The 42,423-nt window shown below is 64.8% G+C and carries 38 protein-coding genes, 1 pseudogene and 1 riboswitch; of the genes and pseudogenes, 24 read left to right on the forward strand and 15 right to left on the reverse strand.

Annotation, left to right across the window (positions count from 1 at the left end):
* The 3 genes from RF641_RS06965 to RF641_RS06975 form a co-directional block, all read left to right on the forward strand.
* On the forward strand, window positions 1-1,473 hold a 1,473-nt coding region (locus RF641_RS06965; RefSeq protein ID WP_424572842.1), incomplete at its 5' end, for a hypothetical protein.
* Window positions 1,474-1,627: 154 nt separating this feature from the next.
* Window positions 1,628-2,347: a DUF5819 family protein gene (locus RF641_RS06970; RefSeq protein ID WP_424572843.1), complete on the forward strand. Its 720-nt coding sequence runs from the start codon at window positions 1,628-1,630 to the stop codon at window positions 2,345-2,347.
* A complete protein-coding gene (locus tag RF641_RS06975; RefSeq protein ID WP_424572844.1) occupies window positions 2,338-3,417 on the forward strand; it encodes an HTTM domain-containing protein in 1,080 nt (359 codons plus the stop codon). The genes RF641_RS06970 and RF641_RS06975 overlap by 10 nt, the downstream gene beginning before the upstream one ends.
* A 90-nt stretch (window positions 3,418-3,507) precedes the next feature.
* On the opposite strand, the gene RF641_RS06980 is transcribed toward RF641_RS06975, so the two are convergent.
* The 3 genes from RF641_RS06980 to RF641_RS06990 form a co-directional block, all read right to left on the reverse strand.
* Entirely contained in the window at window positions 3,508-4,890 is a 1,383-nt protein-coding gene (locus tag RF641_RS06980) for an NAD-dependent succinate-semialdehyde dehydrogenase (RefSeq protein ID WP_113608153.1), read from the reverse strand.
* A 271-nt stretch (window positions 4,891-5,161) separates the two neighbouring features.
* On the reverse strand, window positions 5,162-6,223 hold the full coding sequence (gene mgrA / locus RF641_RS06985; RefSeq protein ID WP_113608154.1) for an L-glyceraldehyde 3-phosphate reductase: 1,062 nt from the start codon (window positions 6,221-6,223) through the stop codon (window positions 5,162-5,164).
* Window positions 6,224-6,738: 515 nt separating this feature from the next.
* The gene (locus tag RF641_RS06990; protein WP_272926234.1) at window positions 6,739-6,861 is read right to left on the reverse strand and encodes a hypothetical protein; all 123 of its coding nucleotides are present in this window, start codon (window positions 6,859-6,861) and stop codon (window positions 6,739-6,741) included.
* A gap of 153 nt (window positions 6,862-7,014) precedes the next feature.
* On the opposite strand from RF641_RS06990, the gene RF641_RS06995 reads away from it, so the two are divergent.
* Together RF641_RS06995 and hrpB are read left to right on the forward strand one after the other, a co-directional pair.
* The gene (locus RF641_RS06995; RefSeq protein WP_424572845.1) at window positions 7,015-7,800 is read left to right on the forward strand and encodes an alpha/beta fold hydrolase; all 786 of its coding nucleotides are present in this window, start codon (window positions 7,015-7,017) and stop codon (window positions 7,798-7,800) included.
* On the forward strand, window positions 7,797-10,370 hold the full coding sequence (gene hrpB, locus RF641_RS07000; RefSeq protein WP_424572846.1) for an ATP-dependent helicase HrpB: 2,574 nt from the start codon (window positions 7,797-7,799) through the stop codon (window positions 10,368-10,370). The genes RF641_RS06995 and hrpB overlap by 4 nt, the downstream gene beginning before the upstream one ends.
* Before the next feature lie 59 nt (window positions 10,371-10,429).
* On the opposite strand, the gene RF641_RS07005 is transcribed toward hrpB, so the two are convergent.
* Both RF641_RS07005 and RF641_RS07010 read right to left on the reverse strand, forming a co-directional pair.
* Window positions 10,430-11,662: an acyl-CoA dehydrogenase family protein gene (locus RF641_RS07005; RefSeq protein WP_053798692.1), complete on the reverse strand. Its 1,233-nt coding sequence runs from the start codon at window positions 11,660-11,662 to the stop codon at window positions 10,430-10,432.
* 112 nt (window positions 11,663-11,774) lie between these two features.
* Window positions 11,775-12,464 (reverse strand): TetR family transcriptional regulator, encoded by a 690-nt coding sequence (locus RF641_RS07010; RefSeq protein WP_424572847.1) that lies wholly within the window; start codon window positions 12,462-12,464, stop codon window positions 11,775-11,777.
* Window positions 12,465-12,617: 153 nt separating this feature from the next.
* Here RF641_RS07010 and RF641_RS07015 point away from each other — a divergent pair, with 153 nt between their 5' ends.
* Together RF641_RS07015 and RF641_RS07020 are read left to right on the forward strand one after the other, a co-directional pair.
* The gene (locus RF641_RS07015) at window positions 12,618-13,052 is read left to right on the forward strand and encodes a hypothetical protein (protein WP_113608156.1); all 435 of its coding nucleotides are present in this window, start codon (window positions 12,618-12,620) and stop codon (window positions 13,050-13,052) included.
* Window positions 13,053-13,153: 101 nt separating this feature from the next.
* Complete coding sequence (locus RF641_RS07020; RefSeq protein ID WP_053798690.1) at window positions 13,154-13,393, forward strand: hypothetical protein; 240 nt, start codon at window positions 13,154-13,156, stop codon at window positions 13,391-13,393.
* A gap of 131 nt (window positions 13,394-13,524) precedes the next feature.
* Here RF641_RS07020 and RF641_RS07025 read toward each other — a convergent pair whose 3' ends face one another.
* The 3 genes from RF641_RS07025 to RF641_RS07035 all read right to left on the reverse strand — a co-directional run bounded on the left by RF641_RS07025 (window position 13,525) and on the right by RF641_RS07035 (window position 16,682).
* Window positions 13,525-14,988 carry an MFS transporter gene (locus RF641_RS07025; protein ID WP_113608157.1) on the reverse strand — a complete coding sequence of 488 codons (1,464 nt, stop codon included), beginning with the start codon at window positions 14,986-14,988 and terminating at the stop codon, window positions 13,525-13,527.
* A gap of 61 nt (window positions 14,989-15,049) precedes the next feature.
* Window positions 15,050-16,048, reverse strand: a complete 999-nt coding sequence (locus RF641_RS07030; RefSeq protein ID WP_424572848.1) for a PhzF family phenazine biosynthesis protein — start codon at window positions 16,046-16,048, stop codon at window positions 15,050-15,052.
* 94 nt (window positions 16,049-16,142) lie between these two features.
* Window positions 16,143-16,682: an AMIN-like domain-containing (lipo)protein gene (locus tag RF641_RS07035; RefSeq protein ID WP_229777435.1), complete on the reverse strand. Its 540-nt coding sequence runs from the start codon at window positions 16,680-16,682 to the stop codon at window positions 16,143-16,145.
* Between the two features lie 204 nt (window positions 16,683-16,886).
* On the opposite strand from RF641_RS07035, the gene RF641_RS07040 reads away from it, so the two are divergent.
* On the forward strand, window positions 16,887-17,984 hold the full coding sequence (locus tag RF641_RS07040) for a mechanosensitive ion channel family protein (protein WP_052772477.1): 1,098 nt from the start codon (window positions 16,887-16,889) through the stop codon (window positions 17,982-17,984).
* A 95-nt stretch (window positions 17,985-18,079) separates the two neighbouring features.
* Here RF641_RS07040 and RF641_RS07045 read toward each other — a convergent pair whose 3' ends face one another.
* Both RF641_RS07045 and RF641_RS07050 read right to left on the reverse strand, forming a co-directional pair.
* Window positions 18,080-18,724 (reverse strand): YqaJ viral recombinase family protein, encoded by a 645-nt coding sequence (locus RF641_RS07045; RefSeq protein WP_231735906.1) that lies wholly within the window; start codon window positions 18,722-18,724, stop codon window positions 18,080-18,082.
* 64 nt (window positions 18,725-18,788) lie between these two features.
* A complete protein-coding gene (locus RF641_RS07050) occupies window positions 18,789-19,049 on the reverse strand; it encodes a glutaredoxin family protein (protein WP_052772476.1) in 261 nt (86 codons plus the stop codon).
* 130 nt (window positions 19,050-19,179) lie between these two features.
* Here RF641_RS07050 and RF641_RS07055 point away from each other — a divergent pair, with 130 nt between their 5' ends.
* From RF641_RS07055 to RF641_RS07065, 3 genes are all read left to right on the forward strand, one after another.
* Entirely contained in the window at window positions 19,180-19,917 is a 738-nt protein-coding gene (locus tag RF641_RS07055) for an ABC transporter ATP-binding protein (RefSeq protein WP_047119965.1), read from the forward strand.
* A complete protein-coding gene (locus RF641_RS07060; RefSeq protein ID WP_424572849.1) occupies window positions 19,914-21,239 on the forward strand; it encodes an FtsX-like permease family protein in 1,326 nt (441 codons plus the stop codon). The genes RF641_RS07055 and RF641_RS07060 overlap by 4 nt, the downstream gene beginning before the upstream one ends.
* A gap of 188 nt (window positions 21,240-21,427) precedes the next feature.
* Window positions 21,428-22,483, forward strand: a complete 1,056-nt coding sequence (locus RF641_RS07065) for an ABC transporter substrate-binding protein (protein WP_047119963.1) — start codon at window positions 21,428-21,430, stop codon at window positions 22,481-22,483.
* Between the two features lie 3 nt (window positions 22,484-22,486).
* On the opposite strand, the gene RF641_RS07070 is transcribed toward RF641_RS07065, so the two are convergent.
* Complete coding sequence (locus RF641_RS07070) at window positions 22,487-23,284, reverse strand: MBL fold metallo-hydrolase (RefSeq protein WP_424572850.1); 798 nt, start codon at window positions 23,282-23,284, stop codon at window positions 22,487-22,489.
* A gap of 20 nt (window positions 23,285-23,304) precedes the next feature.
* Between RF641_RS07070 and RF641_RS07075 the strand changes: the two genes are divergently transcribed.
* From RF641_RS07075 to RF641_RS07085, 3 genes are read left to right on the forward strand one after another with little or no spacing between them, the layout of a single operon-like run.
* A complete protein-coding gene (locus RF641_RS07075; protein ID WP_424572851.1) occupies window positions 23,305-24,354 on the forward strand; it encodes a FecCD family ABC transporter permease in 1,050 nt (349 codons plus the stop codon).
* Window positions 24,351-25,409 (forward strand): FecCD family ABC transporter permease, encoded by a 1,059-nt coding sequence (locus tag RF641_RS07080; RefSeq protein WP_113608161.1) that lies wholly within the window; start codon window positions 24,351-24,353, stop codon window positions 25,407-25,409. Before RF641_RS07075 ends, RF641_RS07080 begins: the two co-directional genes overlap by 4 nt.
* Before the next feature lie 3 nt (window positions 25,410-25,412).
* Window positions 25,413-27,350, forward strand: coding sequence for an SIP domain-containing protein (locus tag RF641_RS07085; RefSeq protein WP_113608162.1), 1,938 nt, complete (start codon window positions 25,413-25,415; stop codon window positions 27,348-27,350).
* Window positions 27,351-27,438: 88 nt separating this feature from the next.
* Here the strand turns inward: RF641_RS07085 and RF641_RS07090 are convergent, their stop codons facing one another.
* Window positions 27,439-27,927, reverse strand: a complete 489-nt coding sequence (locus RF641_RS07090; RefSeq protein ID WP_047119959.1) for a MarR family winged helix-turn-helix transcriptional regulator — start codon at window positions 27,925-27,927, stop codon at window positions 27,439-27,441.
* Window positions 27,928-28,038: 111 nt separating this feature from the next.
* On the opposite strand from RF641_RS07090, the gene RF641_RS07095 reads away from it, so the two are divergent.
* Window positions 28,039-29,874: an ABC transporter ATP-binding protein gene (locus RF641_RS07095; protein ID WP_113608163.1), complete on the forward strand. Its 1,836-nt coding sequence runs from the start codon at window positions 28,039-28,041 to the stop codon at window positions 29,872-29,874.
* On the opposite strand, the gene RF641_RS07100 is transcribed toward RF641_RS07095, so the two are convergent.
* On the reverse strand, window positions 29,871-30,395 hold the full coding sequence (locus tag RF641_RS07100; protein WP_047119957.1) for a MarR family winged helix-turn-helix transcriptional regulator: 525 nt from the start codon (window positions 30,393-30,395) through the stop codon (window positions 29,871-29,873). The genes RF641_RS07095 and RF641_RS07100 overlap by 4 nt on opposite strands.
* Before the next feature lie 159 nt (window positions 30,396-30,554).
* On the opposite strand from RF641_RS07100, the gene RF641_RS07105 reads away from it, so the two are divergent.
* Together RF641_RS07105 and RF641_RS07110 are read left to right on the forward strand one after the other, a co-directional pair.
* Entirely contained in the window at window positions 30,555-31,130 is a 576-nt protein-coding gene (locus tag RF641_RS07105; protein WP_424572852.1) for an NADPH-dependent FMN reductase, read from the forward strand.
* A gap of 137 nt (window positions 31,131-31,267) precedes the next feature.
* The gene (locus tag RF641_RS07110; protein ID WP_424572853.1) at window positions 31,268-32,386 is read left to right on the forward strand and encodes a glutathione S-transferase C-terminal domain-containing protein; all 1,119 of its coding nucleotides are present in this window, start codon (window positions 31,268-31,270) and stop codon (window positions 32,384-32,386) included.
* 15 nt (window positions 32,387-32,401) lie between these two features.
* On the opposite strand, the gene RF641_RS07115 is transcribed toward RF641_RS07110, so the two are convergent.
* Window positions 32,402-32,713: a hypothetical protein gene (locus RF641_RS07115; protein WP_047119954.1), complete on the reverse strand. Its 312-nt coding sequence runs from the start codon at window positions 32,711-32,713 to the stop codon at window positions 32,402-32,404.
* 116 nt (window positions 32,714-32,829) lie between these two features.
* Between RF641_RS07115 and RF641_RS07120 the strand changes: the two genes are divergently transcribed.
* Window positions 32,830-33,720 (forward strand): RNase H family protein, encoded by an 891-nt coding sequence (locus RF641_RS07120; protein WP_120991859.1) that lies wholly within the window; start codon window positions 32,830-32,832, stop codon window positions 33,718-33,720.
* 87 nt (window positions 33,721-33,807) lie between these two features.
* Here the strand turns inward: RF641_RS07120 and RF641_RS07125 are convergent, their stop codons facing one another.
* Window positions 33,808-35,250: an APC family permease gene (locus RF641_RS07125; protein WP_424572854.1), complete on the reverse strand. Its 1,443-nt coding sequence runs from the start codon at window positions 35,248-35,250 to the stop codon at window positions 33,808-33,810.
* A 263-nt stretch (window positions 35,251-35,513) separates the two neighbouring features.
* Between RF641_RS07125 and RF641_RS07130 the strand changes: the two genes are divergently transcribed.
* The 6 genes and pseudogenes from RF641_RS07130 to RF641_RS07155 all read left to right on the forward strand — a co-directional run.
* Complete coding sequence (locus RF641_RS07130) at window positions 35,514-36,671, forward strand: serine hydrolase domain-containing protein (RefSeq protein ID WP_424572855.1); 1,158 nt, start codon at window positions 35,514-35,516, stop codon at window positions 36,669-36,671.
* A gap of 10 nt (window positions 36,672-36,681) precedes the next feature.
* Window positions 36,682-37,470, forward strand: a complete 789-nt coding sequence (locus RF641_RS07135; RefSeq protein ID WP_120991858.1) for an SGNH/GDSL hydrolase family protein — start codon at window positions 36,682-36,684, stop codon at window positions 37,468-37,470.
* A gap of 106 nt (window positions 37,471-37,576) precedes the next feature.
* Window positions 37,577-37,674, forward strand: a riboswitch (glycine riboswitch).
* 165 nt (window positions 37,675-37,839) lie between these two features.
* Window positions 37,840-40,686, forward strand: coding sequence for an aminomethyl-transferring glycine dehydrogenase (gene gcvP / locus RF641_RS07140; RefSeq protein WP_181728198.1), 2,847 nt, complete (start codon window positions 37,840-37,842; stop codon window positions 40,684-40,686).
* 10 nt (window positions 40,687-40,696) lie between these two features.
* Complete coding sequence (gene gcvT / locus RF641_RS07145; RefSeq protein WP_424572856.1) at window positions 40,697-41,818, forward strand: glycine cleavage system aminomethyltransferase GcvT; 1,122 nt, start codon at window positions 40,697-40,699, stop codon at window positions 41,816-41,818.
* A gap of 59 nt (window positions 41,819-41,877) precedes the next feature.
* The gene (gcvH, locus tag RF641_RS07150) at window positions 41,878-42,258 is read left to right on the forward strand and encodes a glycine cleavage system protein GcvH (protein WP_113608166.1); all 381 of its coding nucleotides are present in this window, start codon (window positions 41,878-41,880) and stop codon (window positions 42,256-42,258) included.
* Window positions 42,258-42,423, forward strand: a pseudogene (locus RF641_RS07155) (serine hydroxymethyltransferase); the annotation flags it as partial. The gene gcvH and the pseudogene RF641_RS07155, both read left to right, overlap by 1 nt.

Genomic DNA, 42,423 nt, shown 5'->3' on the forward strand with positions numbered 1-42,423 from the left:
ACGGATGTGAACACTGCGGATAACGCGGCTGCGAACACCGATGCGAACACGGATGTGAACACTGCGGATAACGCGGCTGCGAACACCGATGCGAACACGGATGTGAACACTGCGGATAACGCGGCTGAGAACACCGATGCGAACACGGATGTGAACACTGCGGATAACGCGGCTGCGAACACCGATGCGAACACGGATGTGAACACTGCGGATAACGCGGCTGAGAACACCGATGCGAACACGGATGTGAACACTGCGGATAACGCGGCTGCGAACACCGATGCGAACACGGATGTGAACACTGCGGATAACGCGGCTGAGAACACCGATGCGAACACCGCAGACAACACCGCGGATAATACGGAGCATCCGACACTTACTGTGCTGCCAAACAGTGTCGAAGCAGGGGATGACGTGACCTTCATCGGTGACAAATTCGCTCCGGATGCCCCAGTGGAACTCAAGGTAAAGAATGTCAATGGTGAGGGCGATCCTGTCCTGGACCTCAGGCTCTCAGCTGATGGCAAGGGACACTTCAAGCACAACTTCAGCACCGAAGGACTGCCAGAAGGAATCTACATCATTGAAGTCACCGATCCTGAAACTGGCAAAACCTACAACGAATACTTCGAAGTCAAGCTGTCGGATGAAGCACCACTTGATGTCGCCGTAGACATTACACCGAACCGCTTGATCAAGGGCGAGTCGGGCGAAGTGACGGCCAAGGGCTTTACGCCTGGCGGAAGTGTGAGCATCCAGCAGAGTGCTCTTGGTGCAACCGAAACCTCAATGACTAAGGCCATGGCCGCAGCACTGCCACCAGAAATAACTGCCGATGATGCTGGCGATATCTCCTTCATGGTGGATACCGCTGATATCGAGTTAGGCAATTACATCTTGATTCTTACGGACGTGGAAACTGGCTCGTATGCTTTCACCACGTTCAGCGTCGTGGAAGCCGAGAGCGGCGCTGACAACACTGCGGATAACGCGGTTGAGAACGCCGATGTGAATACTGCGGATAACGCGGTTGAGAACACCGATGCGAACACCGACGCGAACACGGACGTGAATACTGCGGATAACGCGGCTGCGAACACCGATGCGAACACCGATGCGAACACGGACGTGAATACTGCGGATAACGCGGTTGAGAACACCGATGTGAATACTGCGGATAACGCGGTTGAGAACACGGATGTGAATACTGCGGATAACGCGGCTGCGAACACCGATGCGAACACGGACGTGAATACTGCGGATAACGCGGTTGAGAACACCGATGTGAACACTGCGGATAACGCGGGTGAGAATGCTTCCGAGAACGGAAATGGTTCTAAGGATAACGACGCTAAGGGCGACCAACTTGCGAACACTGGTTCCAACGGGGCACTTGTCCTTGGAGCAGGAGCTCTCTTGCTGGTTCTCCTAGGGGTTGCAGCTCGCCTATTGGCCCGCAAGCGAAAGGCATAGGGCATTAGGAATTAGTCAGTAAGAGGAAGGGGCATCTTCGGATGCCCCTTCCGCTTCGCAGTTTACTCCTCGAGTGTTCACGACTTTTGTGTGAATGTTTGTAACAAAGAAGGGCCCCATGCGGCAAAGAAAAAATAAACCGAAGATCCTATCTATGGCTGTGCTGCTGATTGCTGGATTGTTGGCGATGGCACACATCGGTGCAACACTCGCGTTTACGGGCCCCTCGACTCCTATTAAGAGTTCGCTGCAACCCGAGCTCAACAAGTACTTTCTGGGTCCACTCGATCAAGGATGGAGCTTGTTCGCTCCAGGGCCATACTCCCAAGACGAATACTTCACCATGCGAGCTTGCGTGTCGGATGGGAAAACCTGTGCGGCAGGCGCAAAGAACGGTGCTGAATTCACCGAGTGGAGGGATGCCACTGCTGAAGAAATGGTGTCCCGAGCAGGGAACGTGTTTTCGAATAGAGAAGCCAAGCAATCAAAAGCAATCCACGGACGATTGTGGGGTGCAGTTTCCGATCTCAGCTCTGAAGCGAAGAAAGAAATCGAGAAACCCTTTGTACTCGGTGTCCCCGTATTCGGAACGGACCTAGATTCTGGCGAAGCGGCCCAGAAATATTCGGCATCTGAGCGGACTAGCCTCCGTGCATACAAACGCATGGAAGACACCGCTGTTGGGTTCGCGACGCTCTATGCGCAAGAGCAATGGGGCGGAGCCTCGATGGTCGAAATTAAATTGCGGCGCGAGTCCGTGACACCTTTTAACCTGCGCCACGAGGAAGGGCATAAAAACAAGGTCTCAGAGGTGTACATCGGTTGGCGCGATGCGAAAGAATTCGACGAGCAGACTCTGGCGGTATGGAAATGAATAATACACCGAATCAGTATCCATCAGTTCTTACATGGATCAAGAGCCATCGAGGACTACCAACCGATGGCTTGAAGTGGATTTATGATTGGTTCTCGGTCGATCGGAAAGCCTCGTATGGGCTGGCCGTAATGCGAATGGTTTCTGGTGCCTTGATTCTCGGTTGGCTATTGGTAAATGCGCCGGTCGCTGCCAAGATCTGGGGTCCCGGATCAGCCTATATGGAACCATACCGTTCAGTGCTGGGTTACCCATGGCCCTTGGACATTCTTCGAGATGCAAGCATGGGGCTGTTCGTAACCTGGTATGTTGCAGCGATCCTGCTGGCTGTGGCGTTCATGATTGGCTGGAAGACTCGGTTTGTCACGCCGTTGCTCTTTGTCTTCTATACCGCCATCAATGCTCAAAACACGCCCATTTCAGATGGCGGGAACTACTTTATCCGAATCATGCTCATTTATCTGATCTTCGCGGACTTATCTAAGCGTTGGTCACTCGATTCATGGCTTACGAATCGAAAGGCAAAAAAGAAGCGTGAGCGTGAATTCGCGACGATTCTCCATAACTTGTCGCTGTGTCTTGTGGTTGCCCAGTTATGCATTGTGTACTTCGAAGCCGGGATGTACAAGGTTCAGGGTGCGCTATGGCAAGAAGGCACGGCTATGTACTATCCGATCAGCTCGGAAGCCTACGGCGTATTTCCGTGGCTAAGCTCGCTGATCACGTGGAATGCATGGGTCGTAGTGCTGATTACCTACATGACCGTTATCATCCAGATTGCTTTTCCCTTCATGCTTTTTAACAAGCTCAGTCGGCGTATCGCACTAGTGCTGGTCTTGGGGATGCACCTCGGTATTGCGGTCGTCATGGGACTGCCGTTCTTCTCCGGAATCATGGCGTCCGCCGACGCAGTATTGGTATCCAGCACTTCATGGCTTACCGTGCAGGCTTGGCTGGCAGGCTGCTGGAGAAAGGTATTCGGGGGTCGACGCCCTATGCCGGAACAAATTCAAACCGGAGAAACAAAGCAGGATGAATTAGAAACAGCGAAGATACCTGTTTCAGCTTGAATGACCGAATAGGCAGAAGGTGCGCTCCTCGTCAGGAGCGCACCTTCTATTTAGTGGCCGTTAGGCGAATATCAGCCTATGTAGAACGGGCTACTCGCCTACGTAGAACAGACGCTTGTTGACGAACTCTTCCATGCCCAGCGGGCCAAGCTCGCGGCCGAAGCCCGACCGCTTGACTCCGCCGAATGGCATTTCAGCGCCTTCTGCGCTGGCGGCATTGACGTTGGACATGCCGACTTGAAGCTTCTGGGCAACCTTTGCGGCGCGGGCTTCGTCGGTGGAGTGCACCGATCCGCCCAGGCCGTAGATGGTGTCGTTGGCCAGCTCTGCAGCTTCCTCGTCGCTGGTGACCTTGTAGACCACTGCGACCGGGCCGAACAGCTCCTCGTAGTAGGCGCGCATTTCCTTGGTGACACCAGTGAGCACGGCAGGGGAGTAGTACGCCGAAGGACCGTCATGCAGCACACCGCCGGCATGCAGGGTTGCGCCCTTGGAAACTGCGTCCTGAACCTGTGCGTGCAGGTCTTCTGCGGCCTTGCGCGAGGACATCGGCGCGAACGAGCCGTCCTCTTCCTTCATCGGGTCACCGGGCTTCAGGCCCTCGGCATGCTTGGTCAGCTCGGAGACGAACTCGTCGTAGATGTCATCCATGACGATCATGCGCTTGTTCGAATTGCATGCCTGGCCGGTGTTGTCGATGCGGAAGCTCCATGCGGCTTCGGCGATCCCGGACACGTCATCCGAATCCAGAACCACGAATGGATCCGAACCACCGAGCTCCAGCACTGCCTTCTTCAGGTTGCGGCCTGCCTGCTCGCCGATGATGGCGCCTGCGCGCTCCGAACCGGTCAGGGAAACACCCTGGATACGGCTGTCGGCGATGATGGTGGAGATCTGGTCGTGGGTGGCGAACACGTTGTTGTACACGCCTGCCGGAACGCCTGCTTCATCCATGATTTCCTGGATGGCCAGAGCTGAACGTGGGCAGGACTCTGCGTGCTTCAGCAGAATGGTGTTGCCCAGCATCAGGTTCGGAGCGGCGAAGCGTGCGACCTGGTACAGCGGGAAGTTCCATGGCATGATGCCCAGCAGCGGGCCTACGGGCAGCTTCTGGACGATGGCCTTGCCGCCGGAGAAGGACTTGATCTCCTGGTCCGCCGCGAGGGTCGGGCCCTCGGAAGCGAAGTATTCGAAGATCTCCTGGCAGAACTGGGCCTCGCCCACTGCCTCGGACAGTGGCTTGCCCATCTCGGTGGTCATGATCTTGCCCAGTTCCTCCGCGCGCTCGGCGAAGAGCGCACCGACCTTGGAAACGATCTTGGCGCGCTCGTTGATGTCAACGTCCTGCCAGGACTCGTATGCGGACTGCGCGGAGGCTAGTGCCTGCTCGATCTGCTCATCGGTGGCAACGTCGAATTCCTCGACTACCTCGCCGGTCGCCGGGTTCAAGACCTTGTAGGTTGGGGCGCTCATCGATGCTCCTGTCTTTGTGCATGTTGGTCGGTTTTACGCGAACGTAGCTGGTTGTTATTGAACTATAACCAATAAATGAATGTAATTCACTTCATATCGCGTCCACTCTGAGCTTATCCATACAATGCAGAATCTGCCAGCATGGAATCGCTGCGCTAAACGAACTTTCACTAGGAAGTGTTGGAGAGACAGAAAATGCCGCACTGCCTGGAAAATTCTCCAGACCAGTGCGACACTTTCAGATCACCATGCGGGTTCGCGCAGTCCTCATTTAGCCGATGGCGGAGCTGCGCCACCAGTCGATGCCTGCATCGCCCTGCGCGATCTGCGCGATTTCGTCCAGCTCGGCCTGCGTGAAATCGACGTTCTTCAATGCGCCGAGGTTCTCGTCCAGCTGCTTGGTGGAGGAAGCTCCGATCAGCACCGAGGTCGCGGCTCCGTCGCGCAGCAGCCAGGCGATGGCCATCTGGGCCAGCGACTGGCCGCGGCGCTGCGCCACGTCGTTCAGGCGGCGGATCTTGGTCAGGTTCTCATCGGTCAGCTGCTCGGTCAGCGCCCGGCGGCCGCCTTGGCGCTCGACGTCGGTCGTGGTCAGGTACTTGTCGGTCAGCAGCCCCTGCGCCAGCGGGGTGAAGGCGATGGCTCCCATGTTCTCTTCTGCCAGCGTTTGCAGCAGACCGTGCTCCACCCATGGGTTCAGGATGTTGTAGGACGGCTGGTGGATCACTAGCGGGGTCCCCAGATCCTTCGCGATCGCCTTGGCCTGGGCCGTGCGCTCGGCCGAGTAGGACGAAATGCCGACGTACAGCGCTTTGCCGGAACGTACCAGCGTATCCAGCGCCCCGATGGTTTCCTCAAGTGGCGTCTTCGGATCGAAGCGGTGGGAATAGAAGATATCCACGTAGTCCAGACCCAGTTTCTCCAGCGAGGCGTCGCAGGAGGCGATCAGGTACTTGCGTGATCCCAGGGTTCCGAAGGGGCCGGCCCACATGTCCCAACCGGCCTTGGAAGAGATGACCAGTTCGTTGCGGTAAGGCTTGAAGTCCTTGCGCAGCATGCGTCCGAAGTTCTCCTCGGCAGCCCCCGCCGGCGGACCGTAGTTATTGGCCAGGTCGAAGTGCGTGATTCCGTGGTCGAACGCATGACGCAGGATCTCGCGCTGCGAATCAAAAGTCCGGTTGTCGCCGAAGTTCCACCACAGACCGAGGGAGAGGGGTGGGAGCATGAGGCCCGAATCGCCGACGCGGCGGTATCCGAAGTGCTCGTAGCGGTCAGCCGCGGCCACATAGGGGCGGTGGGTGTCGTTCACGGGGTTGACGATCTCGTATTCCATGAAAAACCTTTCTGCCGGCTGAAGCCGATCAGTGCGATGGAGAAATCTCTCTGCTCCACCATATGTCAGATTTTTGAGACATTTCTGGGTGGAAACCGAATCGCTCGGAAGGAATGTGGAGATGAGCGGACCCACCGCCTGCGCGTGGCATGCGATGGGCCCTGCGATACGAAAGCTTGGGGGTGCTTCCGTATCCCGCAACTGCATGGTTTATGGGGGTACCATGCAGCCACGGCCGGCTTAGCCGGTTCTTGAAGTCTATCTTTGTGCAGATCAGCTAGGGCTTTATGACAACCAAGAGTGGCTGGTGGACCGATGATTCTAACCAGTTGGCTATTGGTTCGGGGCTGGTTGCCGGATTAAATGAAGAACCGATCTGTCAGGCCAAGGAGGTAACGCCTGCGCAGATCGGTTCTTCCAGATCACTCGCACCTTGAGAAGGTAGTACCAAGACTAGGAGCGAAGGCTTGAGATAACCTGAGAGTCGCGTGTGCGACAGCTTGAACGATTGGTGCCTAGTAATTCGAGGGTGGGTCGGAGGCCGGGAATGACTCGTCTTCCCATTCCTCGACCAGCTGCTCGTCATGCTCGTCGTGCAGCTTCTTCTCGAGATCCTCTCCATTGGGTTGCTCGCTCATGTCATTCCCCTTTCATAGCTCTCAACGCGTGGCCGGCAAATGGCCAAGCCACTGTAACCTCAGTGTTCTCCTTCTAGCCCAGGTTGTCGAGGGCTGGGAAGGACAGGCGATTTCCTTCAGAGGAAAGGAAGGGATTTAATCGAGGGTATGCCGATGATCAAGAACCCCGCTGACGGTGCAGAAATCTTCTTCGACGACGATGCTTCCGATGGCGAGCCGATCCTGTACCTGCACGGTTCCGCCCTTTCGCGATCCATCTGGCGCGGTCTGGGCTACACCAAGACCTTGGGCGCGGGTCATCGCAACATCCGGATGGACCTGCGCGGCCACGGCCGCTCCTCCAAGTCCCACGACGTCGCCGACTACACGATGGAAAAGGTTATGGGGGACATCCATGCGCTCCTGGACCATCTCGGCCTGGAATCCGTCCACGTGGTCGGGTACTCGTTCGGCGCGCGCACCGGGCTGCATCTGGCGATGACCTCTCCGGCCTCGGTGCTGTCGTTGATCATGCTCGGCGGCACCTTCGAAATCACCCCGGGCGAAATCGGCAAGCTCTTTTTCCCCGGCTACCTCCAGGTGCTGCGCGACGGGGACATTGAAGGCTTCGTCACCGGCCAGGAAACGCGCGGACGCCTGGATCCCGCCACCCGGATGGCGTTCAAGTCCAACGACCCGCTGGCCCTGGCCGCCTACTACGAGGCGGCGGAAACGGTCCAGAACGTCGAGCTGGCCGAGCTGGCCCAGATCCGCGTCCCGACGCTGCTGCTGATCGGCACCCGCGACCAGCCGCGCTTCGACCAGAACAAGATCATGGCCCACACGTTGCCTAACGCGCGCATGGTCGCGCTGCCCGGGCGCACCCACGGCAGCACGCTGTTCCCCATCGAACCGGTGGTCCAGGCCATCGAGTCCTTCTGGAACGGTCGCCGGCGATGAGTACCGCGCTGTTCGACCTCGACGCGGTCTCCCGCGGCCTGGCCTTCGGGCCGAGCCGCCACGAGCTGTTCAACAGCGTCAAGGCCGACCCGGCCCAGCCGCTGGTGATCCAGGCACCGCCGGGATCCGGCAAAACGACCATCGTGCCGCCCACCGTGGCCAATGCGCTGGCAGGCCGCGGGCTTGATGGACGGGTCGTCGTCACCCAGCCGCGCCGCGTGGCAGCACGCGCCGCGGCCCGGCGCCTGGCGCAGCTCGACGGCTCCAAGCTCGGGGACCGGGTGGGCTTCTCCGTGCGCGGCGAACGCATGCTCAGCGACCGCACCAAGGTCGAATTCGCCACCGCGGGCCTGATGCTGCGCCGCTTGCTGGCGGACCCGGACCTGGATGGCGTCAGCGCGCTGATCATCGACGAGGTCCACGAGCGCTCCATTGACACAGACCTGCTGCTGGCCATGGCCAACCAGGTCTCCGAACTGCGCGACGACCTGAGCTTGGTGGTCATGAGCGCCACCCTGCACGCGCAGGAGCTCTCCCAGCTGCTCGCCCGGGACGCCCCGGCGCCGGTGCTCAGCGCCCAGAGCGCCCAGTTCCCGGTCCAGGAACTGTTCGATAGCTTCTCCGGCCAGCGCAATACCGAGCGCGGGCTCTCCCACGACTACCTGAGGCATGTGGCCCGCAGCGCGCTCAAGCATTCCGAGCTGGCCAACCGCGTTGCCGGGCAGCCGGTGGACACCTTGGTGTTCCTGCCCGGCGCCGGGGAGGTGCAGCGGGTCTGCTCGTACCTCGAAGCCTCCGGCGCGCGCAGCTTCGCGCTGCACTCGCAGATCTCCTCCCGCGAGCAGGACTTGATCCTCGGCGTCCCCGACGCTGCGGAACCGGCGCGCATCATCGTGTCCACCTCCATCGCCGAATCCTCGGTGACCGTGCCGCGGGTGCGCCTGGTGGTGGATGCAGGCTACTCCCGGGAACCGCGCCGTGACGAAGGCCGCGGTTTCAGCGGCCTGGTCACCGTGGTGTCAAGCCGTGCCGCCGCCACCCAACGGGCCGGCCGCGCCGGACGCCTGGGACCCGGCACGGTGGTGCGCACCCTGGATGCGAAGTCCTTCGCCGCGGCCCCGGCGCACTCGACCCCCGAGATCCGCACCGCGGACCTGGTGGACGCCGGGCTGACCCTGGCCGCCTGGGGCGCTCCACGCGGGGAAGGGCTGTCCATGTGGGAACAGCCTCCGGCCGCGACCATGCGCGCCGACGAGCAGGTGCTCCACGCGCTGGACGCCGTGGACGAATCCGGCCGGATCACCGCGCTGGGCGAACGCATGTCCAAGATCCCCACCGATCCCCGTACCGCCAGGGCGCTGCTGGAAGGCACCGCGCGCTTCGGCGCGAAGGCCGCCGCAGAGGTGGTCGCGATGCTGGCGGGGTCCGAACGGGTGGCCAGCGCCGACCTCGGCGAGCTGCTCGCGGCGCTGCGGCGCACCTCCCACCCCGGGCACCGCAGTTGGGCCCGGGAGGCCAAGCGGCTGGCCGCGCTGGCCCCGGCAGGGAAAGACGGCAACGCGGCCCGGCCGCAGGCGGCGGCGGACGCCGTGGCTGGGATCTGCGCACTGGCCTATCCGCAGTGGATCGCGCGCCGCATGGGGCCGGCCGAATACCTGCTGGCCTCCGGCACCAGGGCCTCGCTGCCGCGCGGCAGCCATCTGGAGCATTTCGAATACCTGGCGGTGGCCGAGGTCTCCCGCACCGGCGGGGGAGCGATGATCCGCAAGGCCGCGGGCATCGACTTCGATACGGCCTGCGAGCTGCTGCCGCAAATGCACCGGATCCGCGACACCGCGCAGCTGCTCGACGGCAGGATCAGCGCCCGCAGGATCGAGTCCTTCGGCGAGATCGAACTGTCTTCCAAGCCGATCAAGGTGACCGGGGAGCTGGGGCTGCAGGCGGCGCAGGCAGCGCTCGCCGAACAGGGCCTGGCGGTGTTCGGGACGCAAGAAGGTTTCGAGGCGCTGCGCCGGCGGATGGCGGTGGCGCACCGGCTGCTGGGCGAGCCCTTCGCCCCGATGGACGAGGCCTCGCTGATCGCCCGCGCCGAGGACTGGCTGGCCCCGGCGCTGCGCCAGCTGGCCGCCGGCAAGAGCGCGGCGAAGATCGAGCTGCATTCCGCGCTGCGCACGCTGTTGCCCTGGGAGCACGCCCACGACTTCGATGAGCTGGTGCCGCAGCGCCTGCAGGTGCCCTCCGGATCGCGGATCACCGTGGCCTACCCGCCGGTGGGCGACGCCGGACCGGCGGTGGTCTCGGTGAAGCTGCAGGAATGCTTCGGGATGGAGAATTCGCCCAAGCTGGTGCGCCAGAAGCTGCCGGTGCAGTTCCACCTGCTCTCGCCCGCGGGACGGCCGCTGGCGGTCACCGACGACCTGGTCAGCTTCTTCAACGGCCCCTATGCGCAGGTCCGCTCCGAAATGCGTGGGCGCTATCCGCGCCACCCCTGGCCGGAGAACCCCTGGGAGCACGTGGCGACCGCGTCGACCAAGAACAGGCTGAAGCGCGAGGCCGGAGGCAACGCTTAAAGCGAGCCGGGCCCCGCGCGAGGTGCGCGGAGCCCGGAAACCGGTGTGCCGTAGGCGACTTAGGCGAAGGCGGAGATGCCGGTGATGTCGCGGCCCATGATCAGGGCCTGGACGGTCTCGGTGCCTTCGTAGGTGTGGATTGCCTCCACATCGGCGAAGTGGCGCGCCACGCGGTTGCTGGTCAGGATGCCGTTGCCGCCCAGCAGGTCCCGGGCGTTGGAGGCGATCGATCGCGCGGTGCGGGTCGCGGTGTATTTGGCCAGCGAAGCCTGCGGGCCGGTCAGCTCGCCGGATGCTTCGCGCTTGGTGGCCTGCATGACCAGCAGCTGGATGGTGGCCAGCTCGGACTGCATGCGCGCCAGGCGCTCCTGCACGATCTGGCTGGCGGCCAGCGGGCGGCCGAACTGGATGCGCTGCTTGGCGTAGTTCACCGCGCTTTCGTAGCAGGCCGTGGCGTGCCCCACGGCGGCCCAGGCGACACCCAGGCGGGTCGCGAACAGCACGCGCGAGGTGTCCTTGAAGCTCTTGGCCTCGGGCAGCACGTCCTCGTCGGGGACGAAGACCTCGTCCATGCGGATGTGCGCCTGCCAGATGGCGCGCAGAGAGAGCTTGTTCTCGATGTTGGCGGCCTGGTATCCCTCGGCCTCCTGGTGGACAATGAAGCCGCGGACCTTGCCCTCCTCGTCGCGGGCCCACACGATGGACACCCCGCCGATGGAGCCGTTGCCGATCCACTTCTTTTCGCCGCTCAGGGCGTAGCCGCCCTCGACCTTGCGCGCTGCGGTCTCCAGCGACACCGAGTCCGAACCATGGGTCGGCTCGGTCAGCGCGAAGGCGCCGGGCAGCTCGCCGGCGAGCATCGGCATGCCGTACTTGGCGATCTGCTCCGGGCTGCCGCAGTAGATGACCGAACGCAGGGCCAGGCCGCCCTGCACGCCGATGATCGTGGCCACCGAGCCGTCGCCGCGGGCCATCTCCATATTGATCAGGCCAGCGGCCAGCGGGCTCATCTCCTGGCGGCCCTCGATCGCCAGGCCGTCGCGCAGCAGATCGGCGTCGCCCAGCTTCTTGACCAGGTGCAGCGGGTAGTCGGCCTTGTCCCAGTACTCGTGGATGTCGTCCTTGACCTCGTCGAGCACGAACTTGCGGGCCTTGGCGCGCCAGGCCGCGTCAGCCTCGGACAGCTCGGAGAAGATGCCGGTGGGATCGATGTTGACCCCGTCTGACCACAGGTCGTATTGCGGCTCGGTGACTCCGGAAGGGAAGGCGAAACCGGTCTGCTGCTGGGTCATGTGGGCGCTCCTTAGGGGCCTGGGAGAAAATGTTCTACCTCAAGCGTAGTGGAACGCAGTGTCATGTCAAGATACTAGGTTTCAAATGTGGTGTGTTGCGTCGGAGACGAGGTCAGTGCTGGCGTTCTCGCAGCGCCTTGGCGACGGCGTCCAGGATCGACTGCTCGTCCGCGCCGGCGGGCAGCACTGAAACCACCACGCTCGGGGCGGCGCTGGCTGGTTTGCGCAATTCGTCGTTCGGATTGAGCACGTCGGAGAAGCGTTCAAGGAAGATCAAAACGTCGTGGGCGAGCTTCGTGCGGTCGGTGCTGTGCGGCTCGCGCAGCCACATGCGCAGGTGGTCGTTGTGGATCGCCACCAGGCCGGCGCTGATCCCCAGTCCCAGGGCATGGGCGGCCGGGGTGGACACCAGATCGCGGCGGGCCAGGAACTGGTAGAACGTCCGTTCGTAGCGATGCGTGGATACCAGTTCGCGCTCGCGCAGCGAAGGCACCGAGGACAGCAGCTTGTGGCGCAATTGGGCGGCCTCCGGATTGGCCGTGTACTGGTCGAAAACCACGTGCGCGGCATCGATCAGCGTCTGCGTGGCATCCACGGAGGACGCGGCAAGGGTCGTTTCGACATGCGTGATGATCATTTCCTGATCCGCGAACACCATGTTCTCCTTGGAGCCGAAACGGCGGAAAAAGGTTGAACGCGAGATTCCCGCCGCGGTCGCCAACTCGTCGACACTCGTGGCATCGAAGCCTTGGATGATCAGCAGATTCAGGGCGGCGGAAGGCACGGCGGAGGAGGGGATCATGATTCAAAAATCTAGCATGATTCCCGCAGCGGGATTCTTGCCCTTGGCTGAAAACGACACGCAAAAGATTGTGAACACCCAAGTCGATGACTACGCTGAGCAACAAGGCAACCCGTTCGGGCGGCCAATGACGAACCTAAGGAATGAGGCCCCATGGGAATCTCGATCGCAAACGCAGCGCTACGTTTGGTCAGTGGCGCATTCATTCTCAATAGCGGCATCAACAAGCTGCGTCTGGACGAGGCCAGCGCCGCAGGCCTGCAGCAGATGGCGGCCAACGGCGTCCCGCAGCTGGGCGAAATGGAGCCGGCGGCCTTTGGCAAGATGCTCTCGATCGGAGAGATCTCGCTGGGCAGCGCGCTGCTGTTGCCCCTGATTCCTTCGCGGCTCGCCGGCCTGGGGCTGGGAGCGTTCTCCGGAGTCATCCTGGCTTCCTATCTGCGCACCCCGGGGCTCACCGAATCCGACGGCATCCGCCCGACCCAGGACGGCACGGCCCTCGCCAAGGACGTCTGGCTTGCGGGCATGGCAGTGGCGCTGATTTTCGGGCGTCGTTCGACCAAGAAGGCCAAGAACAAGAAGAAGTAATTCGCCAAAGTTCTTGGGTGCCCCGGAGCGACAGCATAAGTTGATACTTGGGCTACTAATTTTCCGTGGTCACAACCGATTCTAGTGATGAGGAGAGTTGCATGGGTTTCTTGGATGATGCGAAGAAGAAGCTGGGCGAGGCCGTCGAGAACGTGAAGGAATTTGCGGAGGACGCTGCGGAGAACGTGAAGGAGTTCGCCGAGGACGCGACGGAAAATGTCAAGGAGTTCGCCGCCGGCGCCACCGAGAACGTCAAGGAGTTCGCCGCCGACGCGCAGGAGAAGATCGGCGAGAAGGTCGAGGAATTCAAGGGCGGCAACAAGCCGAACGGCGAAGCCTGAACCTGTTTTTCGGCATTGTCCTGATCAAATTTTTTGATCAGGAATCGAGCAGAACATACTGCCCCTGGCCACGAGTACGAACTCGTGTCCAGGGGCGGTGTGCGTGAAGCGAGGTTTAGCCAGCGGGGGCGTTATCCGCGCAGCTTCCTCTCCGACGGATGCGACTTGAAGAAGAGCACCGAGAAGATCGCGGCCAGTGCCACGATGCCAGGCAGCATCAGCGCCTGGCCTAGCCCGACCGAGGTGGCTTCGAAGATCGCGGACTGGTCGGCGGGCTGATTCAGTTCACCGATCTGCGCGGTGATCCTCGAATCCATCATGAACGCGATCAGCGCCGATCCCAGCACCGAACCGATCTGCCTGGTCGTGTTGTAGATGCCGGAGCCTGCGCCCGCATCGACGGCGGTCAGGTCCCGGGTGGCGGCCAGCGAGAGCGAAGGCCAGATCATGGCCGAGCCGAAGCCCTGGATCGCGGAAGGAATCAGCAGCAGCCATAGCGGAATATCGGCGTGCATCATCAACGCGTAGGCGATGGTCCCGCCGCCCATCAGGAAGAAGCCTGGCAGGGCGAAGGTACGCGGGTTGAACTTGTTGATGTGCTTGCCGATCATCGGCGCCATGATGATGCCTACCACGGCCATGGGGGAGATCATCAGCGCGGACTCGGTCGGGGTCAGTCCGCGGACTTCCTGGAGGAAGAACACCATGGGCAGGCTGATGGTGGCGATCGCCAGGCCCATGAAGGTGATCGCGATATTCGCCAGCGAGAAGTTGCGCACCGTGAACAGGCGCAGCGGGACCAGCGGCTCGGCCTTGGTCTTGGACTGCCACCAGACGAACAGCGCCATCATCAGGATGCCGAAGATGATCAGGTGCCAGGCGCTGATCGGGCCGATGAACGGCTCCCAGTTGGTCGCGTCGCCTTCCTGGATGCCGTAGACGAGGCTGAACATGCCGATGGCGGACAGCGCCACGCCGATCCAGTCGAAGGAGTGCGCCTGCGGCTTGAGCTTGGGCACGAACTTTAACACCATGGCGATGCTGACCACGGCGATCGGGATGTTGATGAAGAAGATCCATTCCCAGCCGGCCGAGTCGACCAGCAGGCCGCCGGCGATCGGTCCGACCAGCGAGGCGATGCCGGCCACCGCGCCCCACACTCCCATGGCCGCTCCGCGGTGGGCATAGGGGAACAGGCGGGTGATCATGGTCATGGACTGCGGCGAGATCAGGGCGGCGCCCAGCCCCTGGACGGCGCGGGCCAGGATCAGTGAGGCCAGCGACGTGGACAGGCCGCTCCACAGCGAGGCGATGGTGAAGATGACCATGCCCAGCAGGTAGATGTTGCGCGGGCCGAAGCGGTCGCCCAGCCGCCCGGTGACCAGCAGCGGCACCGCAAAGGTCAGCAGGTAGGCGCTGTTGATCCACAGGATGCTGGAGATGTCGGAGTCCAGGTCCTCCATGATCGCCGGCATGGCCGTATGGACGATGGTGGTGTCGAGAAGGATCATGAAGAAGCCGATGACCAGCGCCCAGAGGGCGTTCCACGCGGCTTTCTTGTTGAATTCAGTGGGGGTGTTCGCTGTTTGTGGCACTGGTCAAGACTAGTGCGTTCGGGCGCAATGCGAAATAAATAGGAAGACTATTGAAGCTGAATCAGTCGAAGCTCACAGTTCCGCAGACCCTGGTCACCACGTCGCCGCTGACCCAGACGCCCTGGTCGTCGGCCTCGACGTGCAGGATCGCATCGCGTCCCACCCGGGTGCCCTGGCGCACCGTGTAGCGCTGCGGGGCGTAGCCGGTCTCGGTCAGCCAGACGCCGAAGGCGGCGTTCAGGCTGCCGGTGGCGGGGTCCTCGGGGACGGCTTCGCCGGGAACGAAGTTGCGGACCTCGAAATCCGCCGGCGGCTGCATCACCACGGAGCCGAACCGTTCCTCGGAGCGTTCGAGGTCCGAGGAGTCCAGCGGGAGCAGCTCCTCGCGGGCGCCTGCCAGGCGCGGCAGGACCGACTGGCGCGGTTGCCAGCTGCCGTTGGAGACGCTGGATGCGGTGTACGGGCCGATGACTCCGACTTCGAGGCCTTCCAAGGCGTCGAAATCCGGTTCGATGGCCAGCACCACGTCGGCGTCGCGCAGCACCAGGCCTGCCGGCTGGGGGCCGTTGACCAGCCAGGAATGGTCGATGACGTCCTCGGGCTGCAGGCCCAGGCCGGAGATTGCCCACTGCAGGACGTCGGGCTCCAGCGGGCCCGAACGGGTCAGCGGGGGAGCGAGGAAGGCGATGCGCTGGGAGTGCTCGGCGGTGCCTTTCCGCTCGACGCGCAGCCGGATCAAGCCGCTGCGGCACTCCTGGATCAGGGAGCCGCTGGGGCCCGGTTCGCCGCCGGATTCCAGCCAGGCGTGGGCGGCCCCGAGCGTGGGATGGCCGGCGAAGGGCAGCTCCGTCGTCGGGGTGAAAATGCGGATCGCGTAGTCAGCCTCCTCCTCGGTCGGCTCGACGAAGAACACGGTCTCGGCCATATTGACCCACTTGGCGAAACGCTGCATCTGGTCGTCGCTGAGATGGTCGGCGTCGAAGACCACGGCCAAGCCGTTGCCGTTGAATTCGGTGGCCGCAAAAACGTCAACCTGCTGATAGGCAAATGTGCTGCTCATACATAGCATCGTGGCACATTCGTCAGCAGGTTGACGGGGTGTTACGCGGAACGTCATGCAAAAAGTGCCGAACCGCACCGAATATTTTTTGCGGTCACCACTGGTGGGCGACGTCGATCACGAGCCGGGAGGATGTCCCCGGGCCGTTGAGCAGGAATGCACGCATCGGAAGCCGTGCCCGGGTGGAGACGCCGAGCAGGGTTTCCCCTTCGAAGCTTCCCAGCCAGACCTGCTGCTTGAACGTCTTGTAGTTCAGGGTCTTGACCTGGGCACCTGGATTGTACGAGGTGCTTGCCGGGGCATGGAGCTGGATCTGCAGCTTCGCCCCGCCGGTGGTCTTCACTTCAATTCCGGAAGCGATGCCGACGAACTTGTCGACGTACTTCACGGTGTAGCCGGCCGGCTTGGACTTCAGGTCGATGACCATGCGGTCGTAGCACGTGTGCTGGCCGGTGCGCACGTTGGTCAGGGCGGACGTGGTGGACAAGGTCTTGGTCTTGGCCAAGGAACCCCAGTAAACGGTTGCGCAGGTCGAGGCTGCGGTGGAGGTGGGTACTGCTACTGCTGCGGGCGTCATTGCCAGCATGGCTGCCGTCGCCGTGGCGGCGACGATTCCGAATTTTGTTCGGCGCACGGTGATCACCGGCTTTCTGTGGTTGCGCCAGCCGGCCGATTCACGTGGCCGGTCACACTACTAAAGCGCCGCGGCCGGGGAAAAGGCAAGAGTCTGGAGAAAACGGAACGATACCGATATTGATCTGTGACGGAGGCCGAGAAGTTCGGAATGACACAAGCGGCTACACAGCTCCCGGCCAGAGCCCTATGACATGCTTTAAGGATGACTCCAACACCTACCGCACCCATCGACGAAACTGTTGAAGATGTCATTCAGGCCTCAAGCTTCCTACCCGAATCGTTGCAATTCTGGGTGGTTATAGCTATTGGTGCAGTCGTTGCCGGGATCCTGACGGTCGTCTTCAGCGGCGTCGCGCGCCGCATCCTTTCGCGCATGGGCATTCCGGCCGGGACCGTGAAACCGACCAGGACTCCGTTCTTCGCCACGATGACCTCGATCGTCGTCAAATCGGTGTTCTCGATCTTCTACCGGGACAGGCCCTGGTACAACGCCTGGCAGTTTGTCATCCTCGCCTTGCTGATCTTCTTCCTCACCTGGTTCATCATCAGCGTCGTCAAGGTCATCGAGACCTCGGTGCTGACCCGGGTGGAAGTCAGGTTCGGTCCGGGACGCAAGCTGGCCAAGGTACGCACCCAGGTGGGCCTGCTGCGCCGGGTGCTGACCGCGGTGCTGTGCGTGCTGGCGATCGGGGCGGTGCTCCTGTCCATCGAGCAGGTCAGGGCGCTGGGCGCCGGTATTCTCGCCTCCGCCGGCCTGGCTTCGGTGGTTGTCGGCCTGGCCGTGCAGTCCACGTTGGCCAATGTCTTCGCCGGCATCCAGATCGCGTTCACCGATTCGATCCGCGTGGAGGACACCGTGGTGGTGGAAGAAGAACGCGGCACGGTCGAGGAAATCACCCTGTCCTACGTGGTGGTGCTGCTGCTGGACGGGCGTCGCATGATCCTGCCTTCCACCTACTTCACCACCACCCCGTTCGAGAACTGGTCGCGCCGCAGCAGCGAGATCTCCGGCAATGTGGTGCTGCAGCTGAAGCTGAACGCCCCGATCGAGTACCTGCGCCAGCGCACCACCGAACTGCTTGAATCCTCCGATTGGTGGGACGGCCGCACCAATGCCCTAAACGTGACCGACGTCCAGGGCGGCCTGCAGACATTGACCATATTTTTATCGGCGCGCAACCCCTCGGACCTGTGGGAGCTGCGCAACATGGTCCGCGAGAAGCTGCTGGGCGAACTGGTGCAGAGCTATCCCGAATGCCTGCCGGATCCGCGCACGCTGCCAAACGCCCCGACCGTGTAGCGATATATGCAGATGGCCCCGTGGAACCGCCGCTTCTGCGGTGCGTTCCACGGGGCCAGTGCGGCTACGAGCACGGCTGAGGCGGCCGGCCTGGACTAGAGCCGCAGCGCGGCCGGCCCGTAGTCGTTGTAGCGCTGCTGCCGGGCGGTGGCGTCGCGCAGGGCCGAGATCAGCGACTCGGCCTTGTCGATCAGGTCCCGGATGAGGTCGTCATCGCGTTCGACCCACAGGTACTCCGGGGTGTCGCGCAGCGGGACGAAGTTGTCGTGCTCCTCCCAGACGAACAGGGTGCGCTCGGCACCGATGACGTGCTGCTGCCAGAGCACCTGGCGCAGGTAGTTCTTCGGGATCTTCTTGAACGGCTTGTTGGTGGTCTTGATTTCCGCGAGCACCGGCACCCCTGCCGCGTCGAACCCGAGGCCGTCGGGGGTGGCCAAGTGCAGTCGGGAGTGCTGGGCGTGGAACAGCTGGGTGGAAGGGAAGATGTTGAAGTTCTCCTGGACCCAGGCGGCGATCACCGGCTCGCGCTTGCGGCCGTGGTCCGTGTAGGGGTTCCCGGAGAAGCCGTTGCCGTAGAGCTTGTCCCATGCGGCGTTCTTGATCGACTTCTCGGTGGAAAGCTTGGCCACGTCGGTCGCGGTGATGCCCTGCGACCGGGCCCGGAGCCACTCGATGCGGTTGGACGAATCGGCGAGAACTCGTTCGAAGCATTCATGGCTGACACCGGGCACTGTAATCACGTGCTCTATTCTCCCCCACAAAAGGAGCGCAACCGTGCATCTGCGCATCCAATCCCGCGTGAGGCTAGTCGCTGGCGCGGGCGATGGCGGCCAGCAGCTGGTTCAGGGTGGGCGGCTGCCCGCCGCGGAACCGCTCCTGCCCGTCGACCAGCAGGCGGATCACCGGGGTCGAAGTGATGCCCAGCTCCTCGCCGCGCCGCACCTGCTCGACCACGTTGATTTCCTCGACCTCCAGGTCCGGCAGCAGCCGCTGGACGCGGCGGACCAGCGACCTGGTGCTGACGCAGGGCGCGCAGAACGGCTGCGAGTACAGTTCCAGCTTCATGGATCCGGTGTTCCTCCTGCCGGGGGATGGAGCGCGAGGCGCGGGCCTCATACCAGGGTATGTGCCCGGGCCGGCCGGTTTCGCTCCCCGAGACGATGCGCCCGGCCGCCGACATTGAAAACATGGAAGCATGCTAGAAAATTCCTTGGGACGCCCGGCAGTCATCTCCGCCCGCGGCCTGTACCGCAACTTCGGCAGCACCGCTGCCCTGGACAACGTGAACCTCGACATCCAGCTGGGCCAGTCGCTGGCCATCATGGGCCCGTCGGGATCCGGCAAGTCCACCCTGCTGCACGCGCTGGCCGGAATCGACCTGCCGGACTCCGGGCAGATCACGCTGAATTTGCCGGGGAGCGCCCCGGTGCAGATCGAATCGCTCAAGGACAAGCCCCGCACCAAGCTGCGCCGCGAGGCCTTCGGCTTCGTATTCCAATCCGGGCTGCTGATCCCGGAGCTGACAGCCATCGAGAACGTGGCCATGGCGCTGATGATCAACGCGGTGCCGCGTTCCAACGCGATGGACCGCGCCGCCCGGGCGCTGGCGCAGCTGGGGCTGGCGGGCATGGAGGAGCGCCGCATCGGGCAGCTCTCCGGCGGCCAGCAGCAGCGTGTGGCCATCGCCCGCGCCCAGGTGACCGGCGCCAGCGTGGTCTTCGCCGACGAGCCGACCGGAGCGCTGGACTCGGCCACCGGCGCCGAGGTGCTGGAAACCCTGCTGGACTGCACCGTCGGCGCCGGCAAGTCGCTGGTCATGGTCACCCACGACCGCACGGTGGCCGAACGCTGCGACCGGATCGTGCACCTGAGCGACGGCCGGTTGCTGGACGGCACGGCGCGCCAGGAGCGCCAGGCAGGAGCCTGGTCATGAATTCGGTGCACCTGGCCTGGATGCTGGGCCGTCCCTCCTCGACGCGCAGCTCGTCGCAGATCCTGACCGTCAGCGCCTACGCCATGGTCAGCGCGATGCTGCTGATCGTGCTGGGCGGCGCCTACTCGTTCACCAGCTTCGAACGCGAAGTCCAGGCGACCTACCTGCCGCTGGCGGGATTCGCGGTGGTGCTGCTGGCCGTGCCGCTGATGGTGCTCGGCTCGGCCGCTGCCCGGCTGTCGGCGCGCACGCAGGACCGCGCGTTGTCCTCTCTGCGGCTGCTGGGCGCGACCGGCGGCCAGATCCGCAGCGTCTCGCTGCTGCAGGCCGCCGGCACCGCCTTGGCCGGGGCCTTGGCGGGCGTGGTGCTGTACCTGGCCTCCTCGCCGCTGGTGGCGATGACCCGCTTCCAGGGCGCGCCGCTGGGTGACGCCATCTACCTGCCCTGGTGGGCGGTGGCCATCGCGGTGGTGGTCATCGTGCTGCTGGCGGTGATCAGCTCGCTGGCCGGGCTGCGCAAGCTCATCATCACCCCGCTGGCCGTGGCCACCCGGCAAAGCGTGCCGGTGCCCAGCTGGATCCGGGTGCTGGTCACGGTGGGCTCGGTGGCGCTGCTCTACTTCGTCTTCACCAACATCGGTGTGGTGAGCCAGGAATTCGGCACCATCATCGCGGTGATCATCCTGGGCTTCGGCTTCGGCCTGCTGGTGCTGAACCTGGCAGGGCCGTGGCTGGTGGCCACGGTCGGGCGGAGCAAGCTGAAGAAGGCGGTCAAGCCGGAGCAGCTGCTGGCGGCCCGCATGATCCTGGAGAACCCCGGCGAATCCTGGCGCCAGGTGTCAGGCGTCGCGATGGCCTCCTTCGTCGCCGTGGTCGGCGGCAGCGGGGCGGCGCTGATGAGCATGGGCAACGGTCAGGAGTCGACCGGCACCTGGTTCGACTACCTGCCGCAGGACATCCTCACCGGCGTGCTGCTGACCCTGGTTATTACTTTTGTTTGCGTGGCCGCGTCGGCCTCGATTTCGCAGAGCGCCAGCACCCTGGACCGCGCGGACCTCTACGACGGACTGCACAAGCTGGGCATGGGCTACGAGGTGATGAATGCGGCCCGTACCAAATCGCTGATGATCCCGGCGCTGACCGCTTCGATCGGCTTTGCCATCGCCTCGGTGGTGCTGGTCCTGCCGCTGGCCGGCGTTGCGGTGCTGATCAAGCCGCTGACGGTGCTGGTGGTCATCCTGGCCGTGGTGCTGGGCCTGGTGCTGATCCGCGCGGCCATCAGCGTGGCCAACCCCCGCCGGCTGCTCGCCGAGCGCGCCTAGCAGGTATTTCCGGGGCTCCAAGGTAGGGGACGGATACCCGAAAAGCCCAGATTTTCTCCGATTAGGGATTAACCGTGTTGCGTAATGCGGACGAAAACGCGTATTGTGACCTGTGGTTCGGGTAGGCATGCCTTACCTATTCGAATTCACAGTTCACGGAACCTCGCATAGTCTGGATAACCCCGCCCATGAATATCTCGCGCCGCACCGGCATCTTCGCCGCCTCCGCCGCCATCCTCGCCCTGAGCCTGACCGCCTGCGGCTCCAGCGCCGAACCCGGCGCCAATTCCTCGGCCGCGCCGTCGGCCTCGGCAGACTTCAGCCCGGTGACCATCAAGAACATCTACGGGGAAACCGAAATCACCGAGGTGCCGGAAACCATCGCGACCATCTCCTGGGTCAACGCCGACACCCTGCTGGCACTGGACACCGTGCCGGCCGGCATGGACACCGACACCTACGGGCAGAACGCCAACAACTCCACGGACTGGAAGGACGCCGCGCTGGCCGAGCTGGGCGCGTCCATCGGCTCCGAGAAGGCCCCGAAGCAGTTCGACATCGCCGACGGCATCGACTTCACCGGCATCGCCGAACTGAAGCCGGACGTCATCTTCGCCCCGTACTCGGGCATGACGCAGGAAGAATACGAAAAGCTGGAAAAGATCGCCAAGGTCGTCGGGCCGATCGAAGCCAACTACACCACCAGCTGGCAGGACGCCACCGAAGCGGCGGGCCAGATGCTGGGCAAGCAGGACCAGGCCACCGCCTTGATCTCGGAGATCGAGGGCAAGATGGCGGCCGTGGGGGACCAGAACCCGGTGCTGAAGGATTCCACCTTCATCGCGGCCGACCTCTCCTCGCCGGAGACCTCCTACGTGTACTCCACCGGGGACACCCGTCCGCGATTCCTGACCGCGCTGGGCATGAAGCAGGCGCCGTACGTGGATGAGAACGCCGCCAAGGACGCCTTCTACTTCACCGTCTCCCCGGAAAAGGTCAACGAATGGGACGCGGACGTCGTCTTCGCCTCCGCCGTGGCAGGAAACACCGTGGACGACATCGTCAAGGCCCAGCCGCTGTACGGCCAGATCCCCGCCGTGAAGAATGACGCGGTGGCCCTGCCGGGTACCGACCAGGCCACCTTGTCCATCTCCGCGGCCTCCCCGCTGTCCATCGAATGGGCGCTGGAGCACGTGGTGCCGAATATCGTGAAGGCCGCCGAGAACGCGGCGGCCGCCAAGTAGCCCTTAGGCAGTTCGCGACAAGTAGTGCAATTGCGCCTCAAGGGAATGACTCGCCGCGCCGGCCAGGCGCGGGTCAAGGTCGGGGTAGACCAGATCCAGCAGCTCTGCTGGCTTTGCGTCCGCCCCGGCCTTGCCGAGCTTCTCCAGCGCGGCGCGCACCTGGTTCAGCCGGTCCTCCCGGTGCGCCAGGTATCCCTCCAGCAGCGGGTGGGATTGCCGGTGCTGCTCGCCGTGGGCGGGATGCAGCGGCATGTCCGGCAGCTCCAGCAGGCGCTCCAGCGAGGACAGGTAGTCGTACAGCGTTCCATCGGGGTGCTCCAGGATGGTGGTGCCCCGGCCCAGCACGGTATCCCCGGTGAACAGGTGCTCCTCGGCGCCGATGCTCACAAAGCAGACCGAGTCCGAGGTATGCCCGGGAGTGAATTCCACCCGCACCGCGGTGCCGGCAGCCTCGATGGCCTCCCGGTCCGCGAACACCTCGGCCCCGCGGCAGAACTGCTCCAGGAAGGCACGCACCGGGGCCCCGGTCAGTTCGCTCAGGCGGTCGATGCCCTCGGTGTGGTCCGGATGGCGGTGCGTGATCAGCACCAGCTGCACGTCGTAGGCGGCCAGCGCCTGCAGGTGCGGCTCCAGCTCGGGGCCGGGATCGATCACGATCACCGGAGTCCCGGGCGCAAGGCTCGCCTCGGGGGCGAACAGCAGATAGGTATTGGTCCCGTCGAGCGTCATTTCCGAAGGGTTGTCGGCACGCAGCACGGCAATGCCGGGCGCCAGAACTGTGGGCGCAGAAACATGATCCATGACAACGAGTGTAGGAAGCAATGACCGCAACCGAAAGTACATTGCGCCCCGCAGCGCAACGTTCCGGCCCCGGGCTGGGAGGCAAACTCGGTGCCCTCGCGCTGCTGGTGCTGGTGCTGGCAGCTGCCGTCCTCGCTTCGCTGCTGCTCGGGGCCCGCAACGTCGGCCTGGACAGCGTGCTGGCCGCGTTGTCCAATGTCGACCCCGCAGACGGGGGCCAAGTGGTGGTGCAATCACGAATGGCGCGCACCATCGGGGCCATCGTGGTGGGCGCCGCCCTGGGCCTGGCCGGCGCCGGGTTGCAGGGGCTGACCCGCAACCCGCTGGCGGACACCGGGATCCTGGGCCTGAACGCCGGCTCCTCGCTGGCCGTGGTGGTTGTGGTCGCGCTCGCCGGGGCGGCCTCGCTGCCGCTGGTCATGGCGGCGGCCTTCCTCGGCGCGGCGCTGGTCATGACGCTGGTCTACGTGGTCGCCAGCGTGGGGCGCGAGGGCGCCACCCCGATCAAGCTCGCCCTGGGCGGTGCGGCGCTGGCCGTGGGCGTCGGCTCGATCACCAACACCATTCTGATGATCTCCAAGTCCACGCTGGATGAATTCCGCATGTGGCAGATCGGCTCGCTGTCCGGCGGAAGCCTGGAAACCTACCTGCTGGCAGTGCCGGTCATCGCCGTCGGCGCGCTGGTTGTGCTGTCCACCGCCCGCGCCTGCAACGCCGTGGCCATGGGCGAGGACACCGCGATCGCCCTGGGCATCAACGTGAACCGTGCGCGCCTGCTCGGCTCGGTCGGCGTGGTGCTGCTGGCCGGCACCGCCATCGCCGTGGCCGGGCCCATCGCCTTCGTCGGCCTGATGATCCCGCACGCGGTGCGCCTGCTGGTGGGCGGGGACTACCGCTGGATCATGCCCGCCAGCCTGCTCGCAGGGCCGATCCTGCTGCTGCTCGCGGACACCGCCGGACGGCTGGTCCTCCCGCCAAGCGAGATCCAGGTCGGTGTCATGTGCGCCATGCTCGGCGGGCCGATCTTCATCATCATGATGCGCAGCGGCATGAAGTCGGTGAAGCTATGAGCGCCATCGAGCAGTCCACGCGGCGGCACGAGCCGGGGCGGCCCACCGGCGTCGCGGCCCGCCGCTCCGCACGGGTGCGCATCGCGGCGCTGTGGATGCTCCTGGTGCTGCTGGCCACCGCCGCCGCCTACATCTTCTGGGGCCGCGACCGGCTCCCGGTGGACGAGGTCCTGCAGGTGCTGGGCGGGGCGAGCGTGCCCGGCACCAGCTTCATCCTCATGGAGGACCGGCTGCCGCGGCTGGTGGTCGGGGCGCTGGCCGGGGCCGGGCTGGGCATCTCCGGCGCGCTCTTCCAGCGCTGGCTGGGCAATCCGCTGGCCAGCCCCGACGTGATCGGCGTGGGCTTCGGCGCCTCGGCCGCCGCGATCGCCGCGATGATCGTCTTCGGCGTGAACGACTGGAAGCTGAGCGCCTTCGCGCTCGCCGGGGGCCTGGCCGTGGCCGCGGTGATCTACTGGCTGTCGGCCTCGGGCCAGCGCACCGGTTCTCGGCTGATCCTGGCCGGCCTGGCCATCGGGGCCATGCTGCAGGCGCTGATCCAGTTCCTGCTGACCCAGACTGAGGTGAACACCGCCAGCGACGCGATGCGCTGGCTGACCGGTTCGCTGTCCGCCAGCACCTGGGAACGCGCGGCGGTGCTGGGCATCGGCCTCGGCGCGGCGGGAATCTTCCTGCTGCCGGTGGTGCTGAGGCAGCTGAAGCTGCTGGAGCTGGGCGAGGACGCCGCGGCGGCGCTGGGCTTGCACGTGGGACGGGCCCGCGTGCTGCTGGTCTTCACCGCGGTGGCCCTGGGTGCGATCCCCATCGCCGTCACCGGGCCGCTGGCCTTCGTTGCCTTCCTGGCCGGTCCGATCACCGCCGCGCTGTCCCGCTCTGCGATCCATGTGCCGCTGGCCGGGCTGACCGGTGCGACACTGGTAGTGGTCGCCAATTTCTTTGCCGCGAACCTGTTCGCGCAGATCAACCTGCCGGTGGGCGTTATCACCGGCGCATTCGGCGCACCGTTCCTGATTTGGGTGCTGGTGCGCGCCAACTCTACTGGAAACGGGGGATAACCCATGGCCACTTTGCAGGCTAGCGGGCTGACCTTGGCCTACGACAAGGTCACCATCGTCGATGAATTGTCACTGGACATCCCCGCCGGGCAGGTGAGCATCGTGGTCGGGGCCAACGGCTGCGGCAAGTCCACGCTGCTGCGCGCCCTGTCCCGGCTGCTGAAGCCGGCCGGGGGACAGGTGCTGCTGGACGGTGCGGACATCCACTCCAAGCCGGCCAAGGAGGTCGCCAAGACCCTGGGCCTGCTGCCGCAGTCGCCCACCGCCCCGGACGGGATCACCTCCCGCGAATTGATCAGCCGCGGCCGCTACCCGCACCAGGGCCTGTTCAAGCGCTTCTCGGCCGAGGACGAGGCGGCGGTGAACCGCGCCATGGAGCTGACCGGCACCGCCGGCCTGGCCGACCGCCCGGTGGACGAGCTCTCCGGCGGCCAGCGCCAGCGCGTATGGATCGCCATGGCCCTGGCCCAGGAAACCGACCTGCTGCTGCTTGACGAGCCCACCACCTTCCTGGACGTGGCCCACCAGCTGGAAGTGCTGGACGTGGTCAGCGAGCTGAACCGCACCCGCGGCATCACCGTGGTCATCGTGCTGCACGATCTGAACCTGGCAGCCCGCTACGCCGACTACCTGGTGGCGCTGAAGGACGGCAAGATCTACGCCGCCGGGCACCCCACCGAGGTGGTCACGGAGAAGACGGTCAAGGCGGTGTTCGGCATGCCCAGCCGCGTCATCCCGGACCCGGTGGCAGGCACCCCGCTGGTGCTGCCCATCGGCCGCCAGCGTGTGCTGCGCACCGAATCGGTGCTCGCCGCCAACGGCATCTTCCGCGGCGACGCGCCGGTCAACGAGCCGCGGGCGCTGGCCGAAGGCCTGGAGCAGGACTCCGCGGTGATCGAGGAGGAGGCGCAGGCCGCCACCCGGGCCGTCGCCGAGGCGGACCCGAACCTCGCCCGCCCGGCGCGCGAGCATCTGCAGACCCTGGCCTTCCAGACCACGGTCCTGCGCAGCCAGCAGCTATCCCCGTCCTTCCGCCGGCTCACCGTGGGCGGCGCGGACCTGGAGGACTTCGGCACCAACAGCCACCCGCTGGACATGCGCATCAAGCTGCTGCTGCCCCCGGAGGCAGGCTTCGGGCCGAACAGCGAAATCGCCAGCCTGCGCCCGGATGCGCTGACCAGCCCAGCCGAGCAGCTGGGCTGGTACCAGCGTTGGCTGGCCATCGACCCCGCGCAGCGCGGCTACATGCGCACCTACACCGTGCGCGCGTTCCGCGAAGCCGGGCACCGCGACAACCTGGGGACGACCCCGGAGCTGGACATCGACTTCGTGCTGCACGGTAAGGTGGTGGACGGGCGGCTGCAGGGCGGTCCTGCCACCGAGTTCGGCGACCGCGCGCAGCCGGGCGACCCGCTGCTGCTGCTGGGTCCGAACAAGGCGTTGACCGACGACAGCTATGGCGGCATCGAATTCCGCCCGGGTGCCGCGTCCCGCATCGTGCTGGCCGGCGACGAGACCGCGGCCCCGGCCATCTGCGCGATCCTTGAATCGCTGCCGGCCAACGTCACCGGTCACGCGTTGATCGAGGTGCCGGAAACCACCGACATCCTGGGCACCACCACCCGCTCGGGCATTTCCGTGCAGTGGCTGACGCGCGGCACCGCGGAGCACGGCTCGCTGCTGCGCGACGCGGTCCGCGGCGCCGTGGCCATCCCGGGCGCCGGCGTGGTGCAGACCACCGCGGACCCGGAGGACATCAACGTGGACGAGGACATCCTGTGGGAAACCGGCCAGGCCCAGTCCGCCCCGTTCTACGCCTGGATCGCCGGGGAGGCTGGCACCGTGAAGGAGCTGCGCCGCTACCTGGTGCGCGACGCGGGCATCGACCGCAAGCAGGTGGCGTTCATGGGCTACTGGCGCCGGGGCAAGCAGGAGAACTAGCCTTCCTCCGCACGCTGGAAGGGGCTCCCGCCCGCCGGAAACATCGCCGGCAGGCGGGGGCCTCTGCGCATTCCACGCCGGGACGGGGTCAGTTGGCGGTCCGGTCTGCGGTGCCCGGCTTGCAGGTCCCGGCGCGCGGAGGGCGGGGGTTCTCTCGGTTCAGGATGCCCAGCAGGCGGGTGAGCTCCTCGCGGTCCTCGGCGCCGAGCTTGTCGAAGTAGCCGTCCATGCTGCTCTTGCGCAGCGCCGAGAGCTCGCCGAGCAGCTCCCGGCCGGCGTCGCTGAGCACAATCAAGGTAGCGCGGCGGTCGCCCGGATCCGGGGTGCGGAGCACCAGTGACTTGGCCGCGAGCTGGTCCACCACCTCGGTGGTCGAACGCGCAGCGATGTGCAGGCGCTCAGCCAGCTGGGAGTTGCGTAGCCCCTGCTCCTCGGCGCGGCCCAGGATGGACAGCACCCGGGACTGGTGCGGGGTGACGCCCGCGGGGATCAGGCTGTCGCGCCAGCGGCCGCGGATGGTCCGGGACGCCTGCAGGAATAGATCGGTCAAGTCAGGCTTGGACTCATCGGTGTGCATAGGGTCAAGGATAGTGTGTTTTCCCGAACAGTTTCAAGATGTAACCACATAGTGAGGTAACCTCTGCTATTCTGTAATCCACAGTGGAACAACCAGTGGAAGGGAGCACCCATGCACCCGATGGCGCCAATGGGCGGCGGAAGGCCGCCGGCTTCGGCGGCGCGCAGCGCCGACGACAAGAAGTGGCTGGCTGAGCACCCGGTCTCCGTCAAGCGCATCGCCGCGCTCTTCCGCCCGCATCTGGGCACGGTCATCGTGGTGGTGCTGCTGATCGTCGCCTCCTCGCTCATCGGACTGGCCCAGCCCTTCATCATCCGCGAGCTGATCGACGTCGCCATCCCGAACCGGGAGGTGGACTTGCTGCTCGCCGGCGCCGGGGGACTGGTGCTGATCGCCCTGGTCTCCTCGGTGCTGGAGGTGGTCCAGACCTGGCGCGCCACCCTGATGGGGCAGAGGGTCATGCACGGGCTGCGCACTGGGCTCTTCACCCACCTGCAGAAGCAGTCGCTGGGATTCTTCACCAACTCCAAATCCGGCGACGTGCAGTCGCGGCTTATCAACGACGTTGGCCAGATGCAGTCGGTGATCACGAACTCGGCGACCAGCATCGCCTCCAACCTGACCACCGTGGTCGCCACGGCCTGCGCCATGGTCGCGATCTCCTGGAAACTGAGCCTGATCTCCCTGGTGGTGCTGCCGCCGGCGATCATCCTGGCCCGGCAGACCGCCCGGCTGCGCCGCGCCGTCACGGGCCGGCGCCAGCGTGAAATGTCGAACCTGACCTCGCTGATCGAGGAACGCCTGAGCATCTCCGGGGTGCGGCTGTCCAAGATCATGGGCACCGGCGCCGCCGACGCGTCGGCTTTTGCGCAGTCCAGCCACCGGCTGATCGACCTTGAAATGAAAAGCGCGCTGGCCGGACGGTGGCGCATGGCGGCCATGAGCATCATCTTCGCGGTGATTCCCGCGGTCCTGTACCTGGTGGCGGGGCTGCCGGCCACCGGCGACGGGATGAGCATCGGCACGCTGGTGGCCTTCACCGGGCTGCAGGCAGGCATCTTCCGGCCTGTCATGGGGCTGATGCAGATCTCGGTGCAGTGGATCTCCGCGATGGCGCTGTTCGGCAGGGTCTTCGAATACCTGGATACCGACCAGGCGCTGCCGCTGCCCGAGCATCCGCGCCGGCTGGATCCCGCGGCGATGCGCGGGGAAGTGGTGCTGGAGCGGGTAGGTTTCCGCTACCCCGGGGCTGCCGCGCCGACGCTGGAGGCGCTGGACCTGGTGCTGGAGCCGGGAACCATGACAGCGGTGGTCGGGGCGACCGGGTCGGGCAAATCCACCATGGGCTCGCTGCTTCCGCGGCTGCTGGATCCGACCTCGGGGCGGGTGCTGCTCGACGGGGTCGACCTGCGCGAGCTGGACCCCGAGCAGGTTTCCCGGGCGGTGTCGGTGGTGGCGCAGGAAAGCTACCTGCTGCACACCACGGTGCGGGAGAACCTGTTGTGGGCGGCGCCGGGGGCCAGCGAGGCCGAGCTGTGGCAGGCGCTGGAAGCGGCGCAGATCGCCGAGCTGATCCGCTCGCTGCCCGACGGGCTGGAAACCGCGGTGGGCCAGCGCGGACACCGCTTCTCCGGCGGGGAACAGCAGCGCCTTGCCATCGCGCGCACCATGCTGCGCCGGCCCAAGGTGCTGGTCCTCGACGAGGCGACCAGTGCGCTGGATACCGTCACCGAGGCGCTGGTGCAGCAGGCGCTGGACGAGCTGGCGGTCGGGCGCACTACGCTGCTGATCGCGCACCGGCTGAGCACGGTGCTGCGGGCCGACCGCATCGTGGTGCTCGATAGCGGGCGGATTGTCGAATCCGGAACCTTCGCCGAGCTGGTGGAGCAGGGCGGGCGCTTCGCCCGGCTCGTGGCGAACAGCGAGTTCGCCGACAGGGTCGGCTAGTCCTCTTCGCAGTCCTGCGGGCCGCCGGGGACGGACGCCTTGCAGGACGGGTCGGACTCGCAAGTCTCCAGGGCGCCGAGGATCTTGGGCAGCGCGGTTTCGAGCGCTGCGCGTTCGTGCTGGTCCAGCGAGTCGAACAGCTTTTCGCGGATGAAGGTGACGTGGCTCGGGGCGGCTTCGCGGATGGTCTTCCATCCGGCCTCTGTCAGTTCGATCTGCTGCCCGCGGCGGTCGGTTGAATCCGAGCAGCGGGTGATCATGCCCTTGGCTTCCATGCGGCGCAGCAGGTGGGACAGCCGCGAGCGGTCCCAGCGCAGGTTGTCGGCGATGTCCGCCGGGCGCAGGGAGGTGGCGGGTCCTTCGGAGAGCACCGCGAGCACCGAGTACTCGCCGGTCTGCATGCTCGAATCCACGCTCAACTGGCGGTCCATGGCGCTGGGGAACTGCCACAGGAACTCGCGGATAATCCGCCAGAGGGCCTGTTCCTTGTCATCGAGCCAGCGGGTCTCATCGGCAGCCATCCGTGGGCGCTCCTTCTCTACGTGGCGTACCCGGCATGCTGCGGGTCCGCGCTCATTTGTTGACGTATCAATTATCTCTGGTATTGTTGGATTTAGCAAGAGTTGATGACGCATCAACTAAAGAGTTCGGCGCACGAACTTCCCCAAGGAGAAAATACTATGTCGAAGATCGCCATCGTTACCGGTTCTACTCGTCCAGGCCGCAACAACATCAGCGTTGCCCAGTGGGTGCTGGAGCAGGCGCAGGCATTTGGCGGCACCGACTTCGAGCTTGTAGACATCGCGGACTTCAACCTGCCGGTGCTGGACGAAGCCTTCCCGGCCGCCTACCAGAACTACCAGGGCGAGCATGCCAAGGCCTGGGCCGCCAAGATGAACGAGTTCGACGGCTACATCTTCGTCACCCCGGAGTACAACCACTCGGTCTCCCCTGCGCTGGCCAACGCGCTGAGCTACATCAACGTCGAGCTGAACAACAAGGCCGCCGGCCTGGTGGGCTACGGTTCGGCCCTGGGCGCCCGCTCCATCGAGCACCTGCGCGGCATCCTCTCCGAGCTGCAGGTAGCCCACGTGCAGAAGACCGGCCTGTTCTCCCTGTTCACCGACTTCGAGAACTTCTCGAACTTCAAGCCGACCGCGGAGGGCGCCGCTTCGGTGCAGCCGATGTTCGAGCAGCTGCTGGCCTGGACCGAAGCCATGAATTCGGTGCGCGCCGCCGCATCCGTCAGCGCCTAATTGCACGCTGCCTGAACGGCCTAGCGTTCAAGTGCAAACGGCGGGAAGCTTGTACCAGGCCTTCCCGCCGTTTGCCGTATCACCCGAGAACTTGCCCCAGAGCGGGCAACCAAGCCAAAGATTGTGGAGGATCGAGCATGTCGCAGGACTATTCAACCAAGGGCGCGTACGTCACGGGCAGTGAATTCACGCGCGATACCAACTACATCCAGGACCGCATCGTTGCCGATCCGCGGCCAGAGGCGTTCTCCCACGGGGAGCCGGTAAGCAAGATCGGGCACCCGAATGCGGCCCTGGGCGAAGGCGCCCAGCTCTGGCAGGTCGAAGCAGGGCGCTACCGCTTGGTGGCCGCCCGCGCCTGCCCGTGGGCCAACCGCACGCTGATCGTGCGCCGCCTGCTGGGCCTGGAGGATGCGATTTCGGTGGGCCTGCCAGGTCCGACCCACGACGTGCGCAGCTGGCGGTTTGATCTGGACGAGGGCGGCAAGGACCCGGTGCTGGGCACCGAACGCCTGCAGGAGAACTACTTCAAGCGCTTCGCCGACTATCCCCGTGGCATCACCGTCCCGGCCATCGTGGACATCCCCAGCGGCGCGGTGGTCACCAACGACTACCCGCAGATCACCTGGGACTTCTCCACGCAGTGGAAGCAGTTCCACCGCGAAGGAGCCCCGGACCTGGTCATGGAGGACCAGCTCGACGAGATGCTCCCGCTGATCAAGCGCATCTTCACCGAGGTCAACAACGGCGTCTACCGTGCGGGCTTCGCCGGTACGCAGGACGCCTATGAGGACGCCTACGACCGGATCTTCACCACCCTCGACTACCTCGAAGAACGCCTGGCCACCCGCCGCTTCCTCATGGGCGACTACATCTCCGAAGCCGACGTGCGCCTGTTCACCACGCTGACCCGCTTCGACCCGGTCTACCACGGACACTTCAAGGCCAACCGCAACAAGCTGATCGAGATGCCGAACCTCTGGGGCTACGCCCGCGACCTGTTCCAGACCCCGGGCTTCGGCGACACCGTGGACTTCGAGCAGATCAAGGACCACTACTACAAGGTCCACGAGGACATCAATCCAACGCAGATCGTGCCCAAAGGCCCGGACCTGTCCAACTGGCTCGAATCCCATAACCGCGACGAGCTGGCGGACAACGGCCCATTCCTGGGCGGCACCGCTCCGGGCGAAGTCCGCACCGAGGAACGCGTCGCAGCAGGCCACAACCCGCTGTACCCGCTGGAAGGAAAATAGCCGGCAGCGGCCGGGCTACCTCTTGAAGTCGAAGCCCTGCTGCTCGCACGCCGCGGCAAACGCCTCGTCGTCGGTGATCACGGGCTGACCTGATGCATCTGTCGATACCGCGTTGCGGATCGAATCGGTGGAGGCCGCCGAGCCATGCTCGGCGGCCTTTTGCCGATTCGTCTGCCCGATATCGCCCGGGGCGGTCAGGCTGCCGCCGTAGTGGATGCACGCGGTGCTGCCCTCGGGATCGCTGCGGCGCAGGTCGTCGGGCGACGGACCCGAGCAGGCGGCCAGGCCCAGGGTCGCAACAACGAGGAGCGGCAGAATCTTTTTCACAGTTCACCATCCTACGGACCATCGCCAGCGCCGCGGCGTTGGCGCGGCGCAAGGACTCCGGAGCCTTCGCACGTCTCTTTAGGCGGCGGGGGAGGTCAGGTGGCAGGATTAAAGCCATGACGATCACCGCAGCGGCAGACGGATCAGCCCTAGGAAACCCCGGCCCGGCAGGCTGGGCCTGGTACATCGACGAGGCGAACTGGGCCTCCGGCGGCTGGGACCATGGAACCAACAACATGGGCGAGCTGCAGGCGGTCCTCGAACTCTTCCGCGCCACCGCCCAGTACCCGGAGCAGGAACTGAAGATCCTGTGCGACTCCCAGTACGCCATCAACTGCATCAGCAAGTGGATGCCGGGATGGAAAAAGCGCGGCTGGAAAAAGGCCGACGGCAAACCGGTGCTGAACCAGGAGATCCTCAAGGAATTGGATGCGGCGATCAAGGACCGCAAGTACACCTTTGAATGGGTCAAGGGCCACGCCGGGCATGACCTGAACGAAGCTGCCGACGACCGTGCCCGTGCCGCCGCCACCGCGCACCAGCAAGGCACTGCGCCGGACCCGGGCCCCGGTTACACCGCCGGAGCGGCATCTGCCGCGGCAGCTTCCACCGCAGCCCCTGCCGCCCCCGCTGAAGCAACCGCTCCCAAGTCCGCCCAGGATACGGCTGCCACGATCTATGAACTTGAACTGGGCTTCCTCGACCCGCAGATCCGCACCAGCTTCGCCGAGCTGAGCGATTTCCTGCATCCGGGATACCAGGAAGTCACTCGCGGCGGGGGGCTGCTGGATGTCGCCACGGTGCGCACCCAGCTCGAAGCCGGGGCGCAGCTGCCTGCCACCGGCGAGGTGCAGGTGCTCACCGCCCGCGAGGTCGACAGGGATCTGGCCCTGCTGGCCTACCGCATGAAGGTCGAGGGCTTGCCGATCCTCGTGGTCTCCTCATGGTGGCAGCGCACCGAGAGCGGCTGGAAGCTGCGCTTCCGCCAGGAAACCGTCCAGCAGTAGCCGCAAGGCGATGGGCATCCCGCCCCAAACGGCGAAGGCACGAACCCCGCAGGGTTCGTGCCTTTGCCGTTTTGCCGGGGCGGATTGCTAGAAGTGCCCCGAGGAGATGTTGCCCTTTTTGTAGTTGATGCGGTTGGCCAGCCAGTTGACCGCCCAGAGCGCGACGCCAAGGGCCAGCAGCAGCCCCGCAATCTCATACTGCACCCAGTCCGCGCGCGAGCGGGCCCATGGCCCGATCAGGAAAGCGCTGGTGGCGGCGCCGAGGATCGGGATGATCGTCGGTGCGCGGAAGGAATCCTCCGGCGCCTTGTCGCGGCGCAGCACCAGCAGTGCGATATTGACCATCGTGAAGACCACCAGCAGCAACAGGGCGGTGGTGCCGCCGAGCGAGCCGACGATCCCGCTTTCGGTATCCAGGTTCACGTAGACCACCAGCGCGATGGCCAGCAGCGTGGTGAAGATGATCGATAGCGTCGGGGTGCGACGCTTGGAATGCACCTTGCCCAGCACCTGCGGCAGCACACCCTGGCGGGCCATGCCGTAGAGCAGGCGGCTGGCCATGAGCATGTTCATCAAGGCGGTGTTGACCACGGCGAAGACCGTCAGGAACGGGAAGATCGCGTCCACCGGCAGGCCCGGGGCGCCGATGCGCACGACATCGAGCAGGATGCCCGCGTCAGGATTCTTCGGGTTCAGCAGGTCGCCGGTGGGGATCACCATGATGATGGTGACCGCGACGAGCATGTAGATCACGGCGCAGATGCCCAGGCTGATGAGCATGATGCGCGGGAAGGTCTTGTTGGGGTTCTTGGTTTCCTCGACCAGATTCACCGAATCCTCGAAGCCGACCATCGCGAAGAACGCGATGGCGGTGCCCATGGTGACCGCTGCGAACAGGCTGCGGTCCTCGGGGGCCTCGAAGACCACCAGTCGGCTGATGTCGCCGTGGCCGCTGGCGATGGCGCCGATGCCGATGGAGATGATCACTGCCATGATGCTCAGGGAGATCACCGTGAGCACCATGTTGAACTTGACCGATTCCCCGACGCCGCGCAGGTTGATCAGGGCCAGGATCACGATGATCGCGATGGCGGCGAACATACCGGCTTCGGGTGTGGTCGGCACGCCCTCGATGAATTGGCCGAAGCCGATCAGCAGGTTCTGCCCAACCAGGGTGGCCGAGGTCGCGGCGCTGGTGATGCCGGAGCAGGCCACCGTGAAGGCCACCAGAAAGGTGACGAAATGTATGCCGAAGGCCTTGTGAATATACAAAGCAGCGCCCGCCGCGTGAGGATACTTGGTGACCAGCTCCATGTAGCTGAAGGCGGTCAGCGTCGCAATGGCGAAGGCGATCAGGAACGGCAGCCAGGCGGCGCCGCCGACCTGTCCGGCGACCTTGCCGGTGATCGCGAAGATGCCTGCGCCGATGATGTCGCCGATGATGAGGAACATCAGGAGTTTGGGGCCGATGACCCGCTTGAGTTCGGCGGGTTGTCCGCCTGGAGTTGAGTCTTCTCGGGTTGCAGTCATAGGCGGATGAGCCTTTCCAATCTTCGATTCGAGCTGAAGAATGCGACATATTTTGTCGTCGTCTATTCAATGGGCGAAATCGATCACTATGCTAACAGCAATAAATGCTTGTCGTTCCGGCCTTTTTCGGAGGATATTCCTCCGTTTATTGAGAATGGCTCTTTGAGGAACTTATGGTTCAGGCATGATTTCGCCGGAGAACGCGAATTTCCGCTGCGGCTACTAGTGTTAGTTGCAAAGAGACATGCTTTCGAAGGATTTAGATGGAATCGGTCATAACTGACGACTTTGCCCCGCTCGCGCAGGCGCTGCAGGACCGTGCCGCAGTGGAGGACGGCTACTCGGCGCAGCTGGCCGTGTACCACCGCGGCGCCCTGGTGTTGAGCCACAGCGTGGGGGAGCACCTTTCGGGGGATGCGCTCACCTGCGTGTTCTCCTGCACCAAAGGGCTCAGCGCACTGGTCATCGCCCTGCTGGTCCAGGACGGGCTGATCGATCCGGTCGCCCCGATCACCGACTACTGGCCCGAATTCGGCACCCACGGCAAGGGCAAACTGAGCGTCGGGGAAGTGCTCAGCCACCAGGCCGGAGTGCTGGGCGTCCCCGGCGGGGCGCCCAGTCAGGTGTTGCTGAACTCCTTGGAATATGCCAAGATCCTCGCCACCATGCCGAGCATCTGGCCGCTGGGCCAGAACATCGTGGGCTACCACGCCATCACCATGGGTGTGCTCATGGAGGAACTGGTCCGCCGGGTCACCGGCAAAGAGCTGAAAGAGGTCTTCGAGGAACGCATCCGCAAGCCCCTGGGCGTGGACGCGTATATCGGGCAGGACGACTCGCTGGAACCGCGCTACCGTGACGTGCTCCCCGCCGCCCCGGCCGAACCGGCATTCTTCGACCCCTTCTCCCCGGCAGGCCTGGCAGTCAACTCGGCCTCCGGGTTCGCGCTGGACAGCGGTCCGGTCTACAACTGGCACGAGCTGGCCAACTCCCGGCAGGTCCGCAGGCTCGGCCCGGCCTCCATGGGCGGCGTCGCCGATGCCCAGTCGCTGGCGGCCATCTACGCGGCCTCCTTCGGCCCGGTGCCCTCACTTGGCGCCGCCCGGGGGTTCCTGAGCGAGGACACCTGGTCCCGGGTATCCGCGGAGCTCGTCTACGGGCACGACCGCACCAACGGGCTGCTCCAGGCCTTTGCCCTGGGATTCATGAAGGCCACCGCCCGCAACGACTATGGTTCGATCTTCGCCTACGGCCACGACGGGGCGAACTCCTCGCTGGCCTTCGCCGATCCGGCCTACCAGCTCGGCTTCGCCTACATTCCGTCGCGCAACGAGGGCGAGAAGAGCATTTCCACGGGCGTGCAGCTCAGCCAGCTGGCGCGCCAGGTGGTTATCGGCAAAATGATGCAGGCCAAGGGCTAGGAGGAAGAGCATGGCAAAGTTTCTGGCAATGGGGGACTCCTTCACCGAAGGCGTTGGCGACGACGATCCGCTGCGCCCCAACCAAGTGCGCGGCTGGGCGGACCGGGTGGCCGAGGTGCTGTGCGCCCGCGGCGACTGGGAATACGCGAACCTCGCGATCCGCGGCAAGAAGATCGGGCAGGTGATCAACCAGCAGATGGACCAGGCGCTGTCCATGAAGCCCGACGTGGTCTCCCTCTACGCCGGCGGCAACGACATCCTGCGGCCCAAGGCCGACCTCGAGGCGCTGATGCGCAGCTACGACAGCATGGTCAAGCGCTTCGCCGATGCCGGGATCACCGTGCTGCTGTTCACCGGCTTCGACACCGTCGACTCGCCGCTGTTCTCCAAGACCCGCCCGCGCACCGCGATCTACAACGAAAAGGTGCGCGAGATCGCCGACCGCTACAACACCCTGGTCGCCGACTACTGGCGTTGGCGCGAATTCTCGGACGTGCGCTACTGGGCCGTGGACCGCCTGCACATGGGCACCGCTGGCCACACGCTCATGGCCGCCAAGGTGCTGGACGTGCTCGGAACCCACGGCGTCACCGAGGGCAATTGGTCCTCCGACATCGAAGTTCCGGTGCTGCCAGCGGCTGCGGTGAACGCCCCCGGTCAGAAGCTGCGCCAGGACCTCGGCTGGGCCCGGGAATACCTGGCTCCATGGGTCAAACGCCGCCTGACAGGCACTTCCTCGGGGGACAGCCTGAGCGCAAAATACCCGGACTACATCCGGCTGGGCGCGGAAAGCAGCTAGCGCTCGTCATGCAGGGGCTCCGGGGCCGAAAGATTGTTTGCAGTTGGCCCCGGGGCGGGTACCATGGGAGGTGTGTTGTGGGTCATTGGCCCGCAACCGAAGCCATAGAAGGATGGCGGGAGAGTCCCGTTCACACCATGGACGGGCGCCGTAGGAGCAATTCCTCCCCAGGAAACTCTCAGGCACCCGTACCGCCATCAAGAGGCAACTCTGGAAAGTAACCGGCCTGTTCCGGTTCACCGAAGGTGCAAGCAACCGGTTTGGTAGGCCGGCTGCGTAAAACTCTCAGGTTGTGCAACAGGGATGGGGAGGGACAGCGACCTTCCTTTGGCATGCGCCAAGACAGATCCCCATGGAGACACCTGCACCATGACCATCACGCAGACTTCTGCTAACACGAACAGCGAATTCGTGTCCCGCCATATCGGCCCGCGTCAGTCCGACGTCGAGACCATGCTCCAGACCCTTGGCTACAACAGCCTGGACGAGCTGATCGACACGGCAGTTCCCGCCGACATCCGCCAAGATGCCGCTCTGGACATCCCGGATGCACTGACCGAGACCGAGGCACTGGCCCACCTGCGTGAGCTGGCCTCCAAGAACGTCATGAAGACCCAGATGATCGGCCAGGGTTTCTACGACACCATCACCCCGGCAGTCATCCGCCGCAACATCGTCGAGAACCCGGCCTGGTACACCGCCTACACCCCGTACCAGCCTGAGATCTCCCAGGGCCGCCTCGAAGCCCTGCTGAACTTCCAGACCATGGTCATGGACTTGACCGGCATGCCGATCGCCAACGCCTCGCTGCTGGACGAATCCTCCGCCGCCGCCGAAGCCGTGCTGATGATGCGCCGCGCCAACAAGAAGAAGTCCAACGGCAAGACCGTGCTGGACTCCAACATCTTCCCGCAGACCATCAAGGTCGTGCAGGGCCGTGCCGATGCGCTGGGCTTCGAGGTCGAGGTCGCCGACCTGTCCGCGGGCTTGCCGGAAGGCGACATCTCGGGCATCGTGCTGCAGCAGCCGGGCAACGACGGCTCGATCGCCGACCACGCCGAGGTCATCGCCGCCGCCAAGGCCGCCGGCGCGATGGTCACCGTGATCGCCGACCTGCTCTCGCTGACCATGATCGCCGCCCCGGGCGAGCAGGGAGCCGACATCGCGGTCGGCAACACCCAGCGCTTCGGCGTGCCGCTGTTCTTCGGCGGCCCGCACGCCGCCTACATGGCCGTGGCCAAGGGACTTGAGCGTTCCATGCCGGGCCGCCTGGTGGGTGTCTCCACCGACGACGCCGGCACCAACGCCTATCGCCTGGCCCTGCAGACCCGCGAGCAGCACATCCGCCGCGAGAAGGCCACCTCCAACATCTGCACCGCCCAGGCGCTGCTGGCCATCTGCGCCTCGATGTACGCCGTCTACCACGGCCCTGCAGGCCTGAAGCAGATCGCCACCCGCGCCCACAACCACGCCCGCGTGCTGGCCAGCTCCCTGGTCGCCGGCGGCTTCGAACTGGCATCGCAGGCCTTCTTCGACACCGTGGTCGTGACCGTCAAGGACGCCGAGGAAGTCATTGCCAAGGCCAACGATGCAGGCATCAACCTGCGCAAGGTCTCCGGCACCCAGGTCGGCATCTCCACCGACGAGACCACCACCTCCGCCACCGTCAAGGCCCTGGCCGGCGTCTTCGGCGTGGAACTGTCAGCACCGGAAGGCTTCGAGATCCCCGAGGGCCAGGTGCGCACCAGCGCCTACCTGACCCACCCGATCTTCAACACCATCTCCTCCGAGACCCAGATGATGCGCTACCTGCGCCGCCTCTCGGACCGCGACCTGGCCCTGGACCGCACCATGATCCCGCTGGGCTCGTGCACCATGAAGCTGAACTCGGCCGCCGAGATGGAATCCATCACCTGGCCTGAGTTCGCCTCCATCCACCCGTACGCCCCGGCAGCGCAGACCGCCGGTTGGCGCGAGTTGATCACCGACCTGGAAGGCCGCCTGACCGCGATCACCGGCTACGCCGGCGTCTCCATCCAGCCGAACGCCGGCTCCCAGGGCGAGTACGCAGGCCTGCTGGCGATCTCCGACTACCATGCTTCGCGCGGCGAGTCGCAGCGCAACGTCTGCCTGATCCCCGCCTCGGCCCACGGCACCAACGCCGCCTCGGCAGTGCTGGCCGGCATGAAGGTTGTGGTCGTCAAGACCGCAGCCGACGGCACCATCGACGCCGGCGACCTGGATGCCAAGATCGAGGCCAACAAGGACGTGCTGGCCGCGATCATGATCACCTACCCGTCCACCCACGGCGTGTACGACGCCGACGTGCGCGAGGTCTGCGGCAAGATCCACGACGCCGGGGGACAGGTCTACATCGACGGCGCGAACATGAACGCCCTGGTGGGTCTCGCCCAGCCGGGCAAGTTCGGCGGCGACGTCTCGCACCTGAACCTGCACAAGACCTTCTGCATCCCGCACGGCGGCGGCGGTCCGGGCGTCGGCCCGATCGGCGTGGGCGAGCACCTGGTGCCGTTCCTGCCGGGCGACGCCTCGGGCACCTACTCCGAGCGCGACGGCGTGCCAGTGGTCGCCACCGCCTTCGGCTCGGCCGGCGTGCTGCCGATCTCTTGGGCCTACATCGCGATGATGGGCGGCGAGGGCCTGACCAGCGCCACCAAGCACGCGATCTTGAACGCGAACTACATCGCCAAGCGCCTGAATGAGCACTTCCCGATCCTGTTTACCGGCAACAAGGAACTGGTTGCGCACGAGTGCATCCTGGACCTGCGCGAAGTCACCGCCAAGACCGGCGTCACCGCAGAAGACGTGGCCAAGCGACTGATCGACTTCGGCTTCCACGCACCGACCCTGGCTTTCCCGGTCGCCGGCACCCTGATGGTGGAGCCGACCGAGTCGGAGGACCTGGCAGAGATCGAGCGCTTCATCGAAGCCATGATCACCATCCGCCAGGAAATGGAAGAAGTGCTGGCCGGCGTCTACGAGCTGGCCGAATCCCCGCTGCGCCGTGCCCCGCACACCGTGGCGGCAGTGGTCAACAGCGGTTGGGACCGCAAGTACACCGTCGAGCAGGCAGCCTTCCCGGTCGCCAGCCTCAAGGTGGACAAGTACTTCCCTGCTGTGGGCCGCATCGACGGCGCCGGCGGCGACCGCAACCTCATCTGCTCCTGCCCTGCTCCAGAAGCCTTCGAAGACTAGGAACATCGCAATGACTGAAACCATCACCAAGCACACCGCGCTGCACGGCAAGCACGAAGCCCTGGGCGCGAGCTTCACCGACTTCGGCGGCTGGGACATGCCGCTGAAGTACGGTTCGGAACTGGCAGAGCACAAGGCGGTGCGCGCCACCGCGGGCCTGTTCGACCTGTCCCACATGGGCGAGGTCTGGGTTTCCGGCCCGCAGGCAGCCAGCGCGCTGAACACCGCGCTGGCCGGCAACTTCGCCCTGATGAAGGTCGGCAAGGCCAAGTACTCGCTGATCCTGAACGAAGCCGGCAAGATCATCGACGACCTGATCGTCTACCGCATGGAAGACGAAAAGTACCTGGTGGTGCCGAACGCCGGCAACGCCCCGGTGGTCGCCGCCGAGCTGGCCAAGCGCGCCGAGGGCTTCGACGCGCAGGTGCAGGACGCTTCCGCTGATGAATCGCTGATCGCGGTCCAGGGACCGAACGCCGAGGCCATCGTGGCCAAGCTCGCCGCCGACGAGGCCGGCGCAGCTATCGTCACCGAGATGAAGTACTACTCGGCCGCCTACATGAAGCTCGGCGGGGTGGACGCCATCCTGGCCCGCACCGGCTACACCGGCGAGGATGGCTTCGAGCTGATCATCAAGAACGCCGACGCCGCCGGCCTGTGGGACACCATCGTGGAGATCGGCAAGGACCATGAGCTGGTTCCGTGCGGCCTGGCTGCCCGCGACTCGCTGCGCCTGGAAGCCGGCATGCCGCTGTACGGCAACGAGCTCTCGCTGGAGCGCACCCCGTTCGACGCGGGCCTCGGCGCGGTGGTCTCCTTCAAGAAGGAAGAGGACTTCGTCGGCCGCTCCGCGCTGGAGGCAGTGCGCGAGCAGACCCCTGCCCGCAAGCTGGTGGGCCTGAAGGGCCTGGGCAAGCGCGCAGGCCGCGGCGGCTACGCCATCGTCAAGGACGGCGCCGTCATCGGAGAGATCACCTCCGGTCAACCTTCGCCGACCCTGGGCTACCCGGTCGGCCTGGGCTACGTCGATGCGGCCTTCAGCGAAGTGGGAACCGAGCTGGAAGTCGACCTGCGAGGTAAGACTTTGCCATTTGTTGTCGTGGAACTGCCGTTCTACACGCGCGCCAAGTAACGTTAAACAAAGAGGGCATAGCCTAACGCCCCCTATTTCCCCTTGGGAGAGGAAAAATCGTGAGTAAAGTTCTGTCATCGTTGCGCTACTCGGCCGAGCACGAGTGGATCGACGCATCGTCCCCAGCCAAGATCGGCATCACCCAGATTGCTGCCGACGCGCTGGGCGACGTTGTCTACGTAGACCTGCCAGAGGTCGGAGACACCGTCACCGCCGGCGAGACCTGCGGCGAAGTCGAGTCCACCAAGTCGGTCTCCGACCTGTACTCGCCGGTCACCGGCACCATCGTCGAGGTCAACCAGGAAGCAGCGGACAACCCTGCCATCCTGAACGAGGATCCATACGGCGCAGGCTGGCTTTTCACCGTCGAGGTCGAGTCCGAAGGCCCGCTGCTTTCCGCAGCCGACTACGCAAGCGCGAACGGTGGAAACGTCGAGTAATGAGCAACAAGACTTATGAATCACTGGCACCGGCATCGCTGACCGAGTCCCTTGCTTCGCTGGATCCGGAGGTGGCGCAGCGGATCGATGCTGAGCTGGCCCGCCAGCAGCGCGGCCTGGAAATGATCGCCTCGGAAAACCACACGGCCCAGGCCGTGATGCAGG

Source organism: Arthrobacter sp. 'calajunan' (genome assembly GCF_046940185.1).
In the GTDB taxonomy this organism is placed as follows: domain Bacteria; phylum Actinomycetota; class Actinomycetes; order Actinomycetales; family Micrococcaceae; genus Glutamicibacter; species Glutamicibacter soli.

Excerpts from the sequence above, each read along its gene's own strand:
- RF641_RS07010 (WP_424572847.1), bottom strand. The coding sequence starts at position 12,464 with ATGATCCCCTCCTCCGCCGTGCCTTCCGCCGCCCTGAATCTGCTGATC.
- RF641_RS07040 (WP_052772477.1), top strand. The coding sequence starts at position 16,887 with ATGACTCCAACACCTACCGCACCCATCGACGAAACTGTTGAAGATGTC.
- RF641_RS06995 (WP_424572845.1), top strand. The coding sequence starts at position 7,015 with ATGATCAAGAACCCCGCTGACGGTGCAGAAATCTTCTTCGACGACGAT.
- RF641_RS07090 (WP_047119959.1), bottom strand. The coding sequence starts at position 27,927 with ATGCACACCGATGAGTCCAAGCCTGACTTGACCGATCTATTCCTGCAG.
- RF641_RS07100 (WP_047119957.1), bottom strand. The coding sequence starts at position 30,395 with ATGGCTGCCGATGAGACCCGCTGGCTCGATGACAAGGAACAGGCCCTC.
- mgrA (WP_113608154.1), bottom strand. The coding sequence starts at position 6,223 with ATGGAATACGAGATCGTCAACCCCGTGAACGACACCCACCGCCCCTAT.
- gcvT (WP_424572856.1), top strand. The coding sequence starts at position 40,697 with ATGACTGAAACCATCACCAAGCACACCGCGCTGCACGGCAAGCACGAA.
- RF641_RS07080 (WP_113608161.1), top strand. The coding sequence starts at position 24,351 with ATGAGCGCCATCGAGCAGTCCACGCGGCGGCACGAGCCGGGGCGGCCC.
- RF641_RS06990 (WP_272926234.1), bottom strand. The coding sequence starts at position 6,861 with ATGAGCGAGCAACCCAATGGAGAGGATCTCGAGAAGAAGCTGCACGAC.
- RF641_RS07105 (WP_424572852.1), top strand. The coding sequence starts at position 30,555 with ATGTCGAAGATCGCCATCGTTACCGGTTCTACTCGTCCAGGCCGCAAC.
- RF641_RS07060 (WP_424572849.1), top strand. The coding sequence starts at position 19,914 with ATGAATTCGGTGCACCTGGCCTGGATGCTGGGCCGTCCCTCCTCGACG.
- RF641_RS07085 (WP_113608162.1), top strand. The coding sequence starts at position 25,413 with ATGGCCACTTTGCAGGCTAGCGGGCTGACCTTGGCCTACGACAAGGTC.
- RF641_RS07120 (WP_120991859.1), top strand. The coding sequence starts at position 32,830 with ATGACGATCACCGCAGCGGCAGACGGATCAGCCCTAGGAAACCCCGGC.
- RF641_RS07065 (WP_047119963.1), top strand. The coding sequence starts at position 21,428 with ATGAATATCTCGCGCCGCACCGGCATCTTCGCCGCCTCCGCCGCCATC.
- RF641_RS07005 (WP_053798692.1), bottom strand. The coding sequence starts at position 11,662 with ATGACCCAGCAGCAGACCGGTTTCGCCTTCCCTTCCGGAGTCACCGAG.
- RF641_RS07050 (WP_052772476.1), bottom strand. The coding sequence starts at position 19,049 with ATGAAGCTGGAACTGTACTCGCAGCCGTTCTGCGCGCCCTGCGTCAGC.
- RF641_RS07110 (WP_424572853.1), top strand. The coding sequence starts at position 31,268 with ATGTCGCAGGACTATTCAACCAAGGGCGCGTACGTCACGGGCAGTGAA.
- RF641_RS07130 (WP_424572855.1), top strand. The coding sequence starts at position 35,514 with ATGGAATCGGTCATAACTGACGACTTTGCCCCGCTCGCGCAGGCGCTG.
- RF641_RS07125 (WP_424572854.1), bottom strand. The coding sequence starts at position 35,250 with ATGACTGCAACCCGAGAAGACTCAACTCCAGGCGGACAACCCGCCGAA.
- RF641_RS07075 (WP_424572851.1), top strand. The coding sequence starts at position 23,305 with ATGACCGCAACCGAAAGTACATTGCGCCCCGCAGCGCAACGTTCCGGC.
- RF641_RS07020 (WP_053798690.1), top strand. The coding sequence starts at position 13,154 with ATGGGTTTCTTGGATGATGCGAAGAAGAAGCTGGGCGAGGCCGTCGAG.
- hrpB (WP_424572846.1), top strand. The coding sequence starts at position 7,797 with ATGAGTACCGCGCTGTTCGACCTCGACGCGGTCTCCCGCGGCCTGGCC.
- RF641_RS06980 (WP_113608153.1), bottom strand. The coding sequence starts at position 4,890 with ATGAGCGCCCCAACCTACAAGGTCTTGAACCCGGCGACCGGCGAGGTA.
- RF641_RS07070 (WP_424572850.1), bottom strand. The coding sequence starts at position 23,284 with ATGGATCATGTTTCTGCGCCCACAGTTCTGGCGCCCGGCATTGCCGTG.
- gcvP (WP_181728198.1), top strand. The coding sequence starts at position 37,840 with ATGACCATCACGCAGACTTCTGCTAACACGAACAGCGAATTCGTGTCC.
- RF641_RS07015 (WP_113608156.1), top strand. The coding sequence starts at position 12,618 with ATGGGAATCTCGATCGCAAACGCAGCGCTACGTTTGGTCAGTGGCGCA.
- RF641_RS07095 (WP_113608163.1), top strand. The coding sequence starts at position 28,039 with ATGCACCCGATGGCGCCAATGGGCGGCGGAAGGCCGCCGGCTTCGGCG.
- RF641_RS07030 (WP_424572848.1), bottom strand. The coding sequence starts at position 16,048 with ATGAGCAGCACATTTGCCTATCAGCAGGTTGACGTTTTTGCGGCCACC.
- RF641_RS07055 (WP_047119965.1), top strand. The coding sequence starts at position 19,180 with ATGCTAGAAAATTCCTTGGGACGCCCGGCAGTCATCTCCGCCCGCGGC.
- RF641_RS06970 (WP_424572843.1), top strand. The coding sequence starts at position 1,628 with ATGGCTGTGCTGCTGATTGCTGGATTGTTGGCGATGGCACACATCGGT.
- RF641_RS06975 (WP_424572844.1), top strand. The coding sequence starts at position 2,338 with ATGGAAATGAATAATACACCGAATCAGTATCCATCAGTTCTTACATGG.
- RF641_RS07135 (WP_120991858.1), top strand. The coding sequence starts at position 36,682 with ATGGCAAAGTTTCTGGCAATGGGGGACTCCTTCACCGAAGGCGTTGGC.